At 56.1% G+C, this 55,364-nt stretch carries 45 protein-coding genes and 1 pseudogene (1 of these 46 only partly in view); 22 read left to right on the top strand and 24 right to left on the bottom strand.

Features of this window, described 5'->3' with window-relative positions; all coding sequences use genetic code 11:
• The first annotated feature begins 135 nt into the window (after nt 1–135).
• The 5 genes from hpaD to AC2FPW_RS04140 all read left to right on the top strand — a co-directional run bounded on the left by hpaD (nt 136) and on the right by AC2FPW_RS04140 (nt 5,272).
• Complete coding sequence (gene hpaD / locus AC2FPW_RS04160; protein ID WP_496812645.1) at nt 136–987, top strand: 3,4-dihydroxyphenylacetate 2,3-dioxygenase; 852 nt, start codon at nt 136–138, stop codon at nt 985–987.
• 93 nt (nt 988–1,080) lie between these two features.
• Entirely contained in the window at nt 1,081–2,553 is a 1,473-nt protein-coding gene (locus tag AC2FPW_RS04155) for an NAD-dependent succinate-semialdehyde dehydrogenase (protein WP_496812644.1), read from the top strand.
• A complete protein-coding gene (locus AC2FPW_RS04150; RefSeq protein WP_496812643.1) occupies nt 2,553–3,407 on the top strand; it encodes a fumarylacetoacetate hydrolase family protein in 855 nt (284 codons plus the stop codon). Before AC2FPW_RS04155 ends, AC2FPW_RS04150 begins: the two co-directional genes overlap by 1 nt.
• Nucleotides 3,404–4,204 carry a 2-oxo-hept-4-ene-1,7-dioate hydratase gene (hpaH, locus tag AC2FPW_RS04145; protein WP_496812642.1) on the top strand — a complete coding sequence of 267 codons (801 nt, stop codon included), beginning with the start codon at nt 3,404–3,406 and terminating at the stop codon, nt 4,202–4,204. Before AC2FPW_RS04150 ends, hpaH begins: the two co-directional genes overlap by 4 nt.
• 12 nt (nt 4,205–4,216) lie before the next feature.
• The gene (locus AC2FPW_RS04140; protein WP_496812641.1) at nt 4,217–5,272 is read left to right on the top strand and encodes an aldolase/citrate lyase family protein; all 1,056 of its coding nucleotides are present in this window, start codon (nt 4,217–4,219) and stop codon (nt 5,270–5,272) included.
• A 144-nt stretch (nt 5,273–5,416) separates the two neighbouring features.
• Here the strand turns inward: AC2FPW_RS04140 and AC2FPW_RS04135 are convergent, their stop codons facing one another.
• From AC2FPW_RS04135 to AC2FPW_RS04105, 7 genes are all read right to left on the bottom strand, one after another.
• Nucleotides 5,417–6,646: an AGE family epimerase/isomerase gene (locus tag AC2FPW_RS04135; protein ID WP_496812640.1), complete on the bottom strand. Its 1,230-nt coding sequence runs from the start codon at nt 6,644–6,646 to the stop codon at nt 5,417–5,419.
• A 67-nt stretch (nt 6,647–6,713) separates the two neighbouring features.
• Nucleotides 6,714–7,781 (bottom strand): ABC transporter ATP-binding protein, encoded by a 1,068-nt coding sequence (locus tag AC2FPW_RS04130; protein ID WP_480508753.1) that lies wholly within the window; start codon nt 7,779–7,781, stop codon nt 6,714–6,716.
• Between the two features lie 11 nt (nt 7,782–7,792).
• Entirely contained in the window at nt 7,793–8,635 is an 843-nt protein-coding gene (locus AC2FPW_RS04125; RefSeq protein WP_480477286.1) for a carbohydrate ABC transporter permease, read from the bottom strand.
• A gap of 10 nt (nt 8,636–8,645) precedes the next feature.
• Nucleotides 8,646–9,596, bottom strand: coding sequence for a carbohydrate ABC transporter permease (locus tag AC2FPW_RS04120; protein WP_480833157.1), 951 nt, complete (start codon nt 9,594–9,596; stop codon nt 8,646–8,648).
• Complete coding sequence (locus AC2FPW_RS04115; protein ID WP_480911515.1) at nt 9,578–10,837, bottom strand: ABC transporter substrate-binding protein; 1,260 nt, start codon at nt 10,835–10,837, stop codon at nt 9,578–9,580. Before AC2FPW_RS04115 ends, AC2FPW_RS04120 begins: the two co-directional genes overlap by 19 nt.
• Nucleotides 10,838–10,872: 35 nt before the next feature.
• A complete protein-coding gene (locus AC2FPW_RS04110) occupies nt 10,873–12,024 on the bottom strand; it encodes an aminotransferase class I/II-fold pyridoxal phosphate-dependent enzyme (RefSeq protein ID WP_496812639.1) in 1,152 nt (383 codons plus the stop codon).
• The gene (locus AC2FPW_RS04105) at nt 12,017–12,793 is read right to left on the bottom strand and encodes a FadR/GntR family transcriptional regulator (protein ID WP_480484349.1); all 777 of its coding nucleotides are present in this window, start codon (nt 12,791–12,793) and stop codon (nt 12,017–12,019) included. Before AC2FPW_RS04105 ends, AC2FPW_RS04110 begins: the two co-directional genes overlap by 8 nt.
• Before the next feature lie 390 nt (nt 12,794–13,183).
• Here AC2FPW_RS04105 and AC2FPW_RS04100 point away from each other — a divergent pair, with 390 nt between their 5' ends.
• Together AC2FPW_RS04100 and AC2FPW_RS04095 are read left to right on the top strand one after the other, a co-directional pair.
• Nucleotides 13,184–14,923, top strand: a complete 1,740-nt coding sequence (locus tag AC2FPW_RS04100) for a type I secretion system permease/ATPase (RefSeq protein WP_480484348.1) — start codon at nt 13,184–13,186, stop codon at nt 14,921–14,923.
• Nucleotides 14,924–14,964: 41 nt separating this feature from the next.
• Complete coding sequence (locus AC2FPW_RS04095; RefSeq protein WP_480588422.1) at nt 14,965–16,239, top strand: HlyD family type I secretion periplasmic adaptor subunit; 1,275 nt, start codon at nt 14,965–14,967, stop codon at nt 16,237–16,239.
• An 8-nt stretch (nt 16,240–16,247) separates the two neighbouring features.
• Here AC2FPW_RS04095 and AC2FPW_RS04090 read toward each other — a convergent pair whose 3' ends face one another.
• The 3 genes from AC2FPW_RS04090 to AC2FPW_RS04080 are packed head-to-tail and all read right to left on the bottom strand — an operon-like array spanning nt 16,248 to nt 19,259.
• Nucleotides 16,248–17,255, bottom strand: a complete 1,008-nt coding sequence (locus AC2FPW_RS04090) for an ABC transporter substrate-binding protein (RefSeq protein WP_496812638.1) — start codon at nt 17,253–17,255, stop codon at nt 16,248–16,250.
• Entirely contained in the window at nt 17,234–18,601 is a 1,368-nt protein-coding gene (locus AC2FPW_RS04085; protein WP_496754145.1) for a sensor histidine kinase, read from the bottom strand. The genes AC2FPW_RS04090 and AC2FPW_RS04085 overlap by 22 nt, the downstream gene beginning before the upstream one ends.
• Nucleotides 18,591–19,259 (bottom strand): response regulator transcription factor, encoded by a 669-nt coding sequence (locus AC2FPW_RS04080; RefSeq protein WP_267366073.1) that lies wholly within the window; start codon nt 19,257–19,259, stop codon nt 18,591–18,593. The genes AC2FPW_RS04085 and AC2FPW_RS04080 overlap by 11 nt, the downstream gene beginning before the upstream one ends.
• 109 nt (nt 19,260–19,368) lie before the next feature.
• Between AC2FPW_RS04080 and AC2FPW_RS04075 the strand changes: the two genes are divergently transcribed.
• The 5 genes from AC2FPW_RS04075 (at nt 19,369) to AC2FPW_RS04055 (ending at nt 24,350) form a co-directional block, all read left to right on the top strand.
• On the top strand, nt 19,369–20,349 hold the full coding sequence (locus AC2FPW_RS04075) for a tripartite tricarboxylate transporter substrate binding protein (protein ID WP_267366074.1): 981 nt from the start codon (nt 19,369–19,371) through the stop codon (nt 20,347–20,349).
• A gap of 64 nt (nt 20,350–20,413) precedes the next feature.
• A complete protein-coding gene (locus tag AC2FPW_RS04070; RefSeq protein ID WP_267366075.1) occupies nt 20,414–20,896 on the top strand; it encodes a tripartite tricarboxylate transporter TctB family protein in 483 nt (160 codons plus the stop codon).
• A 1-nt stretch (nt 20,897) separates the two neighbouring features.
• On the top strand, nt 20,898–22,409 hold the full coding sequence (locus AC2FPW_RS04065; protein WP_496812637.1) for a tripartite tricarboxylate transporter permease: 1,512 nt from the start codon (nt 20,898–20,900) through the stop codon (nt 22,407–22,409).
• Complete coding sequence (locus AC2FPW_RS04060) at nt 22,402–23,586, top strand: CaiB/BaiF CoA transferase family protein (protein WP_496812636.1); 1,185 nt, start codon at nt 22,402–22,404, stop codon at nt 23,584–23,586. The genes AC2FPW_RS04065 and AC2FPW_RS04060 overlap by 8 nt, the downstream gene beginning before the upstream one ends.
• The gene (locus AC2FPW_RS04055; RefSeq protein WP_496812635.1) at nt 23,583–24,350 is read left to right on the top strand and encodes a citryl-CoA lyase; all 768 of its coding nucleotides are present in this window, start codon (nt 23,583–23,585) and stop codon (nt 24,348–24,350) included. The genes AC2FPW_RS04060 and AC2FPW_RS04055 overlap by 4 nt, the downstream gene beginning before the upstream one ends.
• On the opposite strand, the gene AC2FPW_RS04050 is transcribed toward AC2FPW_RS04055, so the two are convergent.
• From AC2FPW_RS04050 to AC2FPW_RS04025, 6 genes and pseudogenes are all read right to left on the bottom strand, one after another.
• Entirely contained in the window at nt 24,347–25,543 is a 1,197-nt protein-coding gene (locus AC2FPW_RS04050; RefSeq protein WP_480484341.1) for an acetate/propionate family kinase, read from the bottom strand. The two genes, AC2FPW_RS04055 and AC2FPW_RS04050, sit on opposite strands and share 4 nt — an antisense overlap.
• 280 nt (nt 25,544–25,823) lie before the next feature.
• Nucleotides 25,824–28,004, bottom strand: a complete 2,181-nt coding sequence (locus AC2FPW_RS04045; protein WP_496812634.1) for a Tex family protein — start codon at nt 28,002–28,004, stop codon at nt 25,824–25,826.
• 135 nt (nt 28,005–28,139) lie between these two features.
• Nucleotides 28,140–28,880 carry an aspartate/glutamate racemase family protein gene (locus tag AC2FPW_RS04040; RefSeq protein ID WP_480871189.1) on the bottom strand — a complete coding sequence of 247 codons (741 nt, stop codon included), beginning with the start codon at nt 28,878–28,880 and terminating at the stop codon, nt 28,140–28,142.
• A 38-nt stretch (nt 28,881–28,918) separates the two neighbouring features.
• Entirely contained in the window at nt 28,919–30,157 is a 1,239-nt protein-coding gene (locus tag AC2FPW_RS04035; RefSeq protein WP_496812633.1) for an NAD(P)/FAD-dependent oxidoreductase, read from the bottom strand.
• A 1-nt stretch (nt 30,158) separates the two neighbouring features.
• Nucleotides 30,159–32,372, bottom strand: coding sequence for a TRAP transporter permease (locus AC2FPW_RS04030; RefSeq protein ID WP_496812632.1), 2,214 nt, complete (start codon nt 32,370–32,372; stop codon nt 30,159–30,161).
• An 80-nt stretch (nt 32,373–32,452) separates the two neighbouring features.
• Nucleotides 32,453–33,459, bottom strand: a pseudogene (locus tag AC2FPW_RS04025) (TAXI family TRAP transporter solute-binding subunit).
• 129 nt (nt 33,460–33,588) lie between these two features.
• Here AC2FPW_RS04025 and AC2FPW_RS04020 point away from each other — a divergent pair.
• Complete coding sequence (locus AC2FPW_RS04020) at nt 33,589–34,533, top strand: LysR family transcriptional regulator (RefSeq protein WP_480546684.1); 945 nt, start codon at nt 33,589–33,591, stop codon at nt 34,531–34,533.
• Nucleotides 34,534–34,557: 24 nt separating this feature from the next.
• Here the strand turns inward: AC2FPW_RS04020 and AC2FPW_RS04015 are convergent, their stop codons facing one another.
• Genes AC2FPW_RS04015 through AC2FPW_RS04005 form a run of 3 tightly spaced genes read right to left on the bottom strand, consistent with a single transcriptional unit; the run spans nt 34,558 to nt 38,670 of the window.
• Nucleotides 34,558–36,771 (bottom strand): hybrid sensor histidine kinase/response regulator, encoded by a 2,214-nt coding sequence (locus AC2FPW_RS04015; RefSeq protein ID WP_496812631.1) that lies wholly within the window; start codon nt 36,769–36,771, stop codon nt 34,558–34,560.
• A gap of 3 nt (nt 36,772–36,774) precedes the next feature.
• Nucleotides 36,775–37,944, bottom strand: a complete 1,170-nt coding sequence (locus tag AC2FPW_RS04010; RefSeq protein ID WP_480774224.1) for an FIST N-terminal domain-containing protein — start codon at nt 37,942–37,944, stop codon at nt 36,775–36,777.
• Nucleotides 37,945–37,989: 45 nt separating this feature from the next.
• Nucleotides 37,990–38,670 carry a response regulator gene (locus AC2FPW_RS04005; protein ID WP_480484332.1) on the bottom strand — a complete coding sequence of 227 codons (681 nt, stop codon included), beginning with the start codon at nt 38,668–38,670 and terminating at the stop codon, nt 37,990–37,992.
• A 180-nt stretch (nt 38,671–38,850) separates the two neighbouring features.
• Here AC2FPW_RS04005 and AC2FPW_RS04000 point away from each other — a divergent pair, with 180 nt between their 5' ends.
• From AC2FPW_RS04000 to AC2FPW_RS03985, 4 genes are all read left to right on the top strand, one after another.
• The gene (locus tag AC2FPW_RS04000) at nt 38,851–39,399 is read left to right on the top strand and encodes an SRPBCC family protein (protein ID WP_496812630.1); all 549 of its coding nucleotides are present in this window, start codon (nt 38,851–38,853) and stop codon (nt 39,397–39,399) included.
• A 28-nt stretch (nt 39,400–39,427) separates the two neighbouring features.
• Nucleotides 39,428–39,910: a (2Fe-2S)-binding protein gene (locus AC2FPW_RS03995; protein WP_496812629.1), complete on the top strand. Its 483-nt coding sequence runs from the start codon at nt 39,428–39,430 to the stop codon at nt 39,908–39,910.
• 80 nt (nt 39,911–39,990) lie between these two features.
• On the top strand, nt 39,991–42,351 hold the full coding sequence (locus AC2FPW_RS03990; protein WP_496812628.1) for a xanthine dehydrogenase family protein molybdopterin-binding subunit: 2,361 nt from the start codon (nt 39,991–39,993) through the stop codon (nt 42,349–42,351).
• Nucleotides 42,352–42,446: 95 nt separating this feature from the next.
• Nucleotides 42,447–43,238, top strand: a complete 792-nt coding sequence (locus AC2FPW_RS03985; protein ID WP_480484329.1) for an FAD binding domain-containing protein — start codon at nt 42,447–42,449, stop codon at nt 43,236–43,238.
• A gap of 197 nt (nt 43,239–43,435) precedes the next feature.
• On the opposite strand, the gene AC2FPW_RS03980 is transcribed toward AC2FPW_RS03985, so the two are convergent.
• Together AC2FPW_RS03980 and AC2FPW_RS03975 are read right to left on the bottom strand one after the other, a co-directional pair.
• Nucleotides 43,436–45,262 carry a BCCT family transporter gene (locus AC2FPW_RS03980; RefSeq protein ID WP_480616798.1) on the bottom strand — a complete coding sequence of 609 codons (1,827 nt, stop codon included), beginning with the start codon at nt 45,260–45,262 and terminating at the stop codon, nt 43,436–43,438.
• A gap of 417 nt (nt 45,263–45,679) precedes the next feature.
• The gene (locus tag AC2FPW_RS03975; RefSeq protein WP_496812627.1) at nt 45,680–46,624 is read right to left on the bottom strand and encodes a PDR/VanB family oxidoreductase; all 945 of its coding nucleotides are present in this window, start codon (nt 46,622–46,624) and stop codon (nt 45,680–45,682) included.
• A 140-nt stretch (nt 46,625–46,764) separates the two neighbouring features.
• On the opposite strand from AC2FPW_RS03975, the gene AC2FPW_RS03970 reads away from it, so the two are divergent.
• From AC2FPW_RS03970 to AC2FPW_RS03955, 4 genes are all read left to right on the top strand, one after another.
• On the top strand, nt 46,765–47,670 hold the full coding sequence (locus AC2FPW_RS03970) for a LysR substrate-binding domain-containing protein (protein WP_496812626.1): 906 nt from the start codon (nt 46,765–46,767) through the stop codon (nt 47,668–47,670).
• Between the two features lie 103 nt (nt 47,671–47,773).
• Nucleotides 47,774–48,931 carry an aromatic ring-hydroxylating oxygenase subunit alpha gene (locus AC2FPW_RS03965; RefSeq protein WP_480488705.1) on the top strand — a complete coding sequence of 386 codons (1,158 nt, stop codon included), beginning with the start codon at nt 47,774–47,776 and terminating at the stop codon, nt 48,929–48,931.
• Between the two features lie 136 nt (nt 48,932–49,067).
• The gene (locus tag AC2FPW_RS03960; protein ID WP_496754096.1) at nt 49,068–49,307 is read left to right on the top strand and encodes a hypothetical protein; all 240 of its coding nucleotides are present in this window, start codon (nt 49,068–49,070) and stop codon (nt 49,305–49,307) included.
• Between the two features lie 152 nt (nt 49,308–49,459).
• Nucleotides 49,460–51,880, top strand: coding sequence for a GcvT family protein (locus AC2FPW_RS03955; protein ID WP_496812625.1), 2,421 nt, complete (start codon nt 49,460–49,462; stop codon nt 51,878–51,880).
• Here AC2FPW_RS03955 and AC2FPW_RS03950 read toward each other — a convergent pair.
• From AC2FPW_RS03950 to AC2FPW_RS03940, 3 genes are all read right to left on the bottom strand, one after another.
• The gene (locus AC2FPW_RS03950) at nt 51,877–53,121 is read right to left on the bottom strand and encodes a molybdopterin molybdotransferase MoeA (protein WP_496812624.1); all 1,245 of its coding nucleotides are present in this window, start codon (nt 53,119–53,121) and stop codon (nt 51,877–51,879) included. The genes AC2FPW_RS03955 and AC2FPW_RS03950 overlap by 4 nt on opposite strands.
• A 184-nt stretch (nt 53,122–53,305) precedes the next feature.
• Nucleotides 53,306–54,316 carry a D-cysteine desulfhydrase family protein gene (locus AC2FPW_RS03945; RefSeq protein WP_496812623.1) on the bottom strand — a complete coding sequence of 337 codons (1,011 nt, stop codon included), beginning with the start codon at nt 54,314–54,316 and terminating at the stop codon, nt 53,306–53,308.
• A 139-nt stretch (nt 54,317–54,455) separates the two neighbouring features.
• Nucleotides 54,456–55,148: a Crp/Fnr family transcriptional regulator gene (locus AC2FPW_RS03940; RefSeq protein WP_267365173.1), complete on the bottom strand. Its 693-nt coding sequence runs from the start codon at nt 55,146–55,148 to the stop codon at nt 54,456–54,458.
• A gap of 185 nt (nt 55,149–55,333) precedes the next feature.
• On the opposite strand from AC2FPW_RS03940, the gene hemA reads away from it, so the two are divergent.
• A protein-coding gene (hemA, locus tag AC2FPW_RS03935; protein WP_480488712.1) for a 5-aminolevulinate synthase crosses the window boundary here: on the top strand, nt 55,334–55,364 show its 5' end (the start). The gene runs 1,193 nt beyond the window's last position; only the first 31 of its 1,224 coding nucleotides appear in the window; it begins with the start codon at nt 55,334–55,336; its stop codon lies off the right edge, out of view.

Below are 55,364 nucleotides of genomic sequence, written 5' to 3'. Positions count from 1 at the left end.
TGGAGCTTCGAGTTCTACATGGAACAAAAACACGTCGGCTTCGCAACCGGAAATCACAACATCATGCAGCTCGGGAAACTGTAACCGACTGCACTCGAAATACGCGCGAAGAAACTCTAACTCCAGGAGGAGACCATGGGAGAAATCGTACTTGCCGCCAAAATGACCCACGTGCCTACCCTGCTCATGTCCGAGCAGGAAGGACCGATCAAAGGCAAGCGTAAACCGGCTATTGATGGTCACCGGGGGATTGCTCGTCGCGCCAAGGAACTGGGCGCAACAACGGTTGTCATCTGTGATACGCATTGGGTGTTGAACGCAGGTTTTCACATAAACGCCAACGACCATTTTGAGGGTCTATTCACATCGAATGAATTCCCGCAGTTCATTCAGGACCTGCCCTATAAATATGTGGGCAACCCCGAATTGGGTGATGCGATTGCGCGGATTGCGACCGAAAAGGGTGCCTATACCTTGGCCCATCACCTGGACAGCCTTGAGGTGGAATACGGCACGCTGGTACCGATGCGGTTCATGAGCCGTGAACACGAAATGAAAGTGGTGTCGATCGGTGCGTGGTGCACCGTGCACGCTCATGACGAGAGCCGTATCGTCGGCGAGGCAATCCGCGAAGCAGTCGAGGCCAGCGACGAAAAGGTGCTGCTGGTTGCGTCGGGTTCGCTGTCGCACAAGATCTGGGCCAACAAGGACTATGCCGCCAATAACGGCACTTTCACAATCAGCTCAGAATTCAATCGCCAGATGGATCTGCACGTGCTGGAAATGTGGAAAAACGGCGATCACGCTACGTTCCTCAAGATGCTGGGTGACTATGCCAACTTCTGCTGCGGTGAAGGTTCGATGCATGATACCGCGATGCTATACGGCGCACTCGGCTGGGACGCTTACGACAAGAAATGCGAGGTTGTGACCGAGTATTTCCCGTCCTCAGGCACCGGTCAGACTAACGTCATATTCCCGGTCTGAGGATCGCGGTTTCCATTCCGATTGCTTGCCCCTGGTGCCTTTTGGCGGGGCAAGCCGTTGATCTATCTAATTCGAACTGATGCAGGTCCCCAAATGTTTCCTTTGAAAGACCCCGGTTTGCTGCGAGAGGCTGCCCTTGTAGGTACACGCTGGATTGAAGCTGACCCGGCCAACGGCCTTGCCGTCACCAACCCTGCCACCGGCGAAGTTATTGGTCATGTTCCCAATCTGGGCGCCGCCGAAACCGCCGAAGCTATTGCTGCTGCCGAGACCGCGCGCCATGAGTGGGCTAAACGCACCGCCAAAACGCGTAGTCAAATTCTGCGTCGCTGGTACGAACTGATGATGGAGAACCAGGACGATCTGGGCGCCATCCTGACAGCTGAGCAGGGCAAGCCACTGGCCGAAGCCAGAGGTGAGATCGCCTATGGTGCCAGCTTCATTGAGTGGTTCGCAGAAGAGGCCCGCCGCGCCTATGGTGATGTCACCCCAGGCCACGCTCCAGACAAACGCATCCTGACGATCAAACAACCCATCGGGGTTGTAGCCGCGATTACGCCGTGGAATTTCCCAAACGCTATGATCACGCGCAAGGCTGGCCCTGCTCTGGCGGCGGGCTGCTCCATGGTTCTGAAACCGGCCAGCCAGACTCCATTCTCAGCTATCGCGTTGGCGGTTCTGGCCGAAAGAGCGGGCCTGCCTGCGGGGCTGTTCTCGGTCGTCACCGGCTCAGCCCGTGGCATTGGCGGCGAGATGACCGGGAACCCGACAGTGCAGAAGCTGACCTTTACCGGTTCGACCGAGATCGGAACGCTTCTATATGCGCAATGCGCGCCAACGATCAAAAAACTGGGGTTGGAGCTGGGTGGCAATGCGCCCTTCATTGTATTCGATGATGCTGATCTGGACGCCGCTGTGGAAGGAGCGGTGATCGCCAAATTTCGAAATAATGGTCAGACCTGCGTTTGCGCCAACCGCATTTACGTGCAGGCTGGTGTCTACGATTCCTTTGCCGCCAAGCTGCGCGACAAAGTAGCGACTTTGCCCACTGGTAATGGCTTTGACGAAGGTATCATATTTGGTCCGCTGATCGATCAGGCGGCTGTCGACAAGGTTGCTGAACACATCGCTGATGCGACCTCGAAAGGTGCCGAAGTCACTCTGGGCGGCAATTCACACGATCTGGGTGGCACATTCTTTGAGCCAACCATTTTGACCGGTGTTACTTCGGAGATGGCGGTCGCGACCGAAGAGACGTTTGGCCCGGTCGCACCCCTTTTTAAGTTCAACACCGAAAGCGAAGTCGTCGCTGCGGCAAATAACACCGAGTTTGGCCTTGCCTCATATTTCTATTCCCGCGACCTGGCTCGCGTTTGGCGAGTTTCCGAGAAGCTGGAATATGGCATGGTCGGAATCAACACCGGCCTGATCTCGACTGCGGAAGCTCCGTTTGGCGGGGTTAAGATGTCTGGTCTGGGCCGTGAAGGCTCGCGCCATGGGCTGGATGACTTCATGGAACTCAAATACCTGTGCATGGGCGGCATCGACACCGCCGAGGAGGCTTAATGCGCTTTGCTACTTTCACCGCCGAAGGGGATACCTTCTTTGGCGCGATTACCGATGATGGTGCGATTGCCCTGAACGGTGATTTCCCCGAGTTTTCAAGCCTGTATGAGGTCATCGCTGCGGGTGAGTTTAGCCGGTTGGCTGCGGCGGCCGAGGGTAAGCCTGTGACTCATTTCGATTTCACCTATGAAATGGTGATGCCGGATGCCCGTCGCATTCTGTGCGTCGGCGTGAACTTCCCGGACAGAAATGCGGAATACAAGGATGGCAGCGCGCAGCCGGAATATATGTCGCTGTTCCCCCGCTTTGCCAGCGGCTTTACCGGCCACAACCGCCCGCTGATCCGTCCGCCGGAAAACCACACGCTGGATTACGAGGGCGAAGTGGCCATTGTAATCGGCAAGGCGGGTCGCCGGATATCGCAGGACGAAGCCTATGAGCACATCGCCGCGTTGACGCTGTGCAACGAAGGCACGATCCGCGATTGGGTGCGCCATGCCAAGTTCAACGTAACTCAGGGCAAGAACTGGGACAATTCAGGGTCGATCGGCCCTTGGCTGGTGCCCTTCACCGACCCGGCGCAATTGGATGACGCCCGCATTCAAACCCGCGTCAATGGTGAGTTGCGTCAGGACGACACCCTCGACCGCATGATGTTCCCGATCCGGCGCGAGATCGAGTATATCTCGACCTTCATGACCCTGAAGCCGGGTGACATTATCGTAACCGGCACCCCCACCGGTGCGGGCGCGCGCTTTGACCCGCCAAAATATCTTGCACCGGGTGACGTGGTCGAGGTTTCTGTCGAAGGTATCGGCACCCTGCGCAACACAGTCGAGGATGAGAAGGCATGACACCCGAAGAGCATGCCCGCGCAGCAGCCGACCTGCTTCAGGCCGAACGCATCGGCGACCAGATCGGTCTGCTGAGCCTGCGCCACCCCCAGATGGGTATGGACGACGCTTATGAGGTGCAGAACGCCATCTATCGCCAGAAGCTGGCTGAGGGTCGCAAGGTCATCGGGTGGAAAATCGGTCTGACATCGAAAGCGATGCAATATGCGCTGAACATCGATATTCCCGACAGCGGCATCCTGTTTGATGATATGGCGTTTGAAAACGGTGGTACGGTCCCTGCGGGCCGGTTCATCCAGCCCCGGATCGAGGCTGAAATCGCCTTTGTCATGAAATCCGCCGTCGGTGGCGAGAATGTCAGCCGCGACGATATCGTATCCGCCACGGATTACGTCTCACCGGCGATTGAAATTCTGGACACACGTATTCAGCGTCTGGACCCCGAGACCGGCAAGGCCAGAACCGTCTTTGACACGATCAGCGACAATGCCGCCAATGCAGGGATTGTGCTGGGTACAGAGCGCCACGCGATTGACGAATTCGACCTGCGCTGGGTTGGTGCCTTGACCTTCCGCAACGGTGAGATTGAGGAAACCGGCCTTGGGGCCGGCGTATTGAATGATCCTGTTGAAAGTGTTGTCTGGCTGGCCCGGCGCATGGCGCAATACGGACAAAGTATTGAACCCGGACAAGTGATCCTGTCGGGCAGCTTCATTCGCCCCGTCGAATGCCCGCCAAGCACAGAAATTCACGCCGATTTCGGACCCTTCGGCTCAGTCGATATCAAGTTTGATTGAAGGAGCACCTTAATGCCCGCGCCAACAAATCCCTTCAAGGCCGCACTGAAAGCCGGAAAACCCCAGATCGGATGTTGGATTGGGATGGCCAATGCATATGCAGCCGAAATCGCCGCCACATCCAGATTTGACTGGCTGCTTGTTGACGGGGAACATGCCCCGAACGATCTGCGGTCTATCCTTGAGCAAGTGAGGGTCATCGAAGGCACAGGTAGCCAGCCGGTAGCGCGCCTGCCAATTGGCGAGACCTGGATGATCAAGCAATATCTCGATGCTGGCGTCCAAAGCATATTGGTGCCAATGGTTGAAAGCGGCGATCAAGCGCGGGAATTGGTGCGCGCGGTGCAATATCCACCACATGGAGTTCGAGGCGTTGGGTCTGCTCTGGCGCGTGCTTCGCGTTTCGCGGCGATCCCGGATTACCTGACAACGGCAGGCGACCAGATTTGCCTGTTGGTTCAGGTGGAAAACCGCCTTGGCCTGGATGCACTGGATGACATTCTGACGACAGATGTCGACGGCGTATTTATCGGTCCGTCAGATTTGGCCGCGGATATGGGGCACATCGGCAATGCTGGCCACCCCGACGTGGTCGAAGCGGTTTTGGACGCGTTGACAAGGATCGTGGCAGCGGGCAAGGCAGCGGGCATCCTAACGTTGGACCCCGTGATGCAGCGCAAGTGTCTGGATCTTGGGGTTATGTTCCTGGCCACGAATATCGACGTAACACTTTTTGCAAAGTCTATGCGCGGGGCGGCCGAAACTGCGTTGGAAATGTTGCCAGACCAGTGCGCGTCTGGAAATGCGCGAACAGAAATGGCCAGCAAATATCTTCAGCAGTTATGCAAGCACTGGTCCCACAAAGGACAAGTCGAATTTGACGCAACTGAAGGAAACGTTTCGTTTGAAAACCGGCGCGCGGTTGCGATGAAAGCGACGGACGAAGGGCTGGAAATAGTTGCTTCAGTCGGCCCTCGTGAGGATTTGAACTTTTGGATGGGTGTTATAGAGGACCACCTGAAACGCTTTGCATTTCGTGAGGAGTTCGAGGTTGTTTGGAATGCATAACGCTGGAATGCAAGGGCAACCGAGCGCGCCCCTAATATTCGGTCACCGCCGCAGGCTACGATTTGTAGTCTGCGGGTATTCGACAAGACCCTGCACCGGATTCTGACTCGGGTAAAACAAGCCGCAACTGAGGATTTTCCAAACCTAAAGCGGCATCATCCTCGACAGACGTTGTGACAGCGGAAACAGACAGGCTTGCAACGAGTGATAGATGTCCGGCTTGCCGTCAAAGATGGATGTCACAACAGCCCCTGCCCCATCTACTGCTGGATACCAGCCGCCATGCTGATGATCGACAAATGTTTCATTAGCATAGGTCCAGAGCTTTCTGTACCACTCCTCGTCTTCTGGCCTTCTGTCTAGCACGATCAGAGCGGCAATCGCCCCGATGGCTTCGGTGATGGGCCACCAGAACCGCGAAGCGTTGGCAACGCGGCCATCAAAATCAAGTGTGTAGGCCAACCCGCCATCAGGCAGCCACGCATCTTTCAAAGCCTGCGCAATCAGGTGGCGCGCCGTGTTCGGAGCATTAGGGCTCGTTCGGCCTGACAAATCCCAATGCTGAAGCTGAAGCCGACCCAATTCGAACGAATGCCCCGGCGTTGTTCCGGAAGGCCTGAACATCGGATCGCCCGCATAATCCCGATTAATTTGCCAATCAGACGAATAGTGTTCGGGAAGACGCCAGTTTTCACCGGGTGCAATTTTGCCAATGAAAAAGTCCAGAATGCGACCGGCGCGGGACAGGTAGGTTTCGTCCCCTGTTGCCTCAAAGGCAGCCAGCATCGCCTCAACGCCGTGCATATTGGCATTCATTCCACGATATGCGGAAAACGGCGTCCAATCCCTGTTCCATTCATCGCGAAACAGGCCCGCTTCTTCGTCCCAGAAGTGTTTTTCCAGAACATTTCGGACATCTGTCATTAGTTTGTCTGCATCCGGGTGACCCGTCATTTTCGCACTTGCCGAGGCAAGAAGGACAAAGACGTGCCCATAAGCAAGCTTGCGGTCATCCTTGATCTGATCCCCTTCCAGCGCCCACAGATATCCGCCGTGGTCGCGATCTCGGTGATGGCTTTCAAGATATGCCATACCGTGATCAATGATCCGTTCAGCACCTAGAAAACCAGACAGATGTCCTAATGCAAAAGAATGAATCAACCGGGTTGTCGTGTGCAGCTCCTGCAGCTTGCCGGGCAGCGGGCGACGATCGTGACCAAGTGTATAGAACCCGGGTTCATCCCGGCAACTTGCGCTGAAGAACGTAAGTTGCCGCTTGGCCTGGTTCATCAACCAATCGCGGTGTCTTGGCGTTTCAATCCAAAACCCGGTCTCGGACTGTGACCCCGGAAGCAATAACTGATTGTCGTTCATCTAAATATCCCGCGGATGGAGTCCTGTCGTGCGCGACTTGGCCCGATCTTCCAACTTGCCCATCATCTCAGCAAGCCCGTCGCAACGCTGTACCATCCGAAGCAAACAGATGTGCATTCTGTGCTTGAATGCGCAAACCGAGGCGATCCCCGGATTTCACGGGGATATTGCCATGCTTGCGCACCATCATGGGGCCGATCCCCTCGGCATTGACGTAGATGTTCGTGTCCGACCCCAGATGTTCAACAACATCCGCAACGGCCGACAGATCACCGGCACCGTTTTCCACAACATCGATGTGTTCCGGCCTTACACCCAGTTCTTTGGCCTGAGCGGCAAGGGGTTGATCGAGAATTTTAATTTCAACCCCATTCCCGACATTCACGCCAGTTTCAGTTCCCAATACAGGCACAACATTCATGGTGGGTGAGCCGATAAACTGCGCAACAAACTTGTTGGCCGGTCTTTCATAAAGCTCAAGCGGGCTGCCGACTTGCTGGATGTCGCCTGCGTTCAGAACAACGATCCGATCTGCCAGCGTCAACGCTTCGACCTGATCATGGGTCACATAGATCATGGTCGCGCTGAGCTTTTGATGCAGCCGCGCAATCTCCAGCCGCATCTCGACACGCAGAGCGGCGTCAAGGTTTGACAATGGCTCGTCAAACAGAAATGCGCGCGGGTCTCGGATGATGGCCCGCCCCATGGCAACCCGCTGACGTTGACCACCCGAAAGGGCCTTGGGCAAGCGATCCGTCAATTTGGTCAATCCCAGCGTCTCTGCCGCCTGGGCGACCTTTGATATGCGTTCAGCCACCGGAGCTTTGCGGATTTCCATCGAGAAACCCATGTTTCGCGCGACGTCCATATGCGGATAGAGAGCGTAGGATTGGAACACCATCGCGATGTCCCGGTCCCTTGGCCTCACATCGTTCATACGCTCGCCATCGATCAGAAAGTCGCCGCTTGATATCGGTTCAAGACCAGCAACCATGCGCAGCAAAGTGGATTTGCCGCAGCCTGACGGGCCGACCAGAACGATGAACTCACCATCCTGAATTTCAAGATTGATGTTGCGCAGGACCTCGACGGATCCATAGCGTTTTGCAACGTCACGAAGTTCGATACGTGCCATGATCTGGCCTCCTATCCTTTGACCGCGCCGGACGTGAGGCCCTGCACGAGATAGCGTTGAATGAAGATGAAGAAGAGGCAACTTGGGATCAGAGCCAGCACGCCGGCCGCCATCATTTGCCCCCAATCGACCGAGAATTTGGAAACAAATGTCAACAAGCCAACCGGGAATGTCATCGCGTCGTTCTTCGAGATCAGCATCAACGCAAACAACAGCTCGGACCACGCGGCAGTAAAGACAAACCCAAGCGTCGCCCCTAACCCGGGCAATGTCAGCGGGAACACCACTTTGCGCAGCGCCTGAAACCGTGTACAGCCATCCATCATCGCCGCATCTTCCAGATCTTTGGGTATGCCATCAAAAAATGACTGCATCAGGAATGTTGCAAAGGGGATGTTGAACGCAGTGTAGACCACGATAAGGCTTGTCAGCGAATTCAGCAGCCCCAGGTCCGCGATGATCTTGTAGATGGGTGCGATGATCATCAGCAGGGGGAACATTTGAGTGACTAGCATCAAGGCGATGATGATGCGTTTGCCCGCAAAAACGAAGCGGGAAAAGGCATAACCCGCCCCAGCTGCGAACAAGGTCGTAAAGAACGCCGCGCCCAGCGACACCACAAGAGAGTTCCGGAAATAGGCCACAAAATCAGTCTGAAAGATAACCGTTTTGAAGTTTGAAAAGGTCACCTCGCTTGGAAACAGGCGGGTGCCCTCTGAAAAGATCAGCGCGTCCGGCGTCAACCCGATCTTGAGCAACCAATAAAGCGGGAACAACGCAAAGATCAGATAGAACGCAAGTGCCGCGTATTTACCCACAACCAGCAGAGGGTTGGGTTTCCTGACAGCTGACATGGTCAACTCCTCAAATCTTGACTAGCTTCTTGCGAAGCCAGAGCAGGATAACGGCGTAAATCAGAAGGATCAGCAGCAGCGCCACAGCAATGGTTGACGCGTAGCCGAAGTCCAATTTGCGAAAAGCGGTGGTGAATATGTAGGTCGACAGGATTTGCGTCGAATTGGCAGGCCCGCCGCCGGTCATCACATAGATCAGGTCGGCGAAATTGGCGATCCAGATCGTCCTCAGCATCACTGTGATCGCGATCATCGGAGCAAGGAACGGCAACGTGATCTTGGTGAAAGTCTGCCAGGGGGTCGCGCCATCAACTTCTGCCGCCTCATAAAGCTCACCGGGTATCGATTGCAAAGCCGCCAGCAGTGTGATCGCAAAGAAAGGAACGCCGAACCAGATATTTGCAGTGATCGGGCCCCATATGGCAAGCTTGGGATCGCCAAGGATATTGTAGGGCTCTGACAGAATACCAAGGGCGGCCAGCCAATGCGGTAGCGGGCCGATGACAGGGTTAAAAAGCCACGCCCATGTCAGCGCAGAAAGGAAGGTCGGGACAGCCCAGGGTAGGAAAACAAGCGCCTGAAAAAGTTTCTTTCCATAGAACTGCGTATTCAAAAGCATGGCAAGACCAAGGCCAAGCAGAAACTGGAACGTTATCGACCAAAAGGTCCAGAACAGCGTGTTCTCCATTGCGATCCAGAACTTGCGGTCTTTCCACAGATCAACGTAGTTTTCAAACCCGATCCAGCCAGAAGCAAAAGGCTTCAACAGCTCAATGGATTGGAACGAATATGAGATTCCGATGATTAGCGGAACCATGATCACCGCACCGATCAGAAGAATTGCGGGTGACAAATAGAAAAACGGCTCGACCATGTATTGCAGGTAGAGCGAGCGTCGTGCCCGGGTTTCCCCGGGCCTGACAGTTTTCTGAGTGCGTGAAATCACTGTTTTGCCTTCCACTTGGCGTGCTCATCAGTGAGGAACTCGGCCCACTCATCTGCGACGTCCTGCGCGCTGCGCTGCCCCAACAGGGCTTCCTGACTGGTTTCCAGCAGAAGCGTGCTGCCAAAATAGCCCCACTGTTCCAGGTTGGTTGGCATTGTTGTCGGCACATATTGCTCGCCGTTCAGTTCCTCAAACCAGCCTTTGAATTGCTCGGTCTGGAAATGAGGATCCTGATCGGCGCCTTTATGGATCGGAATGACGCCTACGCGTTTTGCCCACGTGGCGTTGGCTTCGGGCGTCGACAAGGCCGCAACCAGATCAAAGGCTTCGTCTTCATGTTCAGTCGCATTGAAGATCGACCAGCCTGCGAACCCAATTGTTGGGAAAGCTTTGCCCGATGGTCCGACAGGCATCGGAATGACCGCGAAATCTTCGGCAGGCATCCGTTCGGCAATAGCGATCAGTGCGTCCGGGTCCTGATCAAGGAATGCACAGGTGCCGGAATAGAAGCCGGCCACGATCTCGTTAAAGCCCCAACTGACGGCATCCTTGGGCGCATACCCGTTCTGATACATATCGATCATGAACTGGATACCTTCGACCGAGCCGGGCTCGTTGATGCGGCTGACACCGTCTTCTGTGAAGAACTCGTTGGTGCCGTTCATGGCTGCCGCGAACATGATCCAGCCATTTGTTCCACCGGGACCACCGCGCAAACAGTATCCGTACTTGCCCTCAAGCTCGGACACCGCGGCCGAGGCTGCCTTGAACTCCTCCATCGTAGTCGGGGGAGCGTCGATACCCGCTTCGGCCAGCAGTTTCTTGTTGTAGAACATCGCCCGAAGGTAGAAGCCGTACGGGATCATATAAAGGTCACCCGCCTGGCTGCCCATGGCGACTGTCTTGTCAGTCAGCGAAGCCCCGTGTTCCCATCCGGCGACATGATCCTTGAGACTGACCAGCTGATCGGACCCCGCATAGAGGGCCTGCCAGGTGTCGGGCATTTCAACCACATCCGGGATGTCGCCTCCTGCCACCATTGTTGCCAGCTTTTCGAACGCGTTGCCCCAGGGTAGCGATACAATCTCGACAGTGACGTCTGGGTTATTGGCTTCAAACTCATCAACCAGTCCCTGAAGCACCTCTGTACGCTCGGGGCTTGTAATAACCTCGACCAGTTTCAGTGTGGTCTCGGCATAAGACGCCGAACCCATGAGCACGGCCGCAGCCGTCATTCCAGTTAGTAGTTTTTTCATGTTTTCCTCCTGTTGGTTTTATTGAGCGAACGGTTCTAAGCCGTGCTTTCGGCGAGAGCCGAAGCAAAATCGGCCCATAGATCTTCCGCCGACTCGAGCCCCAAACTCAGGCGCACAAGATTGGGTGAGACCCCAAATTTCTGCATTGAGTTCTGTTCGCCAGCCTGAGCAAGCCCGACGCGCGCAGGCAGGATCAGACTTTCGAAGCCACCCCAGCTCACACCGAGGCGGAATAGGTTCAAGGCATCAGAAAGTTTTGCGATGTCGACACTGTCATCAAACTCAACCGACATAAGACCGGACCGCCCGGTCAACCCGGGCACGTCGTTGGCACCGGGTGAGTTGACCCGCCTGACCTGCGGAACAGTGGCCAGGCGATCAACAAACGTGTTGGCCGTTGCTTGATGCTGCATCATGCGTGCGTTCAGCGTGCGCAGGCCGCGCGTCAGCAGGAAGGCTTCAAAAGGTGCCAGTTTGGCGCCAAGCAAAGGAAGTGTCAGATCACGGATGCGGGCGATATGGTCCCGGGAGGCAACCACCACGCCCGCAACCGTGTCCGAGTGCCCCGAAATGTATTTCGAGGCCGAGTGGATGACGATGTCGATGCCCAATGCGAGGGGGCGTTGGAACACCGGGCTTGCCCATGAATTATCGATCATCGTCAACACATTGTGGCGTCTGGCATGCTCTGCGACGCGACGCAGATCCATCGCCTCAAAAACGATCGATCCGGGGCTCTCCAGATAGGCCACCGTTACATCGGCAAGCAGATCGGGGTCGTTCTCGAAACGCTCCGGCGCATGGTAGTCGATATGCACCCCAAACGGGCGCAGGATGCGCTCCATGAACCGGAATGAATCCGGATAGACATGTTCGACGCAGGCAATTCGGTCACCGGGTTTGACAAATGCCAGCAGCGTTGAGGAAATGGCCGCCATCCCGGAAGCAAATGCAACGGCTGCCTGACCTTGCTCGGCTTCAGCCATAAGCGTTTCAAACGCGGCGACGGTCGGGTTTTCCACGCGCGTGTAGATGGCCGTTTCTGATCTTCCGGCCATCCGGTCTTCAAAACTTTGGTAGTTGTCGAAGGTGAACAGTGACGTTTGAACGATCGGCGGCGTGACCGAACCAGCCGCATCCGGGAAGGTTGCTGCAAGACGCGTCGAAAGGTCTTCGTAATCAGACATTCTGGCTTTCCATGATTTCTAGGACTTCTGCTTCGACCATGTCCATGATCGCGCCGATAATACTTGCGGCTTCGTCTGCACGGCCGGAGACAACTGCTTCGGCCAGCGGCGCATGTATTGGAATTGAGGCCTGCCCCAAGTGTGGTTGACCGAAGGGCGTGTCATATACTTCGTGAAAAGCTTTTTGAATTTGCCGGATCAACTGCCCGAAAAGTGGATTTCCGCACGCTTCATGCAGTGCCGCGTGAAACCGGTAATCGGCCGGCCGCCAATCCTCACCTGCAGAATGCACAGCTATGAGTTCCGCAACGCGGGCCGAAATCAAAAGCCGCTGCGCGTCTGAGCAATTCAGTGCTGCCAACCTTGCTGCCTCGATTTCCAGTGGCCGGCGCACAGCGTGTGTTCGCAAAAGGCTTTCGGCTTCGAGCTTCAGCGTGAGTGGGAGATGGATCGTATTGGCAGATACCTCGGCCGCCAATCGCGTCCCGGCTTTCTTGTTCCGTACAACGATGCCCATGTTCTGCCAACTTGTCAGGGCCTCGCGAACCTTCGCCCGTCCGATCCCAAGCTGATTTGCGATTTCGATCTCTGGCGGCAGGCGATCGCCTACCTTCAATCCTTCCAGTTCGATCATTCCAGAGAGAGCCTCCAGAACGTCCCGGCCGCTGCTGCCAGCCGGTAGCACCTTCAAGGTGTTGCCGACACTCTCAGCTTTTTCCTTTGGGGGCGTTCTTTTGACCACGCGCGGCTTCTCCGATTCGTATTTCATTCACTTTTACATTTAATGTAGGACAAAATAAACAATAATGTCCGACATTATTAAGGCGCTTGTCATCCTTACAGGTGAAGTCGAAAAATCCGGTCTCGGTCATTTCGCGGCGGGATCAATGCAGCCTTAATCGCCTGCGGCTAGTTGGCAGGCTGCGGTCTTCGCGCGTCCGTCTATTTGCTGTATTCCGCCCGATTTGCCGTAACCCTGAAGCGCCCGCCCAGCGGCGCTTGTAATTGCCGTTAGGTTTTTGTCAGCTACGGCTGAATAGTGCTTCTTTACGCTAGGGACCCGCGGTTTCTTGCCCAAAAAAAGATGTGCAAACTTGGCAAGGCTGATCTAACTTTTTAAATGCGGGGGCGCATCTCCGGATAATATGGATTTAAAACATTGAAACCTGAACACCGCGTATCTGCGGCCCCCCGGCATGAACTGCGCAATGTGCGCAATCAGGGGATCGCGTTCCTTGCTTTGGCGTTCTTGTTCAGCATTTTTGTGAACCTGCTTATGCTGACGGGCCCATTGTTCATGTTGCAGGTGTATGACCGGGTATTGGGCTCGCGTGCGGTGGAAACCCTGACAGCGCTGTTTTTGTTGGTGGCGTTGCTTTATGCGCTGATGGCGATGCTGGATTTTGCCCGCGGACGCATCGTGGCCCGGTTCGGCGCACGGTTCCAGTCACAGTTGGATGAGCGCGTCTTCGAAGCAACGCTGCGGCGTTCACTTTTGCCGCAAATACGATCTGCCCCGGCAACGGCCTTGCGTGATTTGGAATCCATTCGAAACCTGTGCTCATCCCCCGTTCTGCTGGCGGTGATGGATATTCCATGGACGCCTGTTTTTCTGGGTGCGATTTTCCTGTTTCATCCCTTGCTGGGCTGGCTGGCCGTGGCAAGCGGTGTTCTGCTTGTCGTGATTGCACTGCTCAATCAGGCTCTGACCAGCAGAAAAGTCGCTGAAGCACAAACTGCAGCAGCGCGGGCAAACGCCTTTGCGGAACATGCGAGACAAGCGGCAGAGGTTGTGCGCTCACAGGGTATGCAGGCGGACGTGACAAAGCGGTGGTTGGACCAGCGTTCGAATGCCTTGCGCCAAACCATTTCGGCCAGCGACTGGACAGGCAGTTTTACGTCTTTGACCAAGTCGTTACGACTGTTTCTTCAATCTGCAATGCTTGCCTTGGGCGCGTGGCTGGTTTTGCAAAACGAAATGACACCGGGCGCGATGATCGCGGGTTCAATCCTTTTGGGTCGGGCCCTCGCTCCGGTCGAACAAGCGGTCGGCCAATGGGGTATGATCGAACGTGCACGAACGGCTTGGACTTCCCTAAGCCGGTTTTTGGATCAGACCCCGCCCGAAGAGCAGCGGATTCGCTTGCCCATCCCGAAAGCGCAGCTGGAAGCCAAATCGCTGACTGTCATTCCCCCCGGGGCAACAACGCCAACGTTGCGGAACGTGAATCTGAAGCTGCAACCGGGCAAGGCGCTGGGTGTCATCGGCAAAAGCGGATCGGGAAAGACGACACTGGCCAAGGCGTTGCTGGGGCTTTGGAATCCGGCAGCCGGTGAAATTCGACTGGGTGGTGCCACTCTGGATCAATATGACTCTAACGATCTGGGCAGCCATATCGGATATTTGCCGCAGCAGGTTACCCTGTTTAACGGGACTGTGGCCGAGAACATCGCCCGGATGTCAGAAAACCCGGATTCCGAAGCAGTGGTGGCCGCAGCCAAGAAAGCCAATGCGCACGACCTGATCCTGTCTTTGGAGAAAGGTTATGGTACCTTCCTTGAAGGCAATGACAGTCAGTTGTCAGGCGGGCAGAAACAGCGCATCGCTCTGGCCCGCGCCCTCTATGGCGACCCTGTTCTGCTTATTCTCGACGAACCAAACTCGGCACTGGACGCGGATGGCACCGAAGCCTTGAACGCGGCCGTGAGGGGGCTCAAGGCGGCAGGCAAAGCCGCCATCATCATGACACACCGCCCGCAGGCCATTTCGGAATGTGACGATCTGGCCGTTGTCGAAAAAGGACAAGTGGTCAGGTTCGGCAGCCGTGACGAGGTTCTCAGTGCAATGGTGCAGAATGCTGGCGCGATTAAGCGCAAGCTAAGCCCCGTAGGTGAATAATGGCAAAAAAGACGACCAAGAAGCAGGCGCAGGCCTGGAGTATGAAAATTCCTGCCTTGGTGGGATTCGCCGCACTTGCCATTTTGGTTGGCGGATTGGGTCTTTGGGCAGTGAAGACGCGCCTCGCAGGTGCGATCGTATCCTCAGGCGTGATCGAGGTACAAAGCAACCGTCAGGTGGTAGAACACCCCGATGGCGGCGTTGTTGGAGAGATCTTTGTTCGCGACGGTGATGTGGTCGCCTCGGGCGAGATGCTGTTGCGGCTGGATGATACTTTCCTATCGTCCGAACAGACGATTGTGGAAGCGCAGCTTTTTGAGCTTCTGACACGGCGTGTCCGGCTTCAGGCCGAACGCGACGGGCTTTCGTCGCAAGAGTTGGCGGCGCGGTTGCACGAGGTTCAGACGGAATACAGCATTGATCTGGACCTGATCGAAGGTCAGCAAAACCTGTTCGACGCCCGGGTGGAAACCCTATCCAAACAGCAAGAACAGCTGAACAAGCAGCTGGTTCAGATCGAGAGTGAGATTGAAGGCACGCAGGCCCAACTCGTTTCGCTGCGCCGTCAGGTTGAATTGATCGAGGATGAGCTGGAAGACCAGCAAAGCCTGTTGAAACGAGGATTGACGCAAACCAGTCGTGTACTGGCCCTGCAACGGGAAGAAGCCAGCCTGACAGGTGAAATAGGCCGACTGGAAGCCGCAGTCGCCCGCCTCAAAGGGCAGATCGCTTCAACCGAGATCCAGATTGTTGAACTGACTGCTACCCGCCGCGAAGAGGCGATTACCACGTTGCGGGACGTACAGGCACAAGTTGCTGAACTATCGGAACGCCGACTGTCCCTGTCCGAGCGGCTGACACGATTGGACATCCGCGCACCGGTCAGCGGAACAGTATATGGAAGTCAGGTCTTTGCCCTTCAGTCTGTCGTTCAGCCGGGTGAACCCATGATGTATGTTGTTCCACAGGATACGCCATTGCTTGTCGCCGCGCGCGTTGACGCGATCCATGTGGATCAGCTGCATGTGGGTCAACCTGTCGCCCTGCGGTTTCCGGCCTTCAATCAGCGTGAAACGCCTGAATTGGACGGGCAGGTCAAAAACGTGTCAGCCGATACATTCACGGATGAAAAGTCCGGCTTTACATTCTACCGCGCCGAAGTGGTTATGAATGATGGCGAGCTGGACCGTCTCAACGGTCAGGAGCTTTTGCCGGGTATGCCTGTTGAGACACTGATCAAAACCGATGAACGCACCCCGTTGTCCTATCTGGTCAAGCCGATGGCCGATTACTTCAATCGTGCATTTAGGGAATGACGGCAGGGCTATCTCTGGATAACTGCGCTTTCCCATTCAGCCAGAAAACGGCGGCGTTTTAATTTGTCCAAAAACGTCATCAGCGCTGGATCCAGCCCGATCGTTTCACGTTCTTCGTCCGTGTCAAAAGGTGCCAAAGGCGGGAGGGTGTGGCCACCACCTGATTGCGTGGATTGCTTTGATACAAGGTGACGAACAAAAGACGCGGCAAACTCGGGTACGGGTGTACCTTCAAGAACCATCGCCGTGCGCATCATGGTCGTCTGAAAATCCGACGGCAGGATAACATCAAGCGTATCCTTGTGCCCGGCGCGCGCATCCGCATAGCTGCCAAGTACATTATAGGCTACGGCGATCTCACCTTTGACAAGATCATCAATCATGTCGCCGGAACAGCAGTACAGACGCACATCCAACCCGCCCATGACTTCCATCAGACGCCAGAACGTTTCTGACGCACGGGCATCCTGCGTCGCAAACAGATACCCTAGACCAGACTGACGGATGTCATAAGTTCCCACCCGGCCCCGAAAACTGTCCGGTCGCATTCGAAGGGCTTCAATCAATTGCTGTCGGGTCTCTGGGACAGGCGCGCCGGAAAAGGCGGCACGGTTGATCACGATGGTCGCGGGCTCGAACGTGAAGGCGAAAAGACTGCGATGCCACTGCGCCCAGGACGGCAGGGATATGTCATCTATCACGCGTCCATAACCGTCATTGGCCAGTTTCAGTTGCAGGTCCATGGCGCTGGAAATGACAATATCGAAATCTTCCGGTGCGGCGCGCACGATCCGATCGATGTCAGCAGTACCCGTCACCAAATACTCGACAGAAATGTCAGGGTTTTCCTTGATAAAGATGGAAATCGTAGGCTCAAACAAAAACGTATCCGTGCTTGAGATGACCCGAATATGCGCCTCGTCTGCTTCGGCGTTGAATACTTGCCGATCCTCCCAGACTTGCGCCTGTGTAACAGCGGGAAACCAAAGGAAGACTAAAGCGATAATGTAACGCATGCGCCGCCTCCCTGTCTGTTGGACAAGTCAAGCGCTCCACCATGCGCTGTCGCAACGTCCTGCGCGATGGTCAGGCCCAAACCGGACCCAATGGTACCACTTGCGTTCTTACCCCGTTCAAACCGACGCGTGAGAGTGTCAATTTCGTTTAAGGGAAACCCCGGGCCACGGTCTTTTACCCGGATTTGAGCCCGTGGCTCCGACGTGACTTCGATGCGAACAGAACTGTCGGCCGGAGCATATTTAAGTGCGTTGTCAATCATGTTGCGCACGGCGTTTTGAATGAGGATGGGGTCACCTGAATACATGACCTGTGGGTCGCCACAAAGCGACAACGACAAGTCCTTCATCTCGGCAATTGGTGTCAGGCGCTGCACAAGGTCACTGACCAAAGCGTTCAGGTCAATGTCTTCCCGCTCAAGGTGGTCAGCCCGGAACGTGATCATCGCATGATCCAACAGCTGTCCGGCTGCACGAGAGCTTTCATCAATGGCGCGCACCATCGAACGCAGCGCCTCGCGGTTTTCTTCTTTTTCAACCCTTTGCAAAGTGGCGTCAGCATAGGACCTGACCGTAGCAAGAGGAGTGCGAACACGGTGGGCCGCCTCGGCAATAAAGTCTTCTGACTGGCTGAGTGACTGATCAAGCCGACCCATCAATGAGTTCAGCGAAGCGACCAAGGGGGCCATTTCGCGGGGTACCGGCTTTTTGAACGGGCTCAGATCCTGCGGCCCACGGCGGGTGACAGAGGTTGTCAATCTATTCAACTGCCCGATGGTCGAGGACGTCGCCCAGAAGGAAAGAGCGGCAGCAAGGGCAAAGAACCCTACGCCCAGAATCGCTGCATTGCGCGAAATCTGGTCCAGAGTTTCGGCCAACGCGTCTTGTGTCTGCCCCAGCGCGACCACCAGTTCGGTTTGTTTATCCAATCCCACCAAAGTCCGGCTGGCGCTGACCTGACGAATGGTTTCACCGCGAATCTGACTGGAACTGAAAAGCGACTTTCCGTCACGCGGTCCAATGGTCGGTGGAAAATCCTCATATCCGGAAAGAAACGTGCCGTCCTGAAAAATAGAATAGAAGATCCGGTCGTCCGCAGGGGTGCTTAGCATCGCGAAGGCGGCATATGGGATATCGACCTCCAACACCCCTTCCCGCAAAGCGGCCGCATCGAGGATTGAGGCCACCGATGCACCAAGAATGTTGTCTTGTCCCTGTTGCGCGACCTGCGCAGCATAGTTTCGGACTGCGACAAACAGCAGGAACGCAAGTATGGCCGCGCCGCCGATCAGTGTCAGAACCAGCCTGTTCCGCAGCGATCCTGACACATTGGGATCAGGAGGCATGGTCAAGTCTGTATCCCAGCCCACGAAGCGTGGTGATCTTCAGGTCCGAGGGTTCCAGATGCTTGCGCAAACGGCCCACATAAACTTCGATCGCGTTATCAGAGACATCATCATCATAAGAAAACAGCCGGTCCGTTAGTTTTTGTTTCGAAAAAACCTGACCAGGTGCGCTGATGAACAATTCCAACAGGCGCAGTTCACGATTGCGCAGCGACACGGTCTCGTCACCCACGGTCAGATGGCCAGCCAGGGGATCGAATACGATGCCGCCGACTTCTATCGTTGTCTTCGTATTCCCGGATTTGCGACGCAGAACTGCGCGGCAGCGCGCTTCAAGCTCGGCATGATCAAACGGTTTGGTGACATAATCGTCAGCACCAAGATCAAGCGAGCCGATTCGATCCGAAACCTGACTGCGGGCCGTCAAAACGATCACCGGCGTGTCCAAATGGCTCGCGCGATGCCGCTTGAGGAAATCGCGACCGTCCCCATCCGGCAGCATGATATCCAGCAGGATCAGATCGTATTCCTGAGTTTCAACGAAGGCAGTTGCATCACCTAATGTAGACGCGTTATCAACCACATGCCCGTCTAACCTCATGCGGGAACTGATCGCGTTTGCGAGGTCTAGATTGTCTTCGACAAGCAGAAATTTCATCGGGCTTTTATACTATTCTCGCGCGTGACAGGTTGATGTCAGGTTGGTGTGTTTTTTGTTCTTCCCAATCTGAGCCGCCATGCGGCCCGTTGTCAAATGGGAGGACATCATGACAACATTCGCACTGGGCCGTCGCGCCCTTATCGCAGCTGTAGCTGCAGTAGGTCTTGCAGGACCCGTTCTGGCTGAAGACCAGGTAGTGGACAGCATCCACTTTCTGATCCCCGGCGGCGCCGGTGGTGGTTGGGACGGCACCGCCCGCGGCACCGGCGAAGCGCTGACGAACGCCGGTCTTGTGGGCACCGCGTCTTATGAAAACATGTCAGGTGGTGGTGGCGGCAAAGCCATCGGCTATCTGATTGAAAACGCCGACAGCAACCACGGGACATTGATGGTAAACTCCACGCCAATCGTGATCCGTTCGTTGACTGGCGTGTTCCCTCACAACTTCCGCGACCTGACGCTGGTGTCGGGTACGATCGGTGATTACGCAGCCATTGTTGTCGGTAAAGACAGCCCCATCAATTCTATGAGTGATCTGCTGGCAGCTTTCGACGCCGACCCCGGCAACACGGCCATCGGCGGTGGCTCGGTTCCTGGTGGTATGGACCACCTGGTCGCAGCCATGGTGATGGAAGCGGCCGGAAAAGATGCGCTTGGCGTGAAGTACATTCCATATGATGCGGGTGGCAAAGCCATGGCTGCCCTTCTGTCCGGTGAGATCGCAGCGCTGTCTACAGGTTTCTCTGAAGCCGTCGATCTGGCCAACGCAGGTGAAGTTAAGATCATCGGCGTCACATCGGCAGATCGCGTAGATGCCGCCCCAGACGCGATGACCATGAAAGAACAGGGCATCGACACCACCTTTGTGAACTGGCGTGGCTTCTTTGCGGCCCCGGGTCTGCCCGAGGACAAGCTTGCAGCCTACCAGGCCGCGATTGCCAAGATGTACGACACCCCGGAATGGGAAGAGGTTCGTGCACGCAACGGTTGGGTGAACATCCACAACTCGGGCGATGATTTCCGGTCATTTCTTGAGCAGCAGGAACAACAGATCGGTGATCTGATGAAGAAGCTGGGCTTCCTCTGAATCCAACCTGGGCAGAGCGGTAACCCGCTCTGCCAACCCTGACGACAAAAAAGGAGGGGGTCTCATGGCGCTGGATCGCTGGATCGCGCTCATTCTTCTGGGTGTTTGTTTAACATATGGCTACGCCGCTTGGTTCACGATGGACAGTAGTCTACCCCCTTTCATGCAAAGAAACCCCATATGGCCAAGCACTTTCCCAAAAGTCTTGTCAATTCTGGGGATCATCACGGCCACGATCATTCTGCTGGGCTTTGAAAAGGCTGAACCCAGCGAACCTGAAATCGATTACCGGCGGTTGGGCGATTACCATCTTGGTCAGGCGATCATGCTGCTGGTTCTGATGGTTGTCTACGCGTTGTGCCTGCGTCCCGTCGGGTTCCTGATCTCAACTTCGGCCTTCCTGATCTTTGGGTCTTTTATCCTGGGTGAACGAAAATGGCATATCATGCTGCCCGTCGCCCTGATCGCCACCGGTACGGTCTGGTATCTGGTTCAGGAAGTCCTTGGCATATACATGCGCCCTTTGCCCGGCATTTTCGGAGGCTGACATGCTTGAAGGACTTCTGATTGGCCTGCAAACGGCATTCTCACTGCAAAATCTGCTGATGGTCGTGGCGGGCTGTCTGATTGGCACATTCATCGGAATGCTGCCGGGTCTGGGCCCGATGTCGATCATCGCCATCATGATCCCGGTAGCTATTTCCATGGGCGACCCGTCCGCTGCGTTGATCCTGCTGGCCGGCGTGTATTATGGCGCCATTTTTGGTGGTTCGACCTCTTCTATTCTGCTGAATGCGCCGGGGGTCGCGGGTACCGTCGCCTCCAGCTTTGACGGCTACCCGATGGCACGTCAGGGCAAAGCGGGCAAAGCCCTGACCATTGCAGCAATCGCGAGTTTTGCAGGCGGTACGCTAGGCGCATTGCTTTTGATGATTTTCGCCCCTGCCCTGTCGTCTGTTGCGTTGCTTTTCCATTCAGCCGAGTATTTCGCGCTGATGGTTGTCGGCTTGTCGGCCATTGCCGCCTTTGCGGGAACAGGTCAGGTTGCCAAGGCTATCATAATGACAATCCTTGGATTGATTATGGCCACCGTCGGTGAAGGCGCACTGTTCAATATGCCTCGTTTCACCATGGGCGTCATGGATTTGCAGTCGGGCTTTGGCTTTATCACACTTGCAATGGCCATGTTCGCGTTACCCGAGGCGCTGTTTCTTGTTCTCAAACCCAAGGACCTTAAGGGCGAAGAAGGTGAAATCAAGGACCTGCGCATAAGCAGGGAGGAAGCCAAAGCCATTGCTCCGGTGATTGGTCGCCAGTCTATCCAAGGGTTTTTCATCGGCGTTCTGCCCGGTGCAGGCGCAACGATTGCCAGTTTTCTGGGCTATGCGGTTGAGCGTAACATCGCCCCAAAGGCCGAGCAGGACGAATTCGGCAAAGGGTCGATCAAAGGGCTGGCCGCGCCTGAAACAGCAAACAACGCCGCCTGTACAGGCTCGTTCGTGCCGCTTCTGACGCTTGGCATTCCCGGATCTGGAACGACGGCGATCCTGCTTGGCGCATTGATTGCCCTGAACGTGACGCCGGGCCCACGCCTTATGCTGGACGAACCGCAGATCTTTTGGGCGGTCATCATGTCCATGTTCATTGGCAATCTGGTGCTTCTGATCCTGAATCTGCCGCTGATCCCCTATATTGCCAAAGTTCTCTCGGTGCCGCGTAACTATCTGATCCCCTTTATTTTGTTCTTTACTCTGATGGGGGCCTATATCGGACAGAACAATGCAACCGAACTGCTGATACTGGTGGGTTTTGGGGTATGCGCAACGGCGTTGAAATTTGCTGATTACCCACTGGCACCACTGCTGATCGGTTTCATCCTCGGCGGTATGATGGAAGACAACTTCTCACGGTCCATGCAGTTGTACGATGGTATCGCCTTTATCTGGGAACGCCCGATGACGCTGGGTCTGCTGGTTATTGCGGCGCTTCTGGTGCTCCTACCCAGCTACCGCGCGCGCCGTGCACAGGCCCGGGCGGAAGGGGTTGCCGAAGGTGACTGACCCGCTGGCGGGAATACGGGTTCTCGATCTGACCAATGTCCTCGCGGGTCCGTATTGCTGCTACCAACTGGCATTGATGGGTGCCGACGTGATCAAGGTCGAACGCCCCGATGGTGGCGACCTTGCTCGCGTTCTGGGTGCAGATCCCGCCAGAAACAAGGCGGGGATGGGGATCAGTTTTCTGGCGCAGAACGCCGGGAAAAAGTCTGTCACGCTGGACATGAAATCGGAAAAGGGCAAGGCGCTTCTGAAACGCCTTGTCCAGTCAGCTGATGTTCTGGTGGAAAACTTCCGGCCCGGAGTAATGGATCGTCTTGGTCTAGGGTATGAAGTTCTGCGCAACGTTAATCCCAACCTGATCTATTGCGCCATCAGCGGGTTCGGGCAGGATGGCCCCCGGCGCGGCGATCCGGCTTATGACCAGATTGTGCAGGGTATCAGCGGCGTGATGTCAATCACCGGCGCCCCCGACACGGCACCGTATCGCGTCGGCTATCCGTTGGCGGACACGGTCGGGGGGATGACGGCCGCCTTTGCAGTCGCGGCGGCATTGAACGCCAACCCGCGCGGCACCTACCTGGATGTTGCGATGTCCGAAGCCGTGATTTCGACGATGGGTTGGGTTGTTTCAAATTATCTGGTGGGTGGCATAACGCCCGGAGCGCATGGGAATGAGAACACAACCTCAGCGCCCTCAGGTACATTTTCCACGCGGGACAACCCGATCAACATCGCGGCCAATCGGGACGAGCAATGGCAGGCGCTTGCCCGCTGCCTGGGGCGGGATGATCTTCTGAACAACCCCGATTACGCAACGCGTGAAGATCGCAAAACAAACCGCCACGCCTTACGTACAGAACTGGAACGCACCCTAAAGACGAAGGCTGCGTCCGAGTGGGCGAGTGAACTAAACGCATTGGGGGTACCGACAGGACAAGTTCTGACCGTGCCCGAGGCCCTTGCAGACCCGCAACTTTCCGATCGCGGTCTGATTGGCTCTTTACAGGTTCACGGCGAACAAATGCAACTTGCAGGCAGTCCCGTCGTAATGAATGGCGCCCGGCGAATGCCGCAAATCGCGCCACCAAAACTTGGGGCCGACAACAAGGCGGTGTGGTCCGAAATCGGATTGACCGACGCGGAAGTCGACGCGCTGAGCAGAGAGGGGATCATATGAGCGATGTGTCAGATTGGTGGGCAACATCCATCATCGATATGGAACCTGGCCGGATAGACCTGCGCGGGGAGCCGATTCAAAACCTGATCGGACGCCTTGGTTTTGCGGAGATGATCTGGTTTATGGTACGCGGCGACCGCCCATCAAAAGCGCAGGCCCAATTGTTCGAAGCCGCGCTGGTCGCGGCAGTCGACCACGGTCCTCAGGCACCGTCGATTGCAACCGCGCGCATGGCGGTTACCTGTGGCCTGCCTCTCAACAACGCGATGGCGAGCGCTGTGAACATGTTGGGCGACATTCATGGAGGGGCTGGCGAGCAGGCCGTGGAACTCTACCACTTTGTGGGCCATTACCCTGGCACTTTGGCGCAGGCAATCGATGCGTGGATCGAAAGCCACGGAAAGATACTTCCGGGTTTTGGACACAGGTTTCACACGCCCACAGACCCCCGCGCGCCGCGCCTGATGGACTTGGTCGCCGAAGCGGTGAAAACCGGTGCTTGCGATGGGCAATTCATGCGCATTGCGCAGCAGATCGAGGCAGAAATTGCGCGGCGTAAGGGTAAACCCGTCCCGATGAACATCGATGGCGCAACCGCAGTTATTTATGCCGAGCTTGGGTTTGCGCCACCATTGGCGCGCGGCCTTTTCTGCCTGTCCCGATCAGTGGGTATTCTGGCACATGCCTGGGAGCAGATGCAGCAAGGTGGTCGCAACAAAGGGCCGACCCCACCCTCATATCGCTGGACGTACCAGCCGGGTTAAGCGCTTTTCCGATGGGATCGATTTGCCAACAGATCGGCGGCCGCACGGGCAATAACCAGCTCTTCATTTGTCGGGATAACCATGGCGACCACTCGGGACAGGTCTGTCGAGATGATCCGATCATTGTCCGCGTTGGCATCGGGATCCAGTTCAATCCCCAGCCAGCCCATTCCGGAACATACCCTGTCGCGTACAAGGCGCGAGTTTTCTCCGATACCACCTGTGAAGATCAAGGCATCAATACCGCCCAATATTGCGGCCATTGCCCCAAGTTCGCGGCGGATGCGGAACGTGAAATAGCTGATGGCCTGTCGGCTTTCGCGGGTATCTGCTTTTTCAAGAGTGCGCATGTCGCTTGAAAGTCCCGAAAGACCCAGCAACCCTGATTTGCGAAACAGAAGGTCGGAAATCTCTGAGGCGCTCAACCCTTCCTGATCCATCAGATACAACAAAACACCGGGATCAAGCTGACCGCAACGGGATCCCATCGGCAGACCGTCCAACGACGAAAACCCCATGGTCGAACCGACGGATCGCCCCCCGATCATGGCACACATCGACGCACCGTTGCCCAGATGCGCAACCACAACCCGCCCCGCGTGCAAAAGCGGCGCGGTTTTGGCCAAATGGTCTGAGATGTATTCATAACTAAGCCCGTGAAAACCATAGCGTCGGACGCCTTTGTCGTAATACTCGCGCGGCAGGGCGAATACGTCGTTCTCCCAGGGGTGGTTGCGATGAAAGGCCGTGTCGAAACAGGCAATCTGGGCAGCATTTGGAAAACGTTCCATAGCTGCCTTGACGCCAGCCAGGTTGTGCGGCTGGTGCAGAGGTGCATACGGAGAGAGCTTGTCCAACTCCTCCAAAGCAGCGGCGGTCAACGGCAAAGGCGTATCGATCTCAGGTCCGCCGTGAACAATACGGTGCCCAACCGCGGTGACCTCGCAACTGGGGAAGGCCCGTGACAACAGGTTCAGTACCCAGTCCAGTGCAGCAGCGTGATCGTGAATATCGCCTGCCGTGCCATTCGCCAGAACTCCACCGCCAGATGACCGCGCCTTGACGATTGGCTCCGGCTCGCCGATCCGTTCGACCACACCGGTGCACACCATGACTGGATCGTCTTCTGTCAGTTCGAACAGGCCGAACTTCATCGAAGACGATCCGGCATTCAGTGTCACGACATGTGTCATGCATATCCTCTGGTTTGCGAAAAGGTGAAGTTCCTAAGGTTTACTGATCCGCTCTGGTACAAGGTTGAGTTTAAGACATTACCCAAGACTACGAGCCAGCCAACCGCTACAAACCCCGGTCTTTGCAAATCTCCATGGAAGAAAAGATCGTTCAGCCCATTTTTTTCCGGGGTGCCAACATCACCTTCATTCCTGCCAACCTAGTCGTAATCATGGATTGGAGCACGTGCAAGGCACTAAGCTGACGCCGTCAAGCACGGGTCCCGAAGCACAGTTCACTTCATCCGCCGCGACGGTTTCCTCCCCCCCCATGTTTTCGCATGGTCAACCCAATGCGCTTTCTCGCGACATCAACATCGACGACACGTACTTTAACCACCTGCCCGGTTTTAACCACGTCATGCGGATCTTTGACAAACCGGTCCGCCAGCTGGCTGACATGAATAAGCCCATCCTGATGCACGCCGATATCCACAAAAGCGCCGAAGGCGGCGACGTTGGTGACTGTGCCTTCCAAAACCATTCCGGGTTTCAGATCGGTGATTTCTTCGATGCCATCGGTGAAAGATGCGGTGACAAAACTGGGGCGGGGGTCGCGACCGGGCTTTTCCAGTTCGGCAAAGATGTCCCTAACCGTCGGCAGGCCGAAATCCTGAGTTACAAATTGTTCCGCCCGCAACCCCTTTAACGCGCCATCATGGCCCATGATGTGCCGGATATCGCGACCGCAGGCGGCAACGACCCGGCGCGCAATGTCATAGGCTTCGGGGTGCACTGAAGACGCATCTAAAGGCTCTGAACCGTCCCTGATGCGCAGGAAACCGGCGCATTGTTCGAACGCACGTGGTCCAAGGCGGGCGACGGACAGCAAATCCTTCCGCGATAGGAAGGGCCCATTCAGGTCACGGTGGGTGACAATCGCTTCGGCCTGCGCCGGACCCAGACCAGACACGCGTGACAGCAAAGGGGCAGATGCGGTGTTCAGATCAACCCCGACAGCATTCACCACATCCTCGATCGCGGAATCCAGCGACTGTGACAGGCGATGCTGATCCACATCATGCTGATACTGGCCAACACCAATGGATTTCGGTTCGATTTTAACCAGCTCGGCCAAGGGGTCCTGCAATCGGCGCGCAATCGAGACCGCGCCACGTAGCGAGACATCCAGATCAGGAAATTCGCGCGCAGCCAGTTCAGATGCGGAATAAACCGAAGCGCCAGCTTCTGACACCACCACTTTTGTTGGTGCTTTCACCGTCTTGGGTAGAAGTGCAAGAGTGTCTGCAACCAACCTTTCGGTTTCACGGCTGGCCGTCCCGTTCCCGATTGCGATCAGTTCGATCCGATGAGCTGATATCAGATTGAGGATACTGGCCTGTGCACCTCGCAGATCATTCTTCGGCTGAAACGGGTACAATGTATCAGTGGCGACAACCTTGCCGGTTGCATCAACAACAGCAGCCTTTACGCCCGTACGAATGCCCGGATCCAGACCCAAGGTCGCCTTGGCACCTGCCGGTGCGGCAAACAGCAGATCCTTGAGGTTTCGCGAGAAGACCTGAATGGCTTCGTCCTGCGCCCGGCTGCGCAGATCAGCCATCAGTTCGACCATCATTGAGAGCGAAAGTTTCACCCGCCAAGTCCAGCCCGCGACTTTGCGCAACCATGCGTCTGCTAGCCCTGTTCCACGTGTCTGTAGATGGGCGGCGACAATCGTCTCGGCCCGCGCGGCACCAATTTCCGGTTCAGGCGCGATATCCAGCGTGACGATGCCCTCTTTGGATGCCCGCAGCATCGCCAATGCCCGATGTGACGGCACGTCCGCCCACAATTCGGAATGGTCAAAGTAGTCACTGAACTTGGTGCCGTCCTTTTCCTTGCCTTCTATGACCTTTGCGCTGAGCAGAGCCTCGTGCTGCATGAAACTGCGCAATTCGCCCAGCAGAGCGGCGTTTTCTGTCAACCGCTCGGTCAAAATATCCCGCGCACCGTTCAAAGCATCCCGGGTCGTTGTTACCGCCTCGGTGAGGTACGCCGCGGCTAATATTTCAGGGTCGCAGTTGCGGTCCGCCAGAATAGCGTCAACCAAAGGTTCAAGCCCATTTTCGCGTGCAATCATCGCCTTGGTGCGCCGTTTTGGCTTATACGGCAGATAAATGTCTTCCAACTGCGCTTTGGTTTCCGCGCGCGCAATGGATTTACTCAGATCGTCGGTCAGTTTGCCCTGATCCTTGATCGAGTTCAGAATGGTTTCCCGCCGCGCTTCAAGCTCGCGCAGATAAGTCAGCCGCTCAGACAGCAGGCGCAATTGGGTGTCGTCCAATCCTCCGGTTGCTTCTTTCCGGTATCGGGCGACAAAAGGCACGGTTGCTCCTTCGTCCAGTAGCTTGATCGCGGCACCGACCTGCTCGGAACGTGCCTTAATTTCGGTGGCGATAGTGCGGGCGATACGGTCCAATGGTGCCTCCTGAAGCGACGGTGGAAGAACTTCTTAACCAGCCGTTTCGGCAAGGGGAAGACCCTTGGTTCACTCCGCAGTCAGGCCGTTTCAGTTTGGCTGTTCATCAAGTCAGCACGCCAGGCAGTGTCCACATCAAACCCACGGCATAAGTCCGCGATACGGGCTACGCGTGCTTACCGAATGGGCCATATGTGCCAAGGTCACCAGATCATAAACCGGCAGGCTCAATTCCTTCTGAATTGAGGCCGCGTAAGGCGGTAGATCGGTGCATTCCAGTACCAGCGAACGGATTTCCGGTGTATCGCGTTTCAGTTTGCGTACAGCATTCAGAACTTCAGCCTCAATCAGATCGGTATCCATTCGGGTGCGCGTATTGCGCAGGATGACTTCGGCGAACTCGGTCGTGTTCTCAAGACCCTGCACAGCTACGGGGATATCCCCTGCCCCAACTCCATCGAAATGGCGTTGCGTCAGCGCCGAGGAATCGGCGGTTATCACTCCTACCGGTGCACTGGCACCGGTCATGTGATAAGCCAGCGGCACTTGAATCAGGCTTGAGGCAAAAACGGGCACGGACACAGCTTCGGCCAGCTCTTTCTGGAACAATGCAAGAAACCCGCAACTGCCAGTGATGGCCCGCACACCTTCGGATTCAAGCCTCTGCGCGCCTTTGATGAAGGGCTCCAGCAACTCTGGTGTCGGGTTGTTCAGCAGCTTTGGTACTGTGACGCCTTCAATCATCTCATACAGCACCGGGAACGGAAGACTCGATGGGTTTTTGATATGGCCCGGAGGTTTGGGGAAATAGCTTTCCAGGCACAAAACTCCGATGGATGCCCCGCAGATATTCTGTCCACCTGGGTAGATCGGCATGACGTTGTGATCCTTCTCGAGAAGTCGCTTCGCGTGTTTCAAAACCGCGACAAGGCAAATGGGTCCAGACTGATGTTCAGACGCTGTCCAGCTACCAGATCGGCCACAAGCTCTCCGGTTTTAGGCGCCATCATCAGGCCATAGTGGGAATGACCGAAAGCGCTGAACAATCCCTGATGTCCGTCAATCGGCCCGATGGCAGGCAAGCTGTCTGGAAACGATGGGCGGCGCCCCATCCAGAATTGCGTGTCGGCAGTATTAAGATCCGGTATCATTGCCTTGGCTTGTCGCGTCAGTAACGCCTGTTTTCGTGGATCGGGCGGGGCATCTACACGCGCAAACTCGGCGGTGCCTGCCACACGCAGCCCGCCCTGCATCGAACTGGCAACCACTTTGGCATCCACATCCATGACCGAATTCTGAAGGCTCGCCAAAGGTGCGGGGAACTGAACATGGTACCCACGTTCAGCAGCCAGCGGCACAGACAGACCCAAAGGTTTCAAAAGCTCGGCAGACCACACACCTGCAGCCAATATGACTGTATCAGCCTGATGCGTATCGGTCTGGGTTGTCAGATGCCACCGCCCCTCGTCGGTACGGTTCAGTTTTCGAACTTCGGCCCGAATAAACTCAGCGCCTTGTTGGCGCGCTTTTTCAGCCAGAACCGCGCCAACCTGACCGGGTGATGTAATCCGTGCCTGACCTTTGATAAGGATCGCTGCTTCGAAATCCCTGGATAGAGCGGGTTCAATTCGGCGCAACTCTAGGCCGTCGATCCTCTCGAGTTGCCCACCTTTCTCCTGTCGGATCAGATATCCCAGCGCCTTCAGGTCAGCTTGATTCGGGTGTCGGAAAGCATGGATGTAGTTGGAATCGACAATCAGGTCTTCATAACCAGTGTTCTGCAAATGACGTCGATACAACTCTATCGACGGTCTGCAAAGAAGCTCCATCGCATCCGAGATTCGGCGGACCGATCGTTCATCAGATGCTTTCAAAAACCTCAGGCCCCAAGGGACCATCCTCGGCCAGAACGAGGCCCTGACGGACAAGGCGCTTTTGGGGTCCAGCAGCATCCGGGGAATTGCCTTCCAGATACCGGGAACCGCTTGGGGGATCACTGACCATGGCGAGACGACACCGGCATTACCGAATGAGGTCTCCTGCCCGGGCTCTCCCCGGTCAATCAACCGCACGGTTTTGCCACGTTCCTGCAATGACAGCGCGCAGCAGATGCCGACGATCCCGGCGCCAATTATGGTAACACGTTCAGACATGTCAGGCCGTTGCTTGAGTTCGGGTACGGGCGATCAACTGCGCAACGATCACGGGTGACGCCACTGCCAGCGCGATCAGGTCAGCCGTTAACGTGGGTGCCACGAAGATGATCCCGGCAAAGGCCATCAGAATACGAGACAATACGTTGAGCGGTTGCAGCCAATAGCTGACGACCGCCGCGGACAGAGCGATGACCCCCGCTATGCAACTTGCCGCAGTATATGTGAATTCCCAAAAATCAAACCCTGTGGAGGACACGAACAACAAAACCGGCGCATAGACGAATGCCATCGGCGCTATCACCTTGCCCAACCCGAGCGTAAACGCGGACAGCCCGGTGCGGAACGGATTTGAGTTGGCGATCGCAGCTGCCGCATAAGCCGAGGTACAGACCGGAGGTGTAATTTCGGATACCACACCGTAGTAAAGCACGAACAGGTGGCTTGCGATGGGCGGAACACCCAACTGGGCCAGCGCGGGCTGCGCGACAGAAACCAGCATGATGTAAAGCGCGGTGGTCGGAATACCCGCCCCCATCAAAATGCAGACGACAGCGATGAAGATCAGTGAGATGAACAGTTGCAGGTCTTCGATTGCAAACAGCTGGAAGCTGCCGAACGAGATCATATTATAAAGATCCGCCGCCAGATTGCCTGCCCCTTGCGTGACCATAAATCCGATACGAAAGCCGATACCGGTGGTGTTGATCACACCCACAACAATACCGACAGCGGCGGCAGCGGCACCCACCGCCAGCGAGTATTTTACGCCCAGTTCGACAGCAGCCAGCATCTCGGGTACTTCGATACGTTTTTGTGGGTTCAGTGTGGCTGTCACAGACAGCGCGCAGAGTATCGCGGTCATTGTCAGGTCGAACCCGCCATCCGAGAATTTCCACAACACAAAGGCCAGAAACGCCGCCGCGTAAATCAGCGTTGGTGGCTGCTTGATACGCGACATACCCGCGATCACCGCCAGCGATATGCCGCAGAAGGCCGACATGAATGGCGTGTAACCGGTAAACAGCACCACCAGCAGGCCAATCAGGGGCACGATATTGGCCCAACCTTCAGCCCAGACAGCTTTAAGCTGCGGTAATTGCTCTTTCGTCAGACCCTTCAGGTTCAGCTTGCGCGCCATCAGATGCACAACTGCAAAGACACCGACGTAGTGAAGAAGCGCCGGGAAGATCGCGGCAATGACAATAGTGGTGTAAGGCACCTCCAGGAACTCGGCCATGATAAAGGCCGCGGCTCCCATGATGGGCGGGGTGATCTGGCCGCCCGCCGAGGAAGCGGCCTCGACCCCGCCCGCGAAATGGCCCGGATAACCCAGGCGTTTCATGTTCGGGATGGTCAGCGCGCCGGTTGAAACCGTGTTGGCGACCGAGGACCCTGAGATCGTTCCAAAGAATGCCGATGAAACGACCGACACCTTGGCCGGGCCACCTGTATAGCGACCCGCCAGAATTGTGGCATTGTCGATAAACAACTGTCCCAACCCGGTGCGCTGCGCGATCACACCAAACAAAACGAAATGGAAGACTATGGTCGAAACGACCCAAAGCGTGACGCCATAGATGCCTTCCTGCGGAAAGTACATCGACGACACGAAGGTTTTGAAATTTACACCGGGATGCTGCAACAAACCGGGAAAATAAGGACCAAGCAGAGCGTAAGAGATGAATACGCAGATAATCAGCGGCAGCACCCAACCCAGCGTGCGACGGGCGATGTCAAGTACCAGCAGAATGATAACCACGCCAAGAAAGACATCGTAATTGTTGGGATTACCCATACGAAAAGTCTGTTCCTCGATCCCGAGAAAGGGAATACCGCGCCAGGCAAGTCCAACGTAAAGTGCCGCAACGATGCCAAATGCCATGAATACCAGGTCATAAAGCGGGACGTTCCCAATACGAAACCTGCTGATTTTGAGCGCATATAGGTTTTTGGCCCCGACAATCGGAATGGTCGCATAAACCAGTATGAACAACAGGGCCAGATAAATGCCCATGTGCCAGTGGTCCGCCGGCAAGCCGAAACCTGCGGTGAAGAATTCATAGGACGCGAATAACAGGGCAACAACCCGCAGAACCTTGGCCGTGTTCGGTGTAACCTGACGTACTGCGGCGCCTTCGTCGAACTGTTCTTCGATGGCTGCCAGTTCTTCGGCTGTCAGGTCGTGGTCATCGCGTGTTTCGGTCTCGGACATGATGGCCCTCTGATTGCGCGTGTAAGGAGAGTGCGGTGCCCCGCACAGGGGCACCGACGACAGGCTTCAATGAGGTTCGATTACTGCAGAAGGCCTGCTTCTTTGTAGAACTTCTCTGCACCAGGATGCAGGGGGACACCCAGTGCTTCGACTCCGTCCAAAGCTGTGTCAGCTGTGATCTGCTTGCCTTTGGCGTGACCGTTGTCCAGCAGTTTTCGGGTGTTGTCGTTCCACAGTGCTTTGGTCAGCTGATAGACCAGTTCTTCGGACAGGTCCGACGACACAACCAGCATAGCGCTGACCGCTGGGGTCTTGGTTTCGGAGTCAATCCCTTCATACACACCGCCCGGTATGGCGGAAGGGATATAGGCCGGAATGATCTCGTTGATCTTAGCAAGGTCTTCGTCACTGAACGAGTGCAGGTTCATACCTTTAGTCGATGACAACTGCACCATAGCGGCGACCGGCCAGCCAGCTGCGTAGAAATACGCGTCCAGCTGCCCATCGGCCAGACGCTCGGCGCTCTGACTGTGTTCAACTCTGCTTCGTCCATGTTATCGCGGTTTACGCCCCATGCATCCAGCATCTGCAGCACGGCCACCTGTGTGCCTGAACCCGCCTGTGCGATACCCACGCGCTTGCCTTTGAGATCGCTCAGGTCACCAATGGTCTGACCTGCAGGCAGAACCAGATGCAGATCCTCTGGGAACAGGTTTGCCACAATGCGCAGCTTGGGATGCGGCTTGCCTTCGAACTTGCCTTCGCCCAGATACATCGAACGGGTGACATCAGCGGCGGCCAGACCGGCCTCAAGCTCGCCATTCTCCACTGCCGCGTTGTTAAAGACTGACGCAGTTGTTGATTGTGCAATCGCGATCAGGCCGGGTACGCCGCACTGACCACCCTCTTCGCAGGGGCGCGAGCCCGGAGGGGCCGAGATCCCATTTGCGATGGTTCCGCCAATCGGAAAATAGGTGCCGCCTGCACCACCGGTGCCAATACGGAAAAAAGTTGGGTCCTGTGCAAGTGCAGGCGCGGCCATAGCGCCTGCCAAAGCCAGACCTGTCAGGCATTTCATCAGTCTCATCGTAAGCTCCCAGTTTTGGATCATTGGATTCGGTTTGTCCGAACTCTGATCCAATCAGCCTATGGAGATTTACCATAAATACAAATTTGTTATATTTAACTAAATTAAAGTTTGGCTTATGGATGTGGAATGAACCTTACTCAATTGACTGTTTTTCGTGAGGTGATGGAAAGCGGCTCTATCTCTCAAACTGCAAAAAAACTGAACCGGACACAGCCGGCCATCAGCCTTGCGCTCAAGAACCTAGAAAAAAGTTTGGGGCTGATCCTGTTCGAACGAAGAGGGCGCCGTTTGATTCCAGTACCGGAAGCGCACTACCTATTGTCAGAAACCACCGGTATTCTGGACAGATTATCTACGATTTCCAGTACGATGCACGGACTTCTTAAAGGGAGTTCCGGTAGTTTGAATATTGCAGCGATGCCAGGCCCTTCCACTTTTGCCTTTCCGAATTTCATCAGCCGTTCAGTTGGTGGAAACCCCGATATACAAATTACACTTTCAACCCGCAGCTCTCCACAGATTATGGAACTGGCGGGTACTCAGAACATCGATTTCGGGTTTGCGGATTTTGAACATCCGACAGGTAAGCAACCACAGTTCTCAGCCGAGATCATAAGCGGCGACTGTTTTTGCGCGCTGGACAGAGACAACCCTCTGGCGAAAGAAAGCGCCGTTACGATATCCGATCTTGACGGAGTTCCAATGGGCGGGCTGCATGACACGCATCCGTTTCAGGAAAAAGTGCGACAAGCGTTTCAGATGGTCTCGGCGAATTACACACCAACCGTGACCTGCCAATATTTTCTGCCGCTTATCCCTTTTGTCGGATCGGGCCAATGCTGCACGATTGTCGATCCGTTGACAGTCGTTACCGAGCGGGAGTTGAACATTTCAAACGACCGTGTCGTGTTTTTGCCCTTCAGTGAACCGTTGAGGTATGAATATGCGATCCTGTCACCGAACCACCGGCCTCCGTCCCAGCTAGCGTTGCAGATCAAAGCCGGCTGGAAGGCTGAGGTTTTGTCGATGCTGCATCGAACAGGTGCCAACCCACAGACAGAAATTGCCTGAAAACATACACGTTTCCAGTGCTGCTCAGTTGCGTTGTTCAATTGATGACTCCAGCGTTGACCGCAAAAGTTGCGCATCAAGCGGTTTGTAGAGCAAAGGCAGATTGGCGCGCTTGCAGCGCTTGGCCAGTTCAGGTGATCGGTTGGCCGAAATAACGCAGCCGGGCAGAGGTCCAAACTCGTTCGTCAGGGCATGTATCGCGTCGACACCGGTTCTATCGTGATTCAACTGAAAATCGGCAACTATTGCATCGGGCAGAATGTCAATTTCACGAAGAAGATTGATTGCTTCGTCTTCGCTTTCGCTCTCCAAAACCTCGACCCCCCAGGATTCGATGGTCATGGTCAGTGCGCTACGAAGGTTTTCATCATTCTCAATCAACAATACGACCGTGTTACCAAGTACCTTTGAGCCCGGATCGTGGGCCGCAGGGGCGCTGCTGGATGTGGTCTGCTCTTCCCGCGCCAACGGCACTTCGACCGAGAATCCAGTGCCTTTGCCTACTTCGGAATACAGCTGGATTGGATGTTGCAACAGCCCACAGGCGCGCTCTACGATTGCAAGGCCCAATCCCATACCCTCTGCGGCGCTGGCATCAGAATGCAGGCGCTGAAATTCCTGAAAGACGATGTCTCTTTGGTCTGACGCGATACCGATACCTGTATCCCAGACTTGCAAGGCAATTGCGCCTTTGCGACGCCGCACACCGACCAGAACCTTTCCGGTCTCGGTATACCTGATCGCGTTCGACAGCAGGTTCTGCAAAATCCGACGCAAATAGCTGGCGTCGCTGGTCACACGCGCGTTCGTGTCAACAAATGACAGCTCAAGCCCTTTTGCCTGTGCCACCGGGCGAAATGCGTCTTCCATCTGCGAAAACAGCGTGCTCACTGATATGGTCGACAAATGCGCGGTGGCCCGTCCTGAATCCAGCTTCGAGATATCCAGCAGCGCTTCCAGAATGTGTTCAACGCTGTTCAGCGCACTTTCAGCCTTGCCTGCAACGGTCTTTGCGTCGTCTTTATCCAGGCCGCTGCCCAGCGATGCAACATAAAGCTTTGCGGCAGAAAGGGGTTGCAACAGGTCGTGGCTGGCCGCTGCCACAAATCGCGACTTGGATGCATTTGCACGCTCGGCCTCGTTCAACGCGTCAGCCAGTTCCATTGTGCGCGATGTTACGCGTTGTTCCAACAGCTCTTTGGCTTCGTATAAGGCCTGAGCGGACTTTCGTTCTGCGGTTACATCGGTGAAGGATATCACAAAGCCCCGGTCCGGCATTTCCTGCGCAAACACCGAAAGAATTTTTGACCTTCCGCGGTGCATCTGAAATTGCAGAGGACGGCGATAAGTTTGCCGCGTCACCCAATCCAGCAGATCGGCTTCCGTTACCCCCTTCTGGAACTTGATGTTCGTGCCAAGGCGATTGGACAGCGATTCAAACCGGGTCCCCATCTGAAACTGTGCGATCGGAATGGCCAGCAACTCACTGGCGCGGTTGTTCCAACCGATCAGACGGTGTTTGTTGTCAAAAATGCAAACGCCCTGTTCGATATGTTCCAGCGTCGCGCGGATCAGCCTGGCCTTGTCATCCAGTATCCGGTCACGCTCCTGCCGTTCGATCCGCATGATATCGGTCACATCGGTTTGCAGGATAACAGTGCCGCCATCCGGCGTGCGGTGTTCGGATACTTGCGACCACCGATTGCCAACAAGCCGGACATTGAACACCACATGATCGTCCGTATGCCGGTCCAAACGGCTTTTGGCCCAGTCTGTCGGTGTCATTGTTTCAGGCAGGGACAGGAACCCTGATCGGCTGACCAGTTCGACATATTCGGCAAAGCTCAGCCCCGGGCTCAGTCGCTCCTGAATGTCAGGCATATGCAGACCAAAGCGGCTGTTGCACAGCACCAGTTTTTCGTCGCGATTGAATAGGGCAAACCCCTCTTGCACCGTTTCGATTGCATTAGCCAGGTCAGCGCGTGCGGCTTCGGTGTCCTTGTTCGCCTGTGCCAATCTGGCATTGGAATCGTTCAGCAACTCAAGGGCACGTTCCAGATCATTCGTCCGGGCGCGGACCTCTTGTTCAAGCACGGCCGCGCGCTGAAACTGCGCATAAGCTGCGCCTGACGCATCGGTGGATTCTTCTACCCGGCGCATTAGCGCTTCGGCAATCTTGCGAAGTTTCTCGTTCTGGCGGTCAACCGAGTCTGTGGGATCTGTAAGATGCTCGATCATACGTTACTCTTTCTCGGGTGGATAAATCGCAACACCCGTCAGAGTTTGGTTCACATGGATTGAGTTGTACTGCTCTCCGTAAGTTGAGAATCCGACAACGTGGTTGCGGGCCAGAATGTCCGAGATTTCGCGGGTCTTTTGCTTTTCCTGCGCTTCCAGTCGGCGGAGAATGCAATCACAGCCCAGAATGGTGTCGGGTTGCCGTTTCTCGGTCAGAAGGCCGATTTCTTCCTCAAGGTGCTCGACCATGTCCCTTGGTTCGGCCAGCGTCAGCACAAGCCCTTCATCAATGGCCGAGAAAAAGACGAGGTCCCCGTTGCCCGCCACCTGCTGAATGGCGCGGACGTGATGCTGCCCGCCAATCTGTACAACAACGGGGTGCGCCGCAAAGGTGAATGTCGTCAGTTGTTCCGGATCCTTGCCAAGGATACGGGCGTATTCGCGGGCGGCGGGCTCAGCGTTGATCTCCTGAACGATGCGCTTTGCCGGATCCGCCTTGGTTACGACCATACGCCGGGTCGTTGGTACCAGATGATCGGTTTTGAACACCTTGATCGGGCACCGCGTACGAACCTGAGTCAGTATGGCAGCATTGCTCAGCGCCTTGCCCTGATGCAGCACATAGGTACGCCGGAACCGGGTTCCATCACCGGCCGATCCGCCAAACAATGGCACCGGCCCCAAACCGACGGCCAACTCGGAGGTCAACGCATCCTCTTTGGTCGACAATCCGTCGATCATCAGGAATGTAAATTCATGGCTCCAGTCGGGCGCCGTGACCATCATGGCATTTCGGTTGTGGATCATCTCGTTGATGATGCTTTCCGCCTCAAAATCGTTCAGATCGGAAACCAGGACCGTACGCGTGTCGAAATGGGATTGCGGAAGGCCGATTGCGACGATCTGGTCTTCGCAATAACCGCTGTCCGCAAGTTCTCCGGCGGTGGTGCAGCCAACCACCGGCGTAGGCGCAAACACCTGCTCGGCTTTGGCAATGACCGCAGCCGCGTCCGCGTTCGGACTAACAAACAATATCACCAGCGCAAGTGGTTCAGCTCCGAATTGACGTTCGAGCACCCCAAGCGCCTGCCCGGTGTCGTAACGCACGAAAGCCGTTTTGACGATGCCTGTTGCACCGGTCCGGGCTGTCGCCCACCCGACTGCTTGGTCCATCGAGCCTCCTCCCTAAAGCGCGACGATGTGGTGAGAGTATGACGCTTAGCCTTGGTCTTGCAAGACGCTGGCAAACGACGCTTTCTTTGCAATCAGAACGGCTTGCGTCCGGCTTTGCACACCCAGTTTCCGCATGATTGCCGTGACATGCGCTTTGACCGTGGGTTCCGCAATGGACAGGTCATAGGCAATCTGTTTGTTCAGCTTGCCCTCACAGATCAGTTGCAGAATGCGGGCCTGCTGATTTGTCAGCGTCGCAAGCCGATTGACCGCGTCGGCGTGTTCATCCTCTTCGACATTGATCAGAACGCACCCTTCGGGCACGAAAACTTTGCCGGAATGCACTGTCTCGAATGCCAGGCGAAACACATCGCGTTGGCTATGCTTGGGCACATAACCCGATGCGCCCGCCTGAATCACCTGACTGACAACGCGATTATCCGTCATCGAGGACACCACAATAACCGGGGCATTCGCAGCAGCCTTCAGACGGACAAGGCCGTCCAGCCCTTCCACATCCGGCAGGTTGAGGTCCAGCATGACCGCGTCCGGTTTCAGCCCCCCTGACAGAAGTTCCATCGCGCCTTCCAATCGGTCTGCGGTATGGATTTCGCCGATCTGCGCCACGCTTTGCAAGGTCATCGACAGCGCGTCGCAAAACAGGGGGTGGTCATCGACGATCAGCACTTTCTCGAAGCCAGACCTTACAACGGAGTCAGCAAGCATTTGGTATTGCCTTTTTCAATCAGGTTGTCCCCAGCTTACCCAATCCTAACAACGAAAGTAATCTGCGCCTACTGGCCCAAAGTCGTACATAAGATCGGCTCGGCGACACCTACACCCAAGGTCTAATAGGCAGGGCGAAAAACACCACGTAGCGTAAGAAAAAACACCTGGAGAAGAGAAATGGAGCTTAGTGACAGCCGCGTCATTGCCGCGCCGCGATCCAAGGTCTGGGACGCGCTTTTGTCGGATGAGGTTCTGAAAGAATGCGTTCCGGGATGTCAGGAAATGACGGGCTCGGTCGATGACGGGTTCGAAGCGACAGTGGTGCAGAAAGTCGGCCCCGTCAAAGCGACCTTCAAAGGGGCCGTTACCCTTTCTGATATCGTAACGCTTGAAAGCGTGAAGCTCTCGGGTGAAGGTAAGGGTGGGGCTGCTGGTTTTGCCAAGGGTGCGGCCGATGTCAGTTTGTCTGATGTGCCCGAAGGTACTCTGCTGACCTATACCGTCGACGCACGTGTCGGTGGCAAGCTGGCCCAGCTGGGCAGCCGGGTCATCGATGGCGTCGCCAGAAAAATGGCCGACCGGTTCTTTGAAAATTTTCAGAACGCGGTCGAACCCGAAAAAACACCCGATCCGGAAACCTCGGATCAGGTTCAAGCCGAACCTTCTGCCGAGGGTGAAGGCGGCGAAGCAAAAAAAGGTTGGTTCAAGCGCGTATTGGGCGGTTGAACCGTTGGAATTCAGGGAGGAGAAAGTCATGAAAATTTCCATGACCGTGAACGGCAAGGCCGTAAACGGCGAGGTCGAGGGCCGGACATTACTGTCCGGCTTTCTGCGCGAGCAACTGTCATTGACGGGCACGCATGTCGGCTGTGATACGGCCCAGTGCGGCGCCTGCGTTGTACATGTGAATGGTCAGGCGGTGAAGTCGTGCAATATGCTGGCGGTCGAAGCCGACGGTGCTGATGTTGGCACCATCGAAGGTCAGGCAAATGCGGACGGTTCGCTGAACGTGATCCAGCAAGCCTTTCAGGATCATCACGGCCTTCAATGCGGGTTCTGTACACCGGGTATGGTGATGAGCGCCGCAGCGCTGCTGAAAGACAACCCGCGCCCATCTGAGGCAGAAATACGGAAATATCTGGAAGGCAACCTGTGCCGCTGCACAGGCTACCACAATATCGTCAAGGCGATCATGGCCGCCTCAGGTCAGGACGTCGGCAGTATCGCCGCGGAATGATGCCGCTGCGGGCGTAAACGTTGCGCCCGTGGGACAAGTGAAGGGTGCAGCAGCATCCGTTTATGGGAGGAGAACAAGCAATGCCCAAAGACAGTGGCATCGGAGCCAGTTCCAAGCGACGCGAGGACGTCCGCTTTCTGACCGGAGCAGGCAACTATACCGACGACATCAACGTACGTGGTCAGGCCTACGTATATTTCCTGCGGTCCGACATCGCGCATGGTCGGATCAATTCTGTGGATACATCATCCGCAGAAGGTATGCCCGGTGTGATCAGAGTATTCACCGGCAAAGACTTTGAAGGCGTGGGCGGAATGCCCTGTGGCTGGGAAGTGACTGACAAGCACGGCGCGCCGATGCAGGAACCACCACACCCAATTCTGGCACAGGGCAAGGTGCGCCATGTGGGCGATCCGATCGCTGCCGTGGTGGCTGACAGCCTGGAACAGGCCCGTGACGCTGCCGAGGCTATTGATCTGGATATCGAGGAACTGCCCGCCGTGATCGACATGAAATCCGCCGCGCAGGATGGCGCGACGCTGGTTCATGACGATCTGAAAAACAACATCTGCTATGACTGGCAGCTGGGTGAGGCCGACGACGCCAAAGTGAACGACGTCTTTGCCAATGCGGCACATGTCACCACTTTGGATCTGGTGAACAACCGGCTGGTCGCCAACCCGATGGAGCCGCGCGTGGCTGTGGCCGAGTACAGCCGGGGCACGGATGAATATACGCTCTATACCACTTCGCAGAACCCGCATGTCATCCGCTTGTTGATGTGCGCGTTCGTTCTGGGTCTGCCGGAACATAAAGTCCGCGTCGTAGCCCCGGATGTGGGCGGTGGTTTTGGCACCAAGATTTTCCATTACGCAGAAGAAGCGTTCTGCACCTTTGCCGCCAAGGCCTGCAACCGCCCCGTCAAGTGGACCGCCAGCCGGTCCGAGGCGTTCATGTCGGATGCGCAGGGTCGTGACCATGTCAGCACGATTGAGCTGGCTCTGGATGCGGATAACAACTTCATCGGCCTGCGGACCAACACCTATGCCAATCTGGGTGCCTATCTATCGACCTTCTCCAGCTCGGTTCCGACATGGCTGCACGGGACGCTGATGGCTGGCAACTATAAGACCCCGGTCATTCAGGTGAATGTGAAGGCGATGTTCACAAATACGGTGCCCGTGGACGCCTATCGCGGTGCTGGCCGACCCGAAGCAACCTTCCAGCTGGAGCGCGTTATAGACAAGGCCGCGCGCGAGTTGGGTGTCGATCCGATCGCCCTGCGTCGCCAGAACTTTGTCACGCAGTTCCCCTATGACACGCCGGTGGCGCTGACTTACGACACCGGGGATTATAACGGAACAATGGACAAGCTTGAGGCGGCTGCCGATCTGGCAGGCTTTGCCGCACGTCGTGCAAAAAGCGAGGCCAACGGCAAGCTGCGGGGCTTGGGTGTCAACTGCTATATCGAGGCCTGCGGCATCGCGCCCTCGAATATCGTTGGCATGTTGGGGGCCCGGGCGGGTCTTTATGATGCGGCAACTGTTCGGGTGAACGCCACCGGTTCGATCAGCGTGATGGTTGGCGCACACAGCCACGGGCAAGGCCATGAAACAGCCTTCCCGCAGGTCGTGGCCGACATGATCGGTATCGATGAGTCGATGGTCGAGATTGTGCACGGGGATACCTCGAAGATCCCGTTTGGCATGGGCACCTATGGCTCACGCTCGCTGGCGGTTTGCGGCTCGGCTATGGTCAAGGCCACCGAAAAGGTGATCGACAAGGCCAAAAAGATCGCAGCCCATTTGCTGGAGGCGTCCGAGGCGGATATCGAACTTAAGGACGGTCAGTTCAGCGTTGCGGGGACCGACAAGTCTGTAGCTTGGGGAGATGTGACCCTCACGGCTTATGTCCCGCACAACTATCCGCTGGAAGTTGAACCAGGACTGGAGGAAACCGCGTTTTATGACCCGGCCAACTTTACTTTCCCGGCAGGGGCTTATGCCTGTGAGGTCGAGGTTGATCCAGACACAGGTCAGGTCAGTATCGAGAAGTTCACGGCTGCGGATGACTTTGGCAATATCGTCAATCCAATGATCGTTGACGGACAAGTGCATGGCGGTATCGGCCAGGGCATCGGTCAGGCCTTGCTGGAGAACTGTGCCTATGATGAGAACGGCCAATTGCTGAGCGCGTCCTTCATGGACTACGCGATGCCACGCGCCGATGACGTCCCGTTCTACGGCGTGGATCATTCCAGCCAGACACCCTGTACGCACAATCCGCTGGGCGTGAAGGGTTGCGGCGAGGCCGGAGCGATCGGCTCACCGCCTGCGGTGGTCAACGCGGTGCTGGATGCGTTGAACTCGGGTGGAAGGGCTGTTGATCATATCGACATGCCGATGAGCCCGTCACGCGTTTGGACGGCGATGCATGGTTGAGAGGTTGGGGTGCGAGGGGCCAGCCCCTCGCGCTCCCCGGGATATTTATAGCCAGATGAAGGGCGGATCAGCGCCTTTCGGAAAGGAAGAACGAAATGTACAATTTCGAGTTTGAGAAGCCCTCGACCATTGCTGACGCGGTTGCAGCATTGGCAGCAGAGGATGCGCAGGCGTTGGGAGGCGGGCAAACCCTGATCCCGACATTGAAACAGCGATTGGCGGCTCCGTCCAAACTGGTGTCGGTGAGCGGCATTGCCGAGATGCAAGGCGTCTGCGTTGATGATGACGGCTCGGTCTCTGTTGGGGGTGCAACACCTCACGCTGTCGTTGCTCGCGACGCTGCAGGATCTTATCCCGCGCTGGCGGCATTGGCTGGACAAATTGGCGACCCGGCAGTGCGCAATCGTGGAACCATCGGTGGTTCGGTTGCGAACAATGACCCGGCTGCCTGTTATCCGGCGGGTGTGCTGGGATCGGGCGCAACCGTGGTGACCAACGCGCGTCAAATTGCGGCAGATGACTTTTTTCAAGGCATGTTCACCACAGCCCTGGATGAAGGAGAGATCATCACCTCGATCCGCTTTCCGGTTCCGCAGGCGGCAAGCTATCAAAAATTCCTGCAACCAGCATCGCGGTTTGCACTTGTTGGGGTATATTTGGCCCGTTTCACGGACGGCGTGCGCGTGGCGGTGACCGGGGCAAGTGAGGATGGCGTCTTCCGTTGGAGCGAAGCCGAGCAGGCGCTGAACAAGGAGTTTCGCCCGGACGCCTTGATGGACCTTCGGATTAACCCCGCCAACATGATCGCTGATTTACATGGCAGCAAGGAATACCGGGCGCATCTTGTGTCGGTCATGACCAAACGCGCCGTTGAAGCCTGCATGTAGGCATTTCACGACAAGATGCTCAAAAGTCCCGGTTTTTACCGGGGCTTTTTCGTTGAGATATGGTTTTGGTGTCTCACCAAGGTCGGGCTGGCCAGCACTTTTCCGTTGTTTGAGGGTCGTGGCCAGTGTCTGCGCAAAATGAAATCAGGCCGCCCATTTCCGGGCGGCCTGATCAAGTCATAAACTAAGCTTTCGCTTTATTCGGCGGCTTGTGCACCTGTAGCGGCGTGTTTGTCACGCTGGCTGTCGCGGAACAAAGCTTTGGCCAGAGCAATACACATCAGACCCATCACAGCAGTAAAGGGCAATGCACCGATGATCATCGCGTTTCGCAGCGCATCCATCGGGTTGTTTTCACCGGCTGCGAGGATCAGCGCGCCGATCACAGCCGTCAGGATGACACCCCAGATGATGCGGTGCTTGATGCCCGTCTCCTGGCTGCCACCCGACATGATGGTGTTCATCACCAGAATGCCCGAGTCTGCCGACGTGACGAGGAATGTCATGATCAGGATCACGCACATCACGTTCAGCATTGACAGCAGACCACCGTCAATCATGTAAGATAGTGTCACGAACAGCTTGTTGGTGTTCGATGCACCGATGATTGCACCTTCTGCGGCGCCTGCCAGTTCCAGATCAATCGCAGTTCCTCCCAGAACAGTCATCCATGCAAAGCACACCAAAGCCGGGGCGAACACACAGCCTACGATGAACTCGCGGACAGAGCGTCCTTTCGATATGCGCGCGAGGAACAGGCCCACGAAGGGCGAGAACGCGATCCACCAGGCCCAGTAGAACGTGGTCCAACCCGACTGCCAGCCGAACTGACGCCCCTGCTCACCCGCCGCATAAACGGCTGCCAGGGTTGCTTCATCCAACTCTGCTGCTGCCCCTTCCAGGCCACTCTTGAAACCGTCAAAGCTGCCCCACGCATTGGTAGCTCCGCCCATCAGATCATTGGCATGGGCTTGTGCTTCGGCAGGCAAAGCCGCAGCGAAGGCTTCAACTGACAGTGGACCATAGGCGTTAAAGCTGAGCGACAGGATATGCAGGATATAGTCGACCATTGCAGTGCCATAAGTGGTCATAGCAAAGACGAACGAGCCGAAAACAACAAACGTGCCCAACAGGATGATCGACAATACGAGGTTCAGGTTCGACAGGTATTTAACACCACGACCAACGCCTGATACGGCCGAAATAATCGACAGGCACATGATGACGACCAGACCGGTGATCAGACCCACTTTGCTGGGGGTTGGAACTTCACCACCCAGATCCATGACCCACTCCATACCGGTGATGGCATAAAGCCCGTCGATGAACTGGCTGACACCATAGCCGATGGTGACGGAAACACCGAGGATCGTTGCAACAACGCCAAGTACGTCAACCACATGGCCGAAGAAACCATTGACGAAGCGGCCAAACAGAGGCGTCAGCGCCGAACGGATGGTGAGAGGCATGTCGCGGGTATAAGCGTAATATGCCAGCGACAAACCGGTCACCACATAGATGGCCCAAGCGTGAAACCCGTAGTGCAAGAAGGTATAGCGGTAAGCCGACTGCAGTGCTTCGGGTGTATTTCCAACGACCGCCTCGGATACGACTTCGGGGTTCGAACCCCACAGCCCCAACGGTTCTGCGGTTGCAAAAACCATCAGACCAACACCCAGGCCGGCGCCAAACATCATGGAGAACCATGAGAAGTTCGAAAACTCGGGCTTTTCACCGGGTGTTCCCATCACACGGCGACCCGTGGACGGAATAGCGGCGACAACGGCCAGAAAAACGAGGAACAACCCGACAATGACAATGTAGAAGCTGTTGAAAAGCTCAAGCAGCCGCCCGTTCAGGCTGCCAAGCGTGCCGTTTGCATTTGCAGGGAATACTAGTGCCCACAAAACCAGCGCAACCATGATGGCCTTGCTGATCAGGGCAATTGGGACGCTGTAGTTTTCATAAAAACCGGCATCCGCCGTCTTTATCTCAACGTCCGTGAATGGATCGGGTATTGACATATTGCGTTTTCCTCCGTGTGTTCGCCGTTTCTTGTTCTTTTGATTTCTGCTTGGGGTGCACCGCGCGGGACGGCGTAAACAAACATGCCCAATGCACCAAACGATCAGCGAGTTGACTGCAACTCAGCTGAGACTTACGGGGAAGACCACACACCATGTGGGATCGCCCACCGCTCTTTTCCTCCCAGATTGTGTTCGCTTGCAAAAGCTGTTGGTTCGTTGTGGCAAGTCTGTCTGCCGTTGAACCTGGTAGCAGCTTCGCAAGAAGTGGTTGCGCCCTTCAATTCGGGAAAACCTATGACAGAGGTTAGGGCAGCTCACCCAAGAATCCGACCCTTATGCTACTCGAAACGACGCTCTCGGTTACTCGAAACATGTGTTAGCGAGAACAAGTAAAGGGCGTGATTGTGGTTCCTTCTACAGTTTCAATACCAATTTATCCGACTTGGCCCGCGAAACGCATGTGCACAGGAACTCATGCGTTTCCTGCTCTTGCGGAGTAAGTATACCGTCGCGATGATCAACTTCGCCGGAAACGACATCAACGATACAGGTTCCGCAAAGCCCTTCGGAGCAGCCGAAATCAACCTGCACACCATTGGCCTGCAAAACCTCCAGAATAGATTGGTCCTTTCCAACGGGATAGACCGCGCCGGTCGACTGGATCTCGATCTGGAAATCGGCGTTCGGGGCATGTTCAATGTCCGACGCGGCGGCGAACCGTTCAAAGTGTATCGCGCCGCCACGCAGCAAGGCACCAGCTTCCAGTACCGCATTCAGCATCGGTTCCGGGCCGCAGGTATAAACGTCTGCGCCCATCGGCATCGATTGCATGACCGATCTCAGATCGAATACCCCGTCTGTGTTATCACAATGCAAATGATACCATTCATCCAGTCCAAGCGCCCGGAATTGCGCATCCATCGCCGCGTATTCTTTCGATCGAACAAGATAATAGACACGAAAATCCTGCCCTCGGTTCAGCAACTCACGTGCCATTGCAACCAATGGTGTGGCCCCGATACCGCCAGCGATCAAAGTGACGTGCCGATCATGGCTTTCGAGTTTGAAATGGTTGCGGGGACCGCCGATTTCCACGGTCACGCCCTCTTGCAGGTCATGCATCGACAGTGACCCGCCTCGCCCTTCGTCTTCGCGTTTGACGGCCACGTTGATCAGGCGTCCATCCTGGCTCCAGCTCCACAGCGAGTATTGCCGTATCAGACCGTCTTCAAGATGGATGTCCACATGCGCCCCGGGCTCGAGGCTGGTGAAGCGCCCGCTTTCGATCTCGAAGCAGAAATCAGAGGTGTCGGGGCTGAGCGATGTTTTTCGCACAAGGCGGGCAACTTGAGTATCCATCACTTGTCCTGTTCGGTCTCACGTGGCGTACATTCTGCGTCGTTCAGCAAACAACAGGAAAAAAGATAGATTTCAATTGCAAAATTTCTAACATTCGGGTGAATTGAGCTCACCCAGAGTTCAAAAACCAACAAACCTCCATGTCTCGACGCCACTACAACCTTCCTCCACTTACGACACTATCGGCATTTGAAGCCGCCGCTCGGCATCTCAGTTTCAAGGAAGCCGCAAGCGAGCTTTCCGTGACGCCGGGTGCCGTCAGTCATCAGATAAAGGCGCTGGAAAGCGAGCTGGGCGCGGCCCTTTTTGTCCGAAAGCACCGCGGCGTGGAGCTGACCGAGGATGGGCAAGACCTGTTTGAGGCACTCGGCGCTTCGTTCCGGCAGATTTCAAAGGTACTTGAAAAGATTCGCAGCAACGATGTCGAGAACCACGTAACCGTTGGATCAACCACTGCAGTCGCCGCACTTTGGCTGTCGCCGTCTGTCATCCGGTTCTGGCAGGATTTTCCGCACGTGAAAGTGAACCAGATGGCGCAGGACAAGGCCTTCACGGACCGGCCGGATATCGACCTGTTCATCCGCTATGGCCGGGACGCCAACGCGCAACTCACGCACACGAAACTGTATCGCGATATCCTGACACCCGTTTGCAGCCCCCAGATGGCCGCGGACCTTAAAGGGGCCAGCCTAGAAGACCTCGTGCAGCGGCGGCTGATCCATCTCGAAACTCAGGACAGCACCTGGACGACCTGGTCATCCTGGTTCCACGACCTCGGGTTTTCTGGAGTTGTTCCCGTGGAATCGCGGGTGAACAGCTATGCGCTTGCCCTTCAGGTGGCGCGTAAAGGGGCGGGCCTTGCGCTGGGATGGAAACGTCTGGTCCAGCCCATGCTGGCTTCGGGGAAACTCGTCGCGCTGGAGGAATTCAGCCTGCCCGCCCCGGACAACTTCTATCTTGTCGGTCGCCCGGACGATCAGCTTTCGGAAGGGGCGCTGGCTCTCAAGAATTGGTTGCTCAACGAACTGTCTGAAGGTTCGGTTTAGCCTGCCTCAATTTGCCATTAGGTTTTTTAGTATTGAACGTGGGCGGCCTCAGCCGCCAATGGATGCAGCGATAAACTCATTCAAAATCACTCAGGAGTGGCCGATGAACAAGCACGCACCGCTTTCGTCTGTTCTGACACCGGTAAACACCGCAAAGGGTCTGCCGAACGAGCATTATATTGATCCCGCAGTTTTTGCCGAAGAACGGGATGCGGTCTTGTTTGCGAACTGGTCCGGCATCGGCTTTGGCAAAGACATTCCCGAGGCGGGAGATGCATATCCGATCGATTTCCTCGGTGTGCCGCTGTTGATGGTTCGCGATCGCGACGGTCAGATCGGCGTTTTCCAGAACACCTGTCGTCATCGCGGCATGATTTTGGTCGACAAGCCGCAAAAAATCCGCGGCGCGATCCGCTGCCCCTATCACAGCTGGTGCTACGGCCTGAATGGTGAACTGCGGACCGCCCCTCATGTCGGTGGCCCTGGGCAAAACACCCATGAGGATCTGGACTTCGCCGAGTTGGGCCTTATCCGCATCCGCTCGTATGTCTGGCGGGATGTTGTCTTTGTCAATGTCAGCGGCGACGCGCCGGAATTCGAAGATGTCCATGGCGAGTTGATGGAACGCTGGAAAGAATTCGATCAACCGATGTATCACGGTGGCGCTGGCGCATCGGTTTATCTTGAGTTGAACTCGAACTGGAAACTGGCTGTTGAGAACTACTGCGAAAGCTATCACCTGCCCTGGGTTCATCCCGGCCTGAACAGCTATTCGCGTCTGGAAGATCACTACAACATCAACGAACTGGGCAAATATTCGGGTCAGGGCACCTATGTCTACCGCCAGTTCGAGGGTCACGATGGCGAAAAGCTGGATGATTTCGAGAATCTGAGTGAGCAGTGGAATGACGGCGCGGAATATATCGTCGTTTACCCGAATACCCTGCTGGGTGTTCAGCGTGACCACGGCTTTGCCTTCCTCATCGATCCGATCACGCATGAGCGTTCGAACGAACGGATTGAGCTCTACTACGCCAAAAAACCCGAAGACGCGCCCGAACACGAAGCGCTGCGTGCCAAGAATGCGCAACTGTGGAAAACGGTGTTCGAGGAAGACGTCTTTGTGGTTGAAGGCATGCAGAAAGGCCGTCACGGCGTGAAATTCGATGGCGGCCGTTTCTCGCCCGCGATGGACGGCCCGACCCATTGTTTTCATCATTGGGTGGCCACGCAAATCGAAAAAGCCCGCGCTGAAGTGTAAGCAATCCTGAAAATGTTGATCTGGTCAGGCCCTTCTGACCAGATCGCGGATCGGTTGTAACAACAGCAGACGGGACGGCGTTACAGTCTTTTGCCTCCTAGTGAATAGCCGGTGTGAATTCGCTGAAAGGGTCACAGTGGATCTGAACGAACTCGATAAACAACTCTTGCGGGCCCATGCGGAAAAAGATGTACCCGCATTGATCCGGCTGTATCACCAAGCGGCGATTCTCGCCGAAGAGCGCCAGCATCATGAAGCCGCGTGTTTCTATCTGACCCACGCATTTGTGTTTGCGTTGGAATATGGCGCGCCGGAAGCAGATGAGTTAAACCTGAAGTTGTTTGAACGTGGCCGTGCACACCGATTGACGTTCTGACGAATTCGTTTGCTTAAGCGTATCGCGCCGCTAGGCAATTTTCAAAGTTTGAGTTTAGCTGACTTCATTCGATCTCGAATTTTGTCGACATTGTCGATGGGCCAGTCTTCATGAAAGAACAGGCGCGAACGAAAACGCGCGAGATATCCAAAATGCGAAACGAAGCTCAGGCCGTGGTCATCGGCGGAGGAGTGATCGGGTGCTCGATCCTGTATCATTTGACCAAACTGGGATGGTCGGATGTTGTTCTGTTAGAGCGGGACGAGCTGACCTCGGGGTCAACCTGGCACGCAGCCGCCAACATTCACGGATTGCATGACAGTACCAATATCAGCCGCATCCAGCATTACACGATGAGCCTGTATAAAGCGCTGGAAGCTGAAACCGGTCAAAGCTGCGGAGTATTCCAGCCCGGCTCGTTATACCTGGCCCAGACAGAAGAGCGCGAACATCAGCTGAAGCTACAGGCCGCAAAGGCCAAGCTGTATGGCATGAATTTCTATGAGATCAGCATCGAGGAAGCCCAGAAGCTGAACCCACTGGTCAATTACGACGGCATCCGTTGCGTGATGTTCGAACCTGATGGCGGCAATGTGGACCCGTCGGGCGTGACCAATGCCTATGCGGTCGGCGCACGTCAACGTGGGGCGCAGATTCACCGTTTCACTCCGGTCACCGCAACCGAGCAGCAGGAGGATGGCAGCTGGATCGTCAGAACACCAAAAGGTGACATCAGGACACGCTGGGTGGTGAACGCAGCGGGCCTGTGGGGGCGCGAGGTTGCTGCACTGGCTGGAATCGAACTGCCGCTGCAACCTACAGAGCACCAGTATTTCGTAACCGAGTCCATGGCGGATGTGAAAAGCCACGGCACCCGCCTGCCGTCTGTTTCGGACCGGGATGGAGAGTATTACCTGCGTCAGGAAGGCAACGGCTTGCTGGTCGGCGCTTATGAGAAAGACATGAGGTTCTGGGCCGAAGAAGGCACGCCGCTGGATTTTGCCCACGACCTGTTCCCTGATGATCTGGAACGGATCGAAGAGAACATGATGAACGCCATCGAACGCCTGCCCGCGGTTGGTGAAGCCGGGATCAAGCGTGTCATCAACGGCCCAATGATCTGGTCTCCGGATTCGAACGTTCTGATGGGGCCGGTGCCCGAGGTCGACGGCTATTTCTGCTGCAATGGTATCATCCCCGGCTTCTCGCAATCGGGTGGCATGGGCCTGATGGCAGCGCAATGGATCATCGAGGGTGAAACGGAATACGACATGTTCGCCTGGGATCTGGCGCGTTTTGACAGCTGGGCCACCAAGGCATTCACCAAAGCGCGCGTGGCAGATCAGTACAGTCATCGGTTCGCGATCCATTTCCCCAATGAAGAACGCAGCGCCGGTCGTCCGGCACGGGTTCGCCCGATCTATGAGGCGCAGAAAGCCATGGGCGCGGTTTTTGGCCTGAACGCCGGTTGGGAACATCCACTGTGGTTTGCCGCAACGCCCGGCACCAAAGACACCAATGGCTTTACCCGTCAGAACTGGTGGGGACCGGTGGGCGAGGAATGCAGGATGTTGCGCGACCGTGCCGGGATCATCGATATCTCGAATTTCGCCAAATATGTCTGCAAGGGTCCGGGTGCGGCAGACTGGCTGAACGCCGTCTTTGCCAACACCATGCCCAAAACCGTTGGTCGGTCCTGTCTGACCCCACTGATTTCAAAGCGCGGCGGTATTGCAGGCGACTTTACCGTCACCCGCGTGGCTGATGACGAGTTCTGGGTGATCGGCTCGGGCATGGCAGAGCGGTATCACAAACGCTTTTTCAAACAGGTTCCGCTGCCTGAAGGCACCGCTTTCGAAAGCAAAACCGAAGCGATGTGCGGCTTTAACGTGGCCGGCCCCAAGTCCCGCGACATCCTGCAACGTCTGACCAACACATCGCTGGCAACCGAAGATTTCCCGTTCATGCGGTCCGCCAAGATCGAGCTGGCGGGAGTCCAGGTCCTTGCCCTGCGCGTCTCCTTTACTGGCGATCTGGGGTGGGAGCTGCATTGCGACACCCAAGATCAGGCCCGGCTGTACAATGCGTTGCTTGAGGCAGGCAAAGAGTTCGGGGCTGGCCCTGTTGGCAGCCGGGCACTGATGTCTATGCGGGTCGAAAAGGGCTATGGGTCTTGGAGCCGCGAATACAGCCCGGAATACTGGCCGCAGGAAGTTGGTCTTGATCGTCTCTGCAAATTCGAAAAGGACTTCCTCAACAAGGCGGCTGCGCAGAAAGTATTGCAGAACCCGGCTCGGGAACACCTGGTGATCCTGCACCTGAACGAAGCGGATGTGACAGTATCTAACGCCGACGCGACCGGTGGCGAGCCGATCTTCAAGAACGGTGAAGGGATCGGCCGGGTGACCTCGGGCACCTATGGCTACACCGTCGGAATGTCGTTGGCCTTGGGATATGTGAAAAATGCCCAGCCAGGTGATGAGGTCGAGGTTATGGTTCTGGGGCGCCCACACAGAGCCACAATCCTGCATGAACCGCCCTTTGATGCCGCAGGAAAAGCGCTTAGGGCTTAAAACCGCAATAGCTCAAGGCGTTGCCCTTCGGGATATTCCGTCACCACTGCCGGGATGATCGCCAATCCATCCGCTTGCGCAAGCAAAGCAACACGACCACTGTAGGACGGCTCCATCAGACGCAATCGGGGCCGTCCGTCCGGTGTGTAACCGTCAATCTGAACCGGGCGATATTCCTGTCGGCCTGCGGTACGGTACAAAGGTTCCGACAGAACTGCTTGTACGGCTGCCTGTGGGGTGTGGAGCAGACCGGCGCGGCGCGCCATCATCTGCGATCCGATAATTTGCCAGGTCAAAAAAGCAGAAACCGGGTTACCCGGCAGACCGATGTAAAGCGCACGGCCACGCCGACCGAACATGATGGGCTTGCCCGGTTTCATTGCGACTTTCATCACATCCGTCACGCCACCGATCTCGGTGAACAGACGCGGCATATGATCTTCATCGCCGACAGAAACACCACCGGTTGTGATAATCAGGTCAGAGGTTTCAGTCGCGTCCAGCAAGACCTGTTTCAAAAGCTCGGGGTCATCTTCGACCTGCCCCCGGTCCGTGAGGTCAATCCAGGGTTTCTGCAACAGCGCAAGCAGCATGTAACGGTTCGAGTTATAGATCTGCCCCGGCCCAAGGGGCTCACCCGGTTGGCGCAACTCACTGCCGGTTGAAAAGATCGAAACCTTCAGCTTGCGGAGGACCACGACCTCGCCATACCCGGCGGATGCAAGGGCTGCCACCTCACGCGGGCCAATCTCGCAGGCGCGCCGCAAGATCGGCGCTCCGGCATGAAGGTCTTCTCCGGCACGCCGGATATGTTGCCCTGGCTTTGGACGGCGGCTGAAGCGAATTTGCCCCTCTACAACATCACAATCTTCCTGCATGACGATGGCGTCGTAATCAGAGGGAACGGGCGCTCCGGTAAAAATCCTCAGCGCGCTACCCACAGGTGCAGCATGAGATCCGCTGTCCCCCGCCGCGATGCGACCCGCCACCGGCATCTGGAACAGGTCGGTATCGCCAAGATCGGCTGTTCGAACCGCATAGCCATCCATTGCCGAATTGTCGAAAGCGGGCATATCGACCTTGCTGAAACAGTCGCAGGCCAATACTCGCCCAATTGCAGCGGCCAAAGGCAGCGTTTCCGTTTCTGTGATCGGATCAGCAGCGGACAGGCCACGGAACAGGGCCTCATCCACGCTCAGATACACATGCGCGTGTCGATCACAGCCGCATCCATCAGCCATATCCAGCCTCCAACTCTGCGAACATGTCTTCCACCTATTCTAAGGTGGGCTAGGCTCGCTCAACCGACACGACATCCGCGGTACTGTCATTGACATAGGTCACGTGAAACCGCGTCGCGCGCTTCGAAACGACGGGTTGGCTGGCCAAGCGCGACTTCCGCTACAGTGGCTTCTCGGATGGCTCTCAGGCCGGGAACAGCTCTTCCTGATATGCGAACAGCGCCGGTTGCCCACCCGTATGCAACAGCACAACTTTCTGGCCCTGTTGAATTGTGCCGTTTTCAAGTAATTCCAACAAACCTGCAAAGGTTTTGGCCGAGTAGACCGGATCAAGAAAAACACCCTCGGCACGCGCCATCTGTTCAAGCGCCCTCCGTGTGGACGGACCTATCCGCCCGTATCCAGGGGGCAATGCGCCGTCCCATGTGAGGATGTCTTTCATGACCAGAGCCGGGTCAAACTTCATCATACCCGCCAACCGTTCCAATACCTTTTGCAACCGCGCATATTGCTGGTGGCGGTCGCGGCGAACGCAGATGCCATAAACAGGTGTCGTGTTGCCAGCCAGCCGCAGCCCGGCCAAAAACCCGCCGTGGGTCGAACCGCTGCCGGATGGCACCACCGCCACGTCGAAATCGGCGATCTGATCCAGTAGTTCGGCAGCCCCGGCCACATAACCTAACGCCCCCAAGGGCGGATGATCGATGCCCAAGTGAATTACATATGGCTTTCGGCCCTCAGAGATCAGCTGATCTGCCCGCGCGTGAAGGGCATTGTCGGCCCCGGCCTCGTCTTCTCCGGTACCGTAGTGCATGTGCTCGGCACCCAGAAGCCGGGCCAGAAGTACATTTCCCGAGGAATAATAATGGTCTCCCATATCCGGCACACGCTCTTCCAATTGAAGCACGGCCTCCATCCCAAGCTTCGATGCAGCCATGGCAGCCGTGCGCACGAAATTGGATTGCACAGCGCCGGTGATCAGAATGGTATCTGCCCCCTGTTTTTGTGCCTCGCCCATATAGAATTCAAGCTGTCGGGTCTTGTTGCCGCCAAAGCTCAACCCTGTCAAATCATCCCGCTTGATCCACAGATCCAGACCAAGCTGGTCGGACAGACGATCGAGCCGTTCGATCGGCGTAGCAGCTGTCATCAGTCTCGCGCGGGGAAAACCGGCCAGTAGCTGTTCAATCGTCATGTCTGTGTTCCATCAACTCACCCACTCAGGATCGCGCCCGATAGGGCATATCCAGCAAGAATAGGAAGGATAGTGATTGCCGGAAAGATCGCAGACCGGGAATGGCCAGTTTACTGCACAGAGCAACGGCCACGCGGCTCTATTTCTCGCTCGGGTCGCTTTCCGCGTAATTCCGTAATACATCCATATCTGCAATTTCCGCGTGGTTTCGGTTGATCTTAACCCCGACTGGTTTCAACCTCGAAAAAGCGCGGCTCAGGCTTTCGGGTTTCATCCCCAGACGCCCGGCGATCAGCATCTTGTCATACGGAAGTTCAACTTCGCACTGGCCGGCATCGCAATCACACAGGTTCAGCAGGAATTCCGCGACACGCTGCGCGCCCGTCTGGGCTTTGAGCTGTTCGAGCTGCGCCACCAGGGAATGCAGATGCGTGAATGTGGCCGCCAGAATGGACACGCAGATTTCCGGGTCTTGCTTCATCAGCGAAAGCAGCACTGGACTTGGGATGTGCATGATCTCGCAGGGGGATACCGCCTCGGCCGAAACGGGATAGCGCACATTGCGCAGCGCAACGGCTTCGCCAAAGCTTTCACCGCGCGTGAAAACGCTCACCACGGCTTCGGCACCGGTCGGGGAAATGCGAAACAGCTTGACCCAACCAGCCAGTACAACATGTACGGCCTTGGCCTCTTCCTCTTGCAGAAAGATCGTCTCGCCCCGGTCGTATTGCCGCCAGACGGCCTGACGCAGCAGAGTATCGACATGTTGCTCTGGCAGGCTTCGCAAGAGCAGTGACTGCCGCGCAATTATTTTTTGTGCCTCGTGTGACAAGAAGGCAGCCCCTTATTCGTCCGCTCCGGGAACACCCCCGGATGATCAACCCCGAGACATGCTATGCCAAAGCCAGCGCGGGGGTGCCACCCTTTTCTCGGTCTCCAACTTGACTATTGTCATGTAAGCGCGCGCCCCACTGGCATAGGTTCAACGAAATTTCAGTTATCCGGGGAGCACGCCAGATGGACTTCGAGCAATTTTTCAGCCAGAGCC

The sequence above is a fragment of the Ruegeria sp. SATB027 genome (assembly GCF_059613825.1).
The sequence above is the reverse complement of the archived record's forward strand: the minus strand, read 5'-3'. Positions and strand labels throughout refer to the sequence as shown.

What these genes read in the sequence shown, in the direction of transcription:
- hpaD (WP_496812645.1), top strand. Translation starts at nt 136, where the DNA reads ATGGGAGAAATCGTACTTGCCGCCAAAATGACCCACGTGCCTACCCTG.
- AC2FPW_RS04155 (WP_496812644.1), top strand. Translation starts at nt 1,081, where the DNA reads ATGTTTCCTTTGAAAGACCCCGGTTTGCTGCGAGAGGCTGCCCTTGTA.
- AC2FPW_RS04150 (WP_496812643.1), top strand. Translation starts at nt 2,553, where the DNA reads ATGCGCTTTGCTACTTTCACCGCCGAAGGGGATACCTTCTTTGGCGCG.
- hpaH (WP_496812642.1), top strand. Translation starts at nt 3,404, where the DNA reads ATGACACCCGAAGAGCATGCCCGCGCAGCAGCCGACCTGCTTCAGGCC.
- AC2FPW_RS04140 (WP_496812641.1), top strand. Translation starts at nt 4,217, where the DNA reads ATGCCCGCGCCAACAAATCCCTTCAAGGCCGCACTGAAAGCCGGAAAA.
- AC2FPW_RS04135 (WP_496812640.1), bottom strand. Translation starts at nt 6,646, where the DNA reads ATGAACGACAATCAGTTATTGCTTCCGGGGTCACAGTCCGAGACCGGG.
- AC2FPW_RS04130 (WP_480508753.1), bottom strand. Translation starts at nt 7,781, where the DNA reads ATGGCACGTATCGAACTTCGTGACGTTGCAAAACGCTATGGATCCGTC.
- AC2FPW_RS04125 (WP_480477286.1), bottom strand. Translation starts at nt 8,635, where the DNA reads ATGTCAGCTGTCAGGAAACCCAACCCTCTGCTGGTTGTGGGTAAATAC.
- AC2FPW_RS04115 (WP_480911515.1), bottom strand. Translation starts at nt 10,837, where the DNA reads ATGAAAAAACTACTAACTGGAATGACGGCTGCGGCCGTGCTCATGGGT.
- AC2FPW_RS04110 (WP_496812639.1), bottom strand. Translation starts at nt 12,024, where the DNA reads ATGTCTGATTACGAAGACCTTTCGACGCGTCTTGCAGCAACCTTCCCG.
- AC2FPW_RS04105 (WP_480484349.1), bottom strand. Translation starts at nt 12,793, where the DNA reads ATGAAATACGAATCGGAGAAGCCGCGCGTGGTCAAAAGAACGCCCCCA.
- AC2FPW_RS04095 (WP_480588422.1), top strand. Translation starts at nt 14,965, where the DNA reads ATGAAAATTCCTGCCTTGGTGGGATTCGCCGCACTTGCCATTTTGGTT.
- AC2FPW_RS04090 (WP_496812638.1), bottom strand. Translation starts at nt 17,255, where the DNA reads ATGCGTTACATTATCGCTTTAGTCTTCCTTTGGTTTCCCGCTGTTACA.
- AC2FPW_RS04085 (WP_496754145.1), bottom strand. Translation starts at nt 18,601, where the DNA reads ATGCCTCCTGATCCCAATGTGTCAGGATCGCTGCGGAACAGGCTGGTT.
- AC2FPW_RS04080 (WP_267366073.1), bottom strand. Translation starts at nt 19,259, where the DNA reads ATGAAATTTCTGCTTGTCGAAGACAATCTAGACCTCGCAAACGCGATC.
- AC2FPW_RS04075 (WP_267366074.1), top strand. Translation starts at nt 19,369, where the DNA reads ATGACAACATTCGCACTGGGCCGTCGCGCCCTTATCGCAGCTGTAGCT.
- AC2FPW_RS04070 (WP_267366075.1), top strand. Translation starts at nt 20,414, where the DNA reads ATGGCGCTGGATCGCTGGATCGCGCTCATTCTTCTGGGTGTTTGTTTA.
- AC2FPW_RS04065 (WP_496812637.1), top strand. Translation starts at nt 20,898, where the DNA reads ATGCTTGAAGGACTTCTGATTGGCCTGCAAACGGCATTCTCACTGCAA.
- AC2FPW_RS04055 (WP_496812635.1), top strand. Translation starts at nt 23,583, where the DNA reads ATGAGCGATGTGTCAGATTGGTGGGCAACATCCATCATCGATATGGAA.
- AC2FPW_RS04050 (WP_480484341.1), bottom strand. Translation starts at nt 25,543, where the DNA reads ATGACACATGTCGTGACACTGAATGCCGGATCGTCTTCGATGAAGTTC.
- AC2FPW_RS04040 (WP_480871189.1), bottom strand. Translation starts at nt 28,880, where the DNA reads ATGCCGATCTACCCAGGTGGACAGAATATCTGCGGGGCATCCATCGGA.
- AC2FPW_RS04035 (WP_496812633.1), bottom strand. Translation starts at nt 30,157, where the DNA reads ATGTCTGAACGTGTTACCATAATTGGCGCCGGGATCGTCGGCATCTGC.
- AC2FPW_RS04030 (WP_496812632.1), bottom strand. Translation starts at nt 32,372, where the DNA reads ATGTCCGAGACCGAAACACGCGATGACCACGACCTGACAGCCGAAGAA.
- AC2FPW_RS04020 (WP_480546684.1), top strand. Translation starts at nt 33,589, where the DNA reads ATGAACCTTACTCAATTGACTGTTTTTCGTGAGGTGATGGAAAGCGGC.
- AC2FPW_RS04015 (WP_496812631.1), bottom strand. Translation starts at nt 36,771, where the DNA reads ATGATCGAGCATCTTACAGATCCCACAGACTCGGTTGACCGCCAGAAC.
- AC2FPW_RS04010 (WP_480774224.1), bottom strand. Translation starts at nt 37,944, where the DNA reads ATGGACCAAGCAGTCGGGTGGGCGACAGCCCGGACCGGTGCAACAGGC.
- AC2FPW_RS04005 (WP_480484332.1), bottom strand. Translation starts at nt 38,670, where the DNA reads ATGCTTGCTGACTCCGTTGTAAGGTCTGGCTTCGAGAAAGTGCTGATC.
- AC2FPW_RS04000 (WP_496812630.1), top strand. Translation starts at nt 38,851, where the DNA reads ATGGAGCTTAGTGACAGCCGCGTCATTGCCGCGCCGCGATCCAAGGTC.
- AC2FPW_RS03995 (WP_496812629.1), top strand. Translation starts at nt 39,428, where the DNA reads ATGAAAATTTCCATGACCGTGAACGGCAAGGCCGTAAACGGCGAGGTC.
- AC2FPW_RS03990 (WP_496812628.1), top strand. Translation starts at nt 39,991, where the DNA reads ATGCCCAAAGACAGTGGCATCGGAGCCAGTTCCAAGCGACGCGAGGAC.
- AC2FPW_RS03985 (WP_480484329.1), top strand. Translation starts at nt 42,447, where the DNA reads ATGTACAATTTCGAGTTTGAGAAGCCCTCGACCATTGCTGACGCGGTT.
- AC2FPW_RS03980 (WP_480616798.1), bottom strand. Translation starts at nt 45,262, where the DNA reads ATGTCAATACCCGATCCATTCACGGACGTTGAGATAAAGACGGCGGAT.
- AC2FPW_RS03975 (WP_496812627.1), bottom strand. Translation starts at nt 46,624, where the DNA reads ATGGATACTCAAGTTGCCCGCCTTGTGCGAAAAACATCGCTCAGCCCC.
- AC2FPW_RS03970 (WP_496812626.1), top strand. Translation starts at nt 46,765, where the DNA reads ATGTCTCGACGCCACTACAACCTTCCTCCACTTACGACACTATCGGCA.
- AC2FPW_RS03965 (WP_480488705.1), top strand. Translation starts at nt 47,774, where the DNA reads ATGAACAAGCACGCACCGCTTTCGTCTGTTCTGACACCGGTAAACACC.
- AC2FPW_RS03955 (WP_496812625.1), top strand. Translation starts at nt 49,460, where the DNA reads ATGCGAAACGAAGCTCAGGCCGTGGTCATCGGCGGAGGAGTGATCGGG.
- AC2FPW_RS03950 (WP_496812624.1), bottom strand. Translation starts at nt 53,121, where the DNA reads ATGGCTGATGGATGCGGCTGTGATCGACACGCGCATGTGTATCTGAGC.
- AC2FPW_RS03945 (WP_496812623.1), bottom strand. Translation starts at nt 54,316, where the DNA reads ATGACGATTGAACAGCTACTGGCCGGTTTTCCCCGCGCGAGACTGATG.